We start from the raw sequence: 57671 nt of genomic DNA, 5'->3' as shown, positions 1-57671 counted from the left end.
ATAAAGTGTTTCAGTCAGCGCAGGACGTAGTGGATTATTATTTTCAAGCATAGCACAAGGCAATAGCAGGACAAACGACGAGCACGGTTTGTCCTATTCTTTTTTAATAGAGAACGATAACTGAAAATAGAGGGTGCTTCCTGACTATATTTGTTAAAATCTCTAAGTATAAGGCTATATTTCATAGATATTTAATGAAAAATTGATATATTCAAGAGTATAGGTAATTTGTAAGGATGATTACTTACCTTAATTTGGTGAATAAATAATAAATTAGATGGAGTTTTGTCGTAACTATTTTCGGTTATAGTGCTAATATGAGCATTAATTCATTCCATTATTAAAAAGCTATAGGTGAGGGGCTGGGTGACATGGAGCAATATAGCACAGCTTATTTTCAAAAGCTAGATTTATTAGCAAGTTTATATGCAGGGCAGGCCGCATTAAAAGATTCCATACCGACTGAGAAAATCAATCAACTGGAGCGCTATCGACAAATTGAAGCGGCGATTGCTAAGCTAAATAATGAAATTCGACTGATTGAACGAACGATTTTACGATCCTCTCGTTCTATGGAAAATTGTTAATAGTCGCTCAACATATGCACATACATTTTCCATTAAAAAAGAAGCTCACGTTTAGGAGCTTCTTTTCTATCTATCTATTGAACAAGTGCCAGTAGAAATTGATCGCGATCTGTTTCTTCCTGCATTTTACTATCTACTAGCATCGCTCCAGATTGCACGTTGCTCATCTCACTATCTACAAGAAATTGGACATTGACCTTTGCGACTTTTTTGTTAATAGTGCAATCTCCCTCGAATTCAACAACGTCCTGTCCCTTTTGTGTTTCAAAATAGACCCAATATGGATTTTCACAGGCAGAGGCAAAGGCATCCTCTAATGTTTTTGTGTTCTCTTCATAAGAATAATTTTTTACATATGTAATGTATTCATTGTCTGTTATATCTTTTTGTGGACCATAGAAGTACCAAAATATCCCTAAAATTGCAATAGGTATAATCCATAATATATTCCTTTTACTTAATTTTCTCATTGCAGCATCCCCCTTTATAAGCATATTTTAACACCATTCTGTCTAATGTTGCTAGCTTACGATAATGTTTTAAGAAAAAAGCATTTCTATTTAATATATGCATTTGAATCCATATTAGAAATCCGTTAACATTAAATAGAAATCTGTTTATAGATTAATTGGGTAATTTTACATAATTAGTTAATTAATTTAAAATAAATGTTATTTTATCATATTTACAAATATATATATTTTATGGTAAATTTGAGTAGAATCGATTCAAATATAATTATGGAGGTAAAGAGATTGAAATGAAAAAGAAATATAGTAAAATATTAACGCTAAGTGTACTAACAGTTGGATTGTTATTCCCAACTACAGTTGGTGCAGCCGATATACAAAATAATAAAATTTCAGATTTAAAAAATAAAATACCTGTTAAAATGGACCCTGGAACTATATTGAAATATGATCAATATATTAATCCTTTAATTGAACATAATGATGTAGATGTTCAAAATTTAAATCAATTTTCAGCGAATTCAGATGAAGAAGTTGATATAGAAGGTAGAGCTGCTGAAGATGAATTTTTTGCTTCTGTATCGGAAGAAGCAAAAAGACTAGGACTACCTACTGTTGATTTAGGATATGATCTTCCTAACCCTGAACCAGGACTAGTTGTAATTTATGGTACTGATGGTCTCATTAACCGTTATTATAATGAATTAGAAGTTGATGCAAACCAAAAGGAAGAAAAAATTAGTCCGTTAGCAGGGATTCCTACTACCACTGTGCCTTACCCTGGTAGACTAGCACCTGGTGTATATAACTATGGTACTAATCAAGTTATAACAATTACTCCAGGCGCAGTTACTGGAGAAGGTCGTTTTACAGTATACCGTGCTGGTGTAGGTGGCTCAGGTAGTGTAGGCTCAAGTGGTAAAACTCTTACAGCAGGAGACGTAGCTACTAAAAGACAGGTAGATAATCCGAAGCATAATACTGCTATCAGTGCTAGAGCTTTAAATACAAATGTTGTAAAAACAGTTTTTAAAAATGATATTGGAACAATGCCTAGCGCTGTCCTTGATGTTTATTTTTGGGGATGGAATAATTCTATGTTTGGTTATACTTATAGTGATACATTATCTTTCCCAGGAAGATATTATTATCAATACTAAATAAGTCTTAAATTGAACAAAATGGGTTGTGATATAAAAGCTTTAACTTTAAACAGCCCATTTTGTGATATTATTAGTATTTGTGGAGGTATATCTTCTATTGAAATTTTTTAAGATATCTATTAATAAAACTAAAAGTATTTTTTTTATATTAATTGTGTTGAATACTGTAATTTTATCTACTGCTTGTAGTCAGGATTCCGACAATAACAGAGGTGAAGATGAGTATGTTACTTTAACATTTTCAAAGAATGTTACAGGAGAGGTAAATAGCCCCATTGTGAATGAGATTTTATATTACGATAGTTCTGCTGAAAAATTAAATAAAGTTTTTGAATCAGAATACACATCACAGTATCCATTAGGATTTTATGATAAAAAAAATAAGCGAGTTTATTATACTAAAAATATAGATATTGAAAATGATTTATCAGGTGATCAAATATTTTTAACTGATTTAAATAATAATGAGGAAATTCAACTTACAGATAGTTTGTTTGCTGTGAATAATATGTATGCTTTAGATGACTCATTATTTTTTGTAGCAAGACCTTTAGGTTCAAATGTACTAAAATTAGGTTTGCTAGATATAAATACAGGAGAGATTTTGTATTGGGGTAATGAAGATACTATTGAGGATATTAATATTGAAGTTATAACAGTTGATAGGAAAAATGAACGTATCTATATCTCTGCTTACTCTGATTCTGAAAGAAGATATAATGTTCTACATCAAGATGGTCCTCCAGGGCAAAACAATTTTAAAATGCCGTTACATACTGTGTATGAAACAGATTTTTCATTTGAAAACACACGTAAATTATTTAGTGAACATGAGTGGATTCGGACACTAATGACTAAAGAGAACTATGTAATTGCATTGAGTGATAAACAATATAATGATGCGGAAACTCCATCAAATCTTATACAATATAATCTTTTAGATAATTCTCTTAAGAAAAATAAATGGAATTCTAGCCGTTTACAGGTTGGAGATGCCAATTATTCTTTAGATGAGGAGAATATCTATGCTATAACAATGGTCAATAATAAAAGAGGGATGTATCTATATAATATTAAATCTAAAAAGTTCACAGAAATATATGCTCCAAAAACTGGTTTTTTGAATAACATACAAGTAGTAAAATAAAAGTATAAATATGTACACTAGCGTCGCATAAACGCTGATTGAATTTTCTGTTTTTAAGCTTGTTCAATTTAGAGTAAAAAGAAAGACGATTAACTAGAGGTAGGTAACATCCATTTTTTTACTATAACCTTTGACTAAAGCAACAGATACGTTGGAAACCTTATGGGACGGTATTTCCTCCAATTTTACGCAACCAAATGTGTGCCGGTTTCCATAAAGCTGCTTTTAAAAACCGACTGATTTGTAAATACGTCCGTGTGCTTTTTGTGTTTAACTGAGCTAGTACATTCAAACAGTACGTGATCATTGCGATGTATACTTGGTTATGAACAGCTTGCTCACTTTGACCATAGAATTTTTTGATGTTTAAATGTTGTTTCATCCATTTAAAAAACAGTTCAATGGCCCAGCGTGATTTGTAAAGTTCAGCGATTTCCTCTGCACGTAAATCAAAGCGATTGGTTAGGAGGTGTAGCTCATTTCCTTTCGTATCAAGCACTTTGATCAAACGGAATCCATTCTCAGCCCGATTTTGTGTGGTTCCAATCACGATCATTTCATCTGATAACACCGAAGAATTTTCTGGCAATGAAAATGTTTCGAGCTTACGCACAACCGCATTTTTACGCAAGCGAGAAACAAAGCAATAACCTTCATCTGTCATGCAATCAAATCGCTCATAATCCAAATAGCCACGGTCAAACACATACATGCATTCTTTGTCATCGACAAGCACTTCAAGTTGGCTGCGGTCATGTTTGTGGGCATTCGTAAGTACCGACTGGTCTGGATAAGAACATCCTTTTTCCATCAATACAAGGCGTAGATGAAGCTTTAGACCAGATTTCGTTTTGCGAAATTTTGCCCACTTATGATTGTTCAAATTCAATGGTAATGTACTTGAATCAATGATTTTTAGGGGAGTTGTCGTTTTTCTTCTTGTTTGAAAATCAGTTTTTGTGTGAATTTGTGTGACTAAATCAAGAAAAATGGTTTGAAAGAACTCAGTTGGAACTTGACTTAATCGCCTACCTAGTTGAGAGAAACTTATGGTTTCAAGTTGGATTGCGTTCTGTAATTCTTCTGAAAACACACAATCACTTAATGCACGCATACTCTCCGTTTCTTGGAGTTGTGCATAGAGTAATAATTTCAAAAATGAGGCCATATATAGCTTCTTCGTATAGGTATTTAGCTGATAGACTTTCACTTGTTCCTCAAATAAATTATTGGAAATAGGTGAAAGCCATTGTTCAAATGATGTGTTTCGTGTAAACTTATCCATGCGATTGATCCTTTATTTTGGATTTGGATAGGTACCTACCACCAAACCATTATAAAGGATTTTGTTATGAATAAGTTTATTTGCTGAATATTCAGTTCTTATTGCCATACCGAGATTATTTTAATGCGACACTAGTGATATAGGTGTTAAAAATTTTTTAACACTTATAATGGTGCAAGCCATTGATATATCAATATTTATAGAGGGAGTGATAGCTAGATGAAACGTTCAGCATTTTTATTAAGTGGGCTATTATGTAGTAGTTTACTATGGACGAATGGACAGGCTGTTGAGGCGACTCCAGTTGACCATCCAACAATTGTTATTAATGGCACACAGCAGACATTACAAGGAATAATTACGCCAAGCGGGCATACACTTGTCCCATTTAAAGAGTTTTTTGCCGTACTAAATATGAAAGCAACCTTTAATAATGACACAAAAACCGTTGTGGCAACAAATGATCATACAACACTGTCGCTTACTGCTGGTAAAAAAGCAGTGTTGCTAAATGGCAAAGAGGTACAGCTTCAACAAGCACCACAAATTATCAATGGTCGTATGTATGTGAATTTGCGCTTTATTGCCGAATCATTTGGTGGAACAGTGCAGTTCGATCAACAGCAGCGAGGAATCTCCATTGAATTTCACGATATCGAAAGCTTAACAGCCATTTGGGCCAATGCCTTAAAAACAAGGGATGGTATGCCGCGCTATCAGATGATGTCAGACAAGGCTAAGGAACGATTTATGCAGGAGCAACTCCATGTAAATGGGGAAGAAGGCAAATTTGTAATTGGTGTATCAAGCCCATGGGTTGTTGCGTTTGATTTTACGATCGATGATATGACTGCAACGATTACGTATAAAACGACAACAAGTGAGCCTGCATTTTATCAAACAAAGGAAATCTTAACATTTATCGAGGAAAATGGTCAGCTAGTGGTCGATGACTATCAAACCATTTTTGAGGATCAGCCGATCAATTAGGGAATACTATAGTATGCTAAGAATAAGAGGCTGTCTGGAGAGATAACTCTTTCTAGGCAGCCTCCTTTCTTGCTATAGAGAAGAAAGGAGGTTGCCTATGCACAACAGAAAACGTGCCTTGCTGCTAGTCATTGTACTTCTTATTGCAGTTTGTCTAGTATTGATTGGTGTAAGGATGCAACCAGCAAAAGAGTCAGCGCCGCCTCCCGTTGAAGAGGATACGCCGAATCATCAGGCATTGATTCAGGAGGTTGCAAGCTTGGCGAAGGAAGGGAAAGTGCCAGCAGTGCCATTTGTAGTGGGCGAGGCACAGAAAAAAGCCGTTTATCAGCAATGGGGAGAGCCTCAGCAAGTAGCACAAGCAGCAGGTGGCGAGTATGAGGAGTATGTCGATCAGCAGGTCACAATTGGCTATCAAGGAACACGTGCCTTTGATATTCGCTCCTTTCAAGCCGATATACAAGCCATTGATCTAGCAGCAATTCAGCAAACAATGGGTGAGCCTGATGAAGTCCGCTTTTATCAGGATGATACAGCAGATCAAATCATTTTAGTTTATCAGGTAACGGACATATACCAGCTAAAATGGATTTTGCCAAAGCCAACAGATGCCAATGCAAATCCTGTTGTCCATCATATTTCTGTCTATACCGCATTAGAGGAGGATATTGTGGAGCAAATGAGCTTAGATGAAAAAGTTGGTCAAATGCTATTTGCAGGTGTGTCAGGTACAACACTTCAGCAGGAAACAGCAAGTTTGATTCATGATGTTAAGGTGGGAGGGCTTATTTTCTACGCGAATAATCTTGCAACACCTGAGCAAACAATAGCACTGATCAATGCCATAAAGGCTGAAAATGCTTCCAATCGTTTCCCGCTGTTTATTGGCACAGATCAGGAGGGGGGCGCTGTGACAAGGCTACCTGATGGTCTGAAAAATTTTCCAACCAATCAAGAAATCGGAGAGGTCAATGAAGCGCAATTTTCCTATGAGATTGGTCAATTGCTAGGGGAGCAATTACAAGCATTTAGCTTTAATCTTAATTTTGCTCCTGTGTTAGATGTGAACAGTAATCCCAATAATCCAATTATCGGTGATCGTGCGTTTGCAAGTCATCCTGATATTGTGAGTGAACTCGGTATTCAAACAATGAAGGGGCTAGCGTCTCAGCAGGTTATTCCAGTGGTAAAGCATTTCCCAGGACATGGTGATACAGCAGTGGATTCTCATTTAGAATTGCCAAAGGTCACAAAAAGCTTGGCAGATTTGCAGCAGCTAGAGCTGATTCCATTTAAGGCTGCTATTGAGAATGGTGCAGATGTGGTCATGGTGGCACATATTTTATTGCCAGAGATGGATGCCCAAAATCCTTCCTCCATGTCAAATGCCATTATTACAGGCATTTTACGCAATCAGCTTGGCTTTGATGGTGTTGTGATGACAGATGATATAACCATGAAGGCAATTACTAATCATTTTGAGATTGGGCAAGCGACGGTGGATGCCATCAAAGCCGGCAATGATATTGTGTTAATTGCCCATGAGTATGCCAATGTGCAAGCGGCTGTAGAGGCAATGAAAACAGCTGTTTCTAGTGGCGAACTCACAGAAGAGCGTATGGATGAAAGTGTTCGCAGAATTATTCAGCTTAAACAAAAATATGAGCTAAACAATCATCCAGCAGCAACTGTTGATCTCCACAAGCTCAACACAGCGATTGACAAGGTATTGAATACTTATATGAAATAATCATGAAAACGAACGATCTCCGCAAGTACTCTTGGGGATCGTTCGTTTTTTATTAGTGACGGCAATAGATAAGCTGTACAACACCAGAAGAAAATGTTTTTGTGTGGATGAGTGTTAACTGAAGTCGCTTTGTGAGATTTGTCAATAATGGCTTGCCTTCACCTAACACAATAGGGTGAACAGATAAGCGAAATTCATCTATCAGTCCTAAACTGATAAACGTTGTAATCAGACTTGAACCACCATAAAGCCAAATATTTTTGCCCTGCTGATGCTTGAGCTTGAGCATTTCCTCGGCAATATTTTCTCGAATAAAGATAACATTCTCATGACCGTCTTGCTGTGTTTTTGAAATGACATACTTGTCTTTGCTATGGATGAGCGACCAGAATTGTTGTTCTTCTGCATCATTTGTTGTCGGTGTATATTGTCCCCATGCATCATAGCTTTTTCTACCATATAAAATAGTATCAATCTCGTGCAAAAAGCTTGTAAATTCCATGTCAGGCTCCATAATGCACCAATCCACTTCACCGTTTTTACCTTCAATAAAGCCATCTAATGTAACCGCTAAATCTAATATGATTTTTCTATCTGCCATAGTTACACTCCTTTCGAGAGAAGCTTGATTCTATCATGATGAAATGAAATACACAAGAAAAGTTGGGTGATAAACGCATGAAGTGAGGGAATAAAGTTGCTTTGAAACATTGCTAATTTCTTAGTATAATAAAGAACAAACATTCGGGTAAGGAGCGTTTAGCTATGAAATTTATTTTAGCCGAGAAGCCATCTGTTGCGAAAAATATTGCAGATGCCTTATATATTAAACAGAGGCAGGACGGCTTCTTTGAGGGCAATGGTTATATTATTTCGTGGGCTTTTGGCCATCTATTACAGCTTTATGATGCGAAGGACTATGATCCCAAAATGACAAAATGGCAGATGGAGAACTTTCCATTTATGCCAGAGCACTTTCGCTACAAGGTGAAAATGGATGCGAAAAAGCGTGGTAAGGAGGATGCGGGCGCAAGAAAGCAATTACAAATTATTCAACGCCTAATTAATCGTTCAGATGTACAGATGATTATTTCAGCCTGTGATTTTGATCGTGAGGGGCAAATTATTGGAGATAGTATTATTTATCAGCTAAATCGCCAAAAGCCTGTGTACCGTTTGCTATTAAATGAATGGACAGCGGATGAGGTGCGTAAAGGGCTGGCGACGATCAAGCCGAATAGTGAATTAAAGCCATTGCAGGATGCAGGGGTAAGCCGTCAATGGGCGGACTGGCTGATTGGCATTAACTTAACATCTGTTGCGACATTAAAATATCAGCAAGGCACAGGTAAAGCGTTAAACATTGGGCGTGTGCTTTTGCCTACATTAAAAATCATTTATGATCGCGATCAGGAAATCGAACGCTTTGTCCCTGAGGACTATTTTAAATTAGCCGCACAATTTAGCACCGAGGATGGGCGAGCCTATGAGGGCATTTATTATGAAAATAAGGTCGATAGGTTTAAAAATAGAGAGGATTTAGAGCGTATTGAGCAGGCGCTTGATCAGCAGCAAGCCATGATTGTGGATAAAAAGGTAGAGCGTAAAAAGGAATATCCACCAATGCTCTTTAATTTATCGAATTTACAGGGCTTTATTACAAGTAAATATAAGGGCTGGACATCTGATAAGGTGCTTAAAGTGGCACAAACACTTTATGAGAAAAAGTATATTACGTATCCTCGTACAGCCAGCGTCGTGTTAGAGGAAAGCTTAGTGGAGAAAACCGCTAACGTGCTGGAGCGTCTAAAAGCAGGCTTACCGTATGAGCATGAGATTCAGTTTACAAAGAACAAGCGAATTTTTGACAATGCAAAAGTGGAAAGCCATAGTGCTATTATTCCTACATATGTGCTACCGAAATCATTAGCAACAGATGAGGCAATTGTTTATCAGGCTATTAAAAACCGTTTTATGATGCAGTTTATGCCTGTTGCAGAATATGAGGAAACACGTATTACAACGAAGGTGCAGGAGATACCGGGAATTTTTGCGACAAAGGGGAGGGTGCAATTAGTAGAGGGCTGGAAAAAGGTTGAAGCCATTGCCTCAACGGATATTATTTTGCCACTTGTGCATGTTAATGAGCCTGTTCATATTACGGAGCATCAAATTACCAAGCATGTAACAACACCACCTAAGCGCCATAGCGAAAAAACATTGCTGCGTGTAATGGAAACATGTGGAAAGGGTGTGGATGACCCTGATACAATGGCGGCCATTTTAAGCGGCTATAGTATTGGCACACCTGCTACACGCGCCGAAACGATTAAAAAGCTGCTGACGGTTGGCTATATCACCATGGACAATAAAAGCTTAGTATGCACAGAGCTTGGGCGCAATTTAGTGGAAACCTTTCCTGTGAAAGATTTATTTGATTTAGAATTTACAGGACGGCTAGAAAAAACATTGGCTGATATTGAAAAAAGAAGGTATTCCAAGGAGCAGTTTTTACAGTTTATTTGCCAATTTACAGTTCAAGCTGTAGAAACCATTAAAAGTAGTGAAGATGTGACGTTAAATAAGGTCACACATACGAAGAAAAAGTTTGAGGCAGTTGGCAAATGCCCTCTATGCAGTCATCAAGTCATTGAAGGGCATAAGGGCTTTGGCTGTAGCAATTGGAAAAATGGCTGTCAATTTGTTATTTGGAAAAACGATAAATTTCTTGCAGCATTAAAGAAAAAGCCAACGAAAACAATGGTGAAAGCCTTACTTACCAAAGGGACAGTACTGGTGAAAGGCTTAACAAGTAAAAAAGGGCAGAAATTTGATGCTTATTTACAATATACAAAGAATGCAGATAACGACTATTTTAGCTGGCAGATGCATTTTCCAGATAAAAATCAATAGCTATTGCTGAAAGGGGTTGTCCATATACGGCCCCTTTATCGTAATATGCATAAGCTGTGTCGCCATAAATTTGGGCGTATAGGGCATATCGTGCTCAAGCCACCAAATAATGACCTCGAGAAAGGCAGCGGCATAAAAGCGCACAGCCATATCACGCGGCACAGTTAGCTTCTGATCGTTAGGCTCCATTAAAGCAATACCGTTTGCCACAAACTCAATAATAATATCCTTTAAGCCAGCCGCAAAATACGGAATCGTTTGCTCTGTTAAATAAACCTTATAAAGCTTGCTATTAAGCGCAATTTGCTCAAATAAATGCATAAATGTTTCATGTGGCTGGTCATAATTGGGCAATAAATCAACTTCCTTCTTTTCTCGCACGGCTGGCTGAATACTGCTTACTAATTCCTGCAAAATCTCCGCTGAGCTTTGATACAGTAAATCTAGCTTATCACGATAATGTAAATAAAAAGTGGCACGGTTTAAGGTTGCGCGTTGTGTAATATCTTGCACCGTAATTTTCTCGTAGCCTTGTTCATCAATTAATTCCACTAATGCATCTCTTAATAGTTGACGTGTTCTTCTTACACGGGGGTCTAGTTTTTTCGACATTTTCAAGCTCCTTGTATTAAATGTATTGTTTTGTCAACATACTTATCTTAAATGTTGTCAATGCGTCGTAAATGGTGAGAGTGTTGTTTGCCCTTTGAGCGCAAACGGTTATAATTATATTAACGACACAGTGTCGATAATACAACTAGTTGTTAATGTGTTCACGGATTGTTCATTTATAGAATAGAAGGGAAGTTTTTTAGATGGGTCGTTTAACGGGAAAAGTAGCGATTATTACAGGGGCAGCAATGGGTATGGGTGCCTCAGAGGCAAAGCTTTTTGCGCAAGAAGGAGCAAAGGTGATTGCAACAGATGTACAAATTGAGCCATTGATGAACTTAGTCGCAGATATTAAAGAAAATGGTGGAGATATTATTGGTCTTCAGCATAATGTAACTTCTGAGGATGAGTGGAAAGCTGTGATTGCAGAGGCAGTAAAGGCTTATGGCAAAGTCGATGTGCTTGTCAACAATGCAGGTGTTTCATCACCAAAAACGATTGCCAATATGGAAATGGATGAATGGAATAAAGTCATGGATATTAATTTGAATGGCTGTATCATTGGCATGAAATATGTCATTCCCGAAATGCAAAAGGCTGGTGGCGGTTCAATCATCAATATTTCTTCCATTGGTGGTATTGTGGGGATGGCTGGGACAAGCCCCTATACCGCTGCAAAAGGAGCGCTACGTGTGCTTTCCAAATCGGCTGCTATTGAGTATGGCAAAGATAAAATCCGCGTCAATTCGGTGCATCCTGGTATTATTGTAACACCGATGACAGCGCCAACAATGGAGGAAGGTGGCGCACTTCCTTATTACCAAGCCTATACACAGCTACCGTACTTTGGGGAGCCTGAAGATGTAGCGTATGGTGTTGTTTTCCTTGCCTCTGATGAATCACGCTTTATGACAGGTGCGGAGCTAGTTATTGATGGTGGCTGGACAGCTATTTAATAGCATGAACAAAAACTAGGTATCACAGCAATGTGAGCCTAGTTTTTTTCTATGGACTAAGAGGGCTTCCTTAATAAAAAAAGGAGAACGAATTTCGTCACGTAAACCCCTTGCACTTTCACAAAATCTTAATAAACACAAACATCGTTCCTTATAAAGCATATTATAGGAAGAGTAAGCGTTTTCTTCATTAAAGTTATGTGAACATCCTGAAAAAAAAGCATAAAAACCTTAACTATTTCAAATGAAATCCGTATAATAAATCAAATAGTACGAAAATTGTTCATTTTCTCGATAAGTTGCGTGAATTTTTGAAATTGTATTGACGTGGGAAATGATAATTTGTACACTGTGTACAGTCAAATGTTTTTTATAGGAATACAATTAATTTGAAAAAGTTAGGATTTGATAGATATGATCGTATGTAAATTTGGTGGAACATCTGTAGCAAGCGCAGAGCAAATTCAAAAAGTAGCAAATATTGTGCAATCTAATCCAGCACGTAAAATCGTTGCTGTTTCAGCGCCAGGGAAACGCTCTGGTGACGATATAAAAGTAACGGACCTATTAATACAACTAGCAAATGCAGCGCTACAGCAGGAGAATATCGAGGAAAAATTACAGCTGGTTGTTGCTCGCTATCAGGCGATTGCAGACGGTTTAGCATTAGACCATGCCATTTGTGATATTATTGCTGAAGATTTACGTGAACGTGTGCAAGGCGATAAAACGAATATTGATTTATTTGTCGATAACATTAAAGCAGCAGGTGAAGATAATAACGCAAAGCTGATTGCCGCTTATTTTAATGCAATCGGTATGCCTGCTCGCTATGTAAGTCCGAAGGAAGGTTTGGTGGTCAATGATTTACCAGAACGTACATTTGCTTTACCAGAGGCTTATACAAATTTAGCCCCATTAAAAGAGACAAAAGAAATTATTGTGTTCCCAGGTTTCTTCGGTTACACTAAAGCGGGCGTATTGCGAACATTTGACCGCGGTGGCTCTGATATTACAGGCTCTATTTTAGCCGCAGCCGTTGAAGCGGAGCTCTATGAAAACTTTACGGATGTAGATTGTGTGTTCTCTGCAAATCCGAAGGTTGTCAATGATCCAGTGGAAATTAAAGAAATTACGTATCGCGAAATGCGTGAATTATCCTATGCAGGCTTTTCCGTATTCCATGATGAAGCGTTAATGCCTGTTTATAAGATTGGGGTGCCAGTGAACATCAAAAATACAAATAACCCTTCAGCCCCAGGTACACGTATTGTACCAAGCCGCCCTGCAACAGGTCGTCCCGTTACAGGTATCTCGGCAGACAGTGGCTTTTCAACTCTATATGTCTCTAAATATTTAATGAACCGTGAAGTAGGCTTCGGACGGAAGCTACTACAAGTTTTAGAGGATGAGCATATTTCCTATGAGCACACACCATCTGGTTTAGATGATATTTCCGTTATTATGCGTTCAAATCAGCTAACACCAGAAAGTGAAGCACGCATTATTAGCCGTGTGAAAGAAGAGTTACATGCAGAGCACGTAGAGATGCGTCATGGCTTTTCCATGATTGTGATTGTTGGGGAAGGAATGCGTCATAATACAGGATTAGCTGCCCGCGCTGCTACAGCGATTTCAAAAACAGGTGCAAACATTGAAATGATCAATCAAGGTTCGTCTGAAGTAAGTCTTGTTTTCGGTGTCCTTCAGGAATATGAAAACCGCATTTTACAAGCGCTATATGAAGAGTTTTTTGCACATGCGAAAGCTTAATACAACATCCACACTAATCCAGGTGTTCTTTGCTTGGATTGGTGTTTTCTTTTTGCGGAGAATACGGTAAAATCGAGGGCGTACATAGTTGGGAGGAGCTTGCATGAAAAATTTATCAATCGGTATGTTATTTTCGGTTATTGGGATCGTTATTGTCTGTTTAACGATTATGGATATTTTACCGTCATCAACAAACACGATGAAAATTGTCTACATAGTCATTGGATGGATCTTTATTATTATTGGTTCTGTCATTCGCTTTAAGCATCTTAAACAAAAACAATAACAGTGCTGGGCAAGCATAAATAATTTAAGTATAATGTTAGAGCATCAACAGTACAAATTCTTCTTGCAAGAATTTGTTTTTTTATGTGCCATTCCAGACGAATAAAAAGGAGATGAGAAGATGCCCATACTTAGTAAGGAGCATATTGAAGTTGTTGACAACTATATTGCCCTACGAGCCGCTTCGCCATTAAAGGTTGTATCCTCGGCGATGCATAATCCTGGCTTTGGCTATTATACACATTTGATGAACCGCACAGTGCCGATTACATATGATGAAAGACAGCCCCACCGTGAATACCAGCAATTTTTGCAGGCACAGGGCTTTCCTATCGACAATACAGTGGCAATGATGACGGCTGTCCAAGCCAAGTTTGCAACTGTTCGGGAATTTACATATGAAGGTATCCATATTGTTATTATGATTACAGCAGGGCTAGGAAATGCTGTTGATATTACACATGCTTTTCATCGTACGGAGCAGTATCATGCAGGCACCATTAATACATGGGTGCTCATTAATGGTAAGCTGTCTGATGAAGCATTATTTCAGGCGATGATTTCCACAACAGAGGCGAAGGTGAAAGCCCTGATGGATGAAGAGGTGACAGACCCCACAACGGGTACACAGGCTACAGGTACCTCTACAGATAGTTTACTAATTGCCTCTACCGAAGAGGGCGACTACCATCAATATGCAGGACCCATTACGACGCTGGGCAAGGTGATTGGTTATGGTGTCTATACAACGATGCGTGAGGCGATTGGCAACTATAAAAAGGATAAAGAGGAGAAGGCACAATGTTGACACTGATCATTGCCTGTCTAATAGGACTGTTATTTGATTTAGTGGTGGGAGACCCGCCAAAGCTGCCGCATCCCGTGCGCTGGATTGGTAAGCTCATTCAAGCACAAACCGCTTTATGGAATAAGGGGAAATGGCGTAAGCTGCGTGGCATGGTGATGGCACTAGCTGTTGTTGGTACAACGATGTTTGTGGTTACACTGATTGTGCTGCTGAGCTATCAGGTAAGCTTGCTCTTTGGCATTGTAGTAGAAGGGCTGCTCATTGGTATTGGCTTGGCACAGCGTAGCTTAAAGGAAGCGGCGCTGGCGGTATATGAACCGCTTGTACAGGGAGATTTTGCTGAAGCACGTGTGAAGCTATCATGGATTGTAGGACGTGATACCGATCAGCTTGGCGAGGATGAAATTGTCCGTGGCGTGGTGGAAACCGTTTCTGAAAATACAAGCGATGGTGTAACGGCTCCGCTTTTTTATGCGTTACTCTTTGGCGCGATTGGCTTATGGGGCTATAAGGCTGTCAATACATTAGATTCCATGGTTGGCTATAAAAATGAAAAATATCAGGACTTTGGCATGTTCTCGGCGAAGCTGGATGATGTGTTAAACTTTATTCCAAGTCGTCTAACAGGCTTACTAATGGTGCTAGGTACAAAAAATGAAACAAACTGGTCGCTTGGCAAGCGCTTAAAGCGTTGGGTGCAGGATGCCAGGAAGCATCCAAGTCCTAATAGTGGCTATTTAGAGGCAGCAACGGCTGTACAGCTTGGGGTGCAGCTTGGAGGCAAAAATAGCTATCAAGGGGCTATTTCTCACCGTGCATTAATGGGAGAAAAGCTAGTGCCATTAACGAAGGAGCATATTGTAGCATCCATTACGCACATGCGTATGGCTACATTGCTCTTTACGCTTGTCATGGTGACAGTGGAGGTGTTGATCTATGTTATTACCTAATCATGGCGCAAATCCGCAGCATGTTTATCAGCAATTAGGCTTGCAGATGCCAACGAAGGTCTATGATTTTAGTGAAAATGTCAATGCCGCAGGACCACCAGCCTTTGTGGAGGCATGCTGGCAAACATTTTATCCATTGCTTCAACGTTATCCAGATCCACATGGCGAGCCTTTTCTAACAAAGGTAGCAGCCTTTCATCAAGTGGCAAAGGATAGAATTGTCCTAGGAAATGGCGCAGCAGAGCTATTTAATGCGCTGGCAAGACGTTATGCACAGAAGCGTGTCATTATTGTGCATCCAACCTTCTCCGAATATGAGCGTACACTACGTACTGTCGGGGCAACGATTATGTCAGTGATTGTCACAGATTTTATGGCGTATACATTGCCAATGGAACAGCTTAAGCAGGCAATGGTGCAGGCGGATGCGCTTTATCTTTGTACGCCTAATAATCCAACAGGAGTATTGCCTAAAAAAGAGGATATAGAGGCATTAATAGCGCATGGAGCCGCAGTTGGCTGTGAGCTTGTGCTGGATGAGGCTTTTATGGATTGGGTGGACGAGGCATCTTCCATGATTCATGCTAGTATCAAAAATCCGCATGTCATCGTGGTACGTTCCATGACAAAAATGTATGCGATTCCAGGCTTACGGCTTGGCTATTTAATCGCCCATCCGCAAATTGTAGCGACATTGCGAGAGGTGCTACCACATTGGAATATAAATGCCTTTGCACTAGTCATTGGAGCAGGCTGCTTGGATGAGCAGCACTATTGTCAGCAGGCGATTGCCTATGTTACCACACAACGGGAGCAACTAAAGCGCTATTTACAGGAAAATGGCTGTCAAGTAACAAATAGCGTGACCAATTATGTTTGTTTCTCTTTACCTCGTGACCAGCAGGTGGATCGCTTTTTTACATATTGTTTAGCAAAGGGCGTTGTGATGCGCCATACCAAAAACTTTCAAGGCTTACAGGGGCAATGGTTCCGCATTGGCATCAAAGATGGAACAGCGATGACTTACTTATATCATTGCTTGCAAGGATGGTTTAATGAGGAGAGAGCAACGTGACAACTTTTTATGTAGTAAGGCATGGAGAAACCGTGTGGAATCAAGAGCAGCGATTACAGGGCTGGTTAGACTCTCCATTAACGGCTAATGGTAGAGAGGCTGCTCAAAAGCTTCAGCAGCAATTACAGGCCATTCCCTTTGCGGCTGCTTATAGTAGCTCAAGCGGCCGAGCACAGGCAACCATGGAAATTTTAACGGCTAAGCGACAGCTACCTATCTATTATGAGGCTGATTTACGAGAAATCTATTTAGGAAATTGGCAAGGCCAGAAGATTGAAGATATTATTGCGACAGACGGACTGGATTATGAGCTATATACGCATTATCCGGCGCAATATATAGCGGTACATACCGAAAGCTTTGGAGCTGTCACAGAAAGAGCCATGTTTACGCTGAAAAAAATCGCCGAGCAGCACCAGAAAGAATATATACTAGTTGTGTCACATGCTGTTACCATTAACTGTATGCTAAATGCGATTTTACAACGCAATATTAGCGAGCTATGGACAGCCTCCTTACATGGAACAAGTGTAACGATTATTGACTATAAAGACCAACAATGGCTTGTTAAAGAAATTGGCAAAATCGATCATTTACAATAGGAGGTGTCATAGATGCCACTGATTTTTATAACAGGGGGTGTGCGTAGTGGAAAATCCCATTTCGCTGAACAAATGGCGATGCATTATTATCAAGCACAGTCCTCTACAGCGAACCGCTTAATTTATCTTGCCTCTGGTATTGCCTTGGATGAGGAAATGCAGCAACGGATTTTACGTCATCAGGCAGATCGACAGGCACAGCCCATCGAATGGCAAACGATGGAAGCTCCCTATGCAATAGCTGATGCGCTCGCAATCTATCAAGCTGATGATATTGTGCTATGGGATTGTGTCACAACGTGGCTGACAAATGCTTTTTACGAAGGTTTTGAGAGTGGCACACCATGTCTTGCACAGCCTGGTTGTGTAGATCATAAACTTACGCGTGTGAAGCAGGCTATTGAGGCACTGTTGAAAAGGGGTGTTACCTTGCTGGTGGTGTCCAATGAGCTGTTTGATGAGCCCTCCTATGCAAGCTATGAGGTGGAGCTTTATCGACAGACATTAGGTCAATTTCACCAATGGTTTGTAGCTATTGCTCGAGAAGCCTATGAAATCCATTACGGTATCGTTAAAAAGTGGAAATAATAGAGAGAAAGAAGGCAGGACAATGAAAACTATTTGGCATAGCCTACTGCTAGCATTTCAATTTTTTACGGTGTTGCCTGTACATAAAGAACTGCCATTAACAAGAACAACGATTACAGGAATGTTTGTCTGCCTCCCATGGATAGGGGCATTGATGGGGACAACCGTGGCAGCAATCCTCTATAGCATGACACAGTGGACGACAAGCAGTGAGGTAATGCTGGCGTTTATTGTGCTGGGGCTATTTGCTTTATGGACAGGTGGCTTACATTTAGATGGCTTTATTGATATGGGGGATGCTTATTTTTCTTATCGAGATCGTGAGAAACGGCTAGAAATTTTAGATGATCCGCGTGTTGGTGCATTTGGTGTACTGTCTGTATTGTTTTTATTAATGGGGAAATTTGTTATTCTCCATGAACTATTTGTCCAGCAAAAATTTGTCTTATGGATGGTTATCGTTGTACCTTTCTTAACACGAGTAGGAATGAGCTTTTATTTTCTTTCACTAAAATGTGCTAAGGAAAAAGGTCTTGCCTATTATTTTCGGTCACATATTGATGCAGCTCACTTAAACATTGGGATGCTGCTATCACTTGTCTTGGGGCTGGCGGTGTTGCTTGCTGTGACACAGTTTTCGATGCTACCAGTGATCCTTGTCATTGTTTTAGGGATAGCGCTTGTGCTATTTCGACAGTTTACATTGCGTAACTTTGGCGGTGTATCAGGGGATTTATTGGGCGCTTCAATTGAAGGAATGGAGGTTGTGCTATGGGGGACATTGTTACTGTGCGCTTAATCAGACATGCGCCAACAACTGCCAATATAGAAAAACGCTATCTTGGCTGGACGGATGCACCATTAGCTAATCCAACAGCACTTGCTGTGATGGATGCTACCGTTCAACAAGTATATGGTAGTGATTTGCTGCGCTGTCAAACAACGGCGTCTTATTATTTTCCACATGCTAGCTATTGTGCAGATGCAAGATTGCGTGAGATGAATTTTGGGGCATTTGAGGGCAAGACGTATATGGATTTACAAGCCAATCCTCAGTATCGAGCCTGGCTAGAAGATCCTAATCAGACGCCACCGCCACAAGGAGAGCGTTTGGCGACATTTACAGCACGTGTAGTAGCGGGCTTCCGTTCTTTACCAAAAGATGAAGATAGTTATTATCTCGTTGTCCATGGTGGTGTGATTCGTGCCTTACTTGTGGTATTTGCCCCAACTGAACAACCGTTTTGGTCGTATCATGTACCACATGACCAGCAATTTACCTTAACGTTTACCCGTCAGGCTTGGGAGGAGGGAGCAAGATGCATATCTTTATTGGCGGGGCCTATAATGGCAAAACCGACTATGTAATGCGCTTTTATCAGCCGCAACAGGTGGTTCTTATAGAGGGGGAAGTCCCAATGAATGTGCCAACTTGTGATGTACTAGTTATCAAAAATTTGGAAACATGGCTACTGACGCAACAACTTGAGGAAGATGATAGGGTAATTCAAACGGTTGTAACAAGGCTTAAGACATTGGCACAGCAGTGTACCTTAGCAGTTATTGTGACCGATATGGGACGTGGCGTTGTACCGATGGATAAGCGGGCACGACTACTGCGCGATACTTGTGGACGTTTATACCAAGCTTTATTTGCAGAGGCAGAGCAAATTGTCCGCATTTGGTATGGCATTGGTGAGCAAATCAAGTAAGGAAGAGGAGAAATGGAATGAAGCGACAAAAATTGATGACATGGCTATTGGCAGCGATGCTAGCAGCTATTTGTGCAGTAGGTGCGATGATTAAAGTACCAATCCCATTTGTGTCAACGGCTGCACTTGACTCAGCACCTGCCTTTTTAGGTGTCGTATTTTTACCACCTGTATTGGCAGGGACGGCAGGAATGCTCGGTCATTTTCTTACAGCACTCACAGCGGGCTTTCCATTTGGACCACTGCATTTGATCATTGCTGTTGAAATGTTTATTGTTGTATGGGTTTTTGGCGTTATGCATAAAAAAGGTATGCATATTTGGAAATGGCCTATTGCTTTTGTGCTAAATGGCATTATTGCGCCCGTGCCTTTTTATTTTCTGATTAGCCCAGCATTTTTCTGGGGCGCATTGATAAGTATTTGTACAGCAACAGCGCTCAATTTAGTCATTGTGGCAATCGTGATGCCTGTGTTAAGAAAAGTTTTTGTACGCAAGGAAGGTAGCGTATCATGAGAAATGCGATAAAGGTAGGGAACTTGATTGCCACGATGGATAATGCGGCAGCTATTGGGCAAAAAACGCAAGATAGTGTAGCAGCATCGGATGAGCTTACAGCCTATATGACAGCCCGTGTCACCTTTTTAGAGCAGCTTGCCGCACAAGCCATTCCTACGCAAATTTTACTGGCGAATTTTTCAGGGGATGCCGCATGGGCGCGGTATATTGCAGGGATACAACAGGTCTTTAAGGAAATCGGTCTTGCGTGTCCTGCCGTTGCGGGGAGCACAGAATCCAATATGCCAACGAAACAATCAGGCTTAGCGATTACAATGCTTGGCGAGCCACAACAACGTGCAGCGTTTGACCATGAAAAGCTTAGCTGGTACACTTATGGTTTGCCGCTTGTTGGCGCAGAGGTAGTAGCGCAGCCTGAAGATGTTGCACAGCTTCAACCCATTTTTCAGGCCTGGCAGGCAGAAATTGTGCAGCAAGTATGGCCAGTCGGGTCAAAGGGGCTGCAGGGAGAATTGGTTCGTCTTTTTAGAGAACAGCAGCCTGAATGCTCTCTTGATATAACCAAATCAGCCGGGCCCTGTACAGTCATTTTGCTTGGCATTGATCCTGAAAAAGAGCAGCAGGCAGAAAAATTTTTCCTAAGAAATTTTGAAAAATTACGCAAAACTACACTGTAATAGGGCTTGTTTCGAGCAGATGAGCTGTGTTGAAAATGGCAAGGGACGAAACACCTATTGCAACACGAAACACAATATGTTAGATTTGTTTAGGAATCAAAACACAATATATAGTATGTTGGACAAGCGGTACCAAGATGGTTTAAAAGGGAATTCGGAGCAAGTATGCTTGCAAGCCGAAGCTGTCCCCGCAACTGTACGTGCTGACAAATAATCGAAAAGCCACTGTTTTTTAATGGGAAGGTGATTATTTGGAGGAAGCATAAGCCAGGAGACCTGCCGCATTGTTCAAGACAGCAACACATTCTTCGGGGATTGAGAAGTGGAGGCGAGAGATTTGTTCACTTCTTTGTGTGCATGTCCTTCATTTCCATTTCCGATTTTACAGCGATCCCGCAACCGATAGATGTTGCAGGATCGCTTTTTTATGTTGTTGGGAGAAAGGGAGAGAAGAGATGACAGTGCAAATTGAACAGCAAATGGCGAAGTTAAAAAATAGTTACACGGAGGATGAACTTGAAAGCTTTGTCAGACTATCAGATCGTTGGCTACGCAAAAATGACAATGCCACATTTGAAGCATGGGCAGATGCGATGATTTTACAAGCACTTAGCCTGATTGATGAGGAGGAGCCCTACTGGACATTTGTGGCTGCACGCATTTATTTAGCAAAACTATACGATCAATTTGCGACGCGCCGTGGTGTTTCACCAAAGGATGTTTATCAAGTATTTCCCGCGCAATTAGCTCGTTATACAGAGGCTGGCTTATATCATGAAAGCTTAACAACAAAATATAGTGAGCAAGAGCTTCAACAATTAGCAAGTTATTTAGAGCCTAGCCGTGATGAGCTATTTACTTATATTGGCTTAAAGACGTTAATGGATCGTTATGTTGTGCGTGATTATACAAAAACACCTGTAGAGCTTCCTCAGGAGCGCTGGATGGTCATCGCCATGACATTAATGCAGGATGAAACAGAAAATCGTCTTGAAAAAGTTCGAGAAGCCTATTGGGCGATGAGTAATTTATATATGACAGTAGCGACACCGACATTATCCAATGCTGGGAAAACACATGGTCAGCTTTCTAGCTGCTTTATCGATACAGTCGATGATAGCCTACAAAGCATTTATGATACAAATACCGATGTGGCGACATTATCAAAATATGGCGGTGGTATCGGCGTTTATATGGGCAAAATTCGTAGCCGTGGCTCCTCCATTAAAGGCTTTAAGGGCGCATCCAGTGGCGTGCTACCGTGGATTAAGCAGCTGAATAATACAGCTGTTTCGGTTGACCAGCTTGGACAACGTCAAGGAGCCATCGCTGTTTATTTAGATGTTTGGCATAAAGATGTTTTTACATTTTTAGATTTACGTCTAAATAATGGGGATGAGCGTTTACGTGCCCATGATATTTTTACAGGGCTATGCATACCAGATATTTTTATGGAAGCAGTGGAGGCACGTGAGGATTGGCATTTATTTGACCCGCATGAAGTACGTGAGGTGATGGGCTTCTCCTTAGAGGATTCCTACGATGAAGCAAAGGGCAATGGTTCCTTCCGCACGAACTATGCTGCATGTGTGGCAAATCCATTATTAAGCCGTGAAGTCGTACCAGCCATTGATATTATGAAGCGAATTATGCGCTCACAGCTCGAAACAGGTGTGCCATTTATGTTCTACCGTGATGAAGTGAACCGCATGAATCCGAATCAGCATGAAGGCATGATTTACAGTTCGAATTTGTGTACTGAAATATGCCAAAACATGTCATCTACGGAATTTGAATCGATCACACTAGAAGATGATGTTATCGTGACTCGTCGCAAGCCGGGCGATTTTGTTGTATGTAATCTATCGTCTGTTAATTTAGGCAAAGCTGTACCTGCGGGTGTATTAGAGCGTTTAATTCCGATTCAAGTACGTATGCTTGATAATGTCATTGCGTTAAATACGATTCCCGTAAAGCAGGCAGAGCGCACCAATTTACGTTACCGTGGTATTGGACTTGGCACATTTGGCTGGCATCATTTATTAGCGCTGAAGGAAATTCAATGGGAGTCTGAGGAAGCCGTAGAATACGCGGACAAGCTGTATGAGGAAATTGCCTATTTAACGATTCGTGCTTCAAATGCCTTAGCAAGTGAAAAAGGAGCGTATCCTTTGTTTAAGGGCTCTGATTGGCAAACAGGAGCCTACTTTGACAAGCGTGGCTATCATAGCGACAAATGGAATGCTTTACGTGAGGCAGTGGCGAAAGAGGGAATGCGTAATGGCTATGTGATGGCCATTGCTCCAAATTCATCGACATCGATTTTAGCAGGTAGTACAGCAACGATTGACCCGATTTTCCAAAAGAGCTACTCAGAGGAGAAGAAGGACTACAAAATTCCTGTGACTGTGCCTGATTTATCACCAGTAACGACTTGGTACTATAAATCTGCTTATTTCATCGATCAAAATTGGACAATTAAGCAAAATGCAGCCCGTGCCCGCCATATCGACCAAGGCATTTCATTGAATTTATATGTTCAAAATACCATTAAGGCGAAGGATTTACTGGCACTGCATATGAACGCTTGGGCAAGTGGTGTGAAAACAACCTATTATGTACGCTCCACATCTGTCGAATTATTAGAATGTGAGTCTTGTGCAAGCTAGGAGGAATAAAACGATGACAACAATTACGAAACGACAAATTATGGATAAGGAAGCGCCAAACCGTTCCACAGGTATTGTGAACGGGCGCTCCTCCAATATTTTAAACTGGGATGACGTCCGCTTTAGCTGGGCGTATCCTAAGTATAAAAAAATGCTCGGTAACTTCTGGACACCCTTTGAAATTAATATGAGCAATGATGTTAAGCAGTTCTCAGAGCTGACAAGAGATGAGCAAGAATCCTTTTTAAAAATTATTGGCTTACTTGCACTATTGGATAGTGTACAAACGGATTTTGCTGGCAAAGTGGCAGACTATTTAACCGATTCCAGCTTGAATGCGTTAATGATTATTTTAGCGCAGCAGGAGGTGATTCATAACCACTCCTATTCCTATGTGCTATCAAGTATCGTTAATAAAGCTGAGCAGGATCGTACCTTTGATTTTTGGCGTACGGAGCCTGTGCTAGAGCGTCGCAATGATTTTGTGATTAAAGGCTACCGTGCATTTTCCGAGGAGCCAACGGTTGATAATATGCTAGAGGCCATTATTTATGATGTAATTTTAGAGGGCTTATTTTTCTATTCAGGTTTTGCCTTCTTCTATCATTTAGCGCGCAATCAAAAAATGGTTGCTACGTCTACGATGATCAATTATATTAATCGCGATGAGCAGCTACATGTCGATTTATTTGTAAAAATTTATCAGGAGCTATTAACGGAATATCCAGAATATGATACACCTGAGCGTAAAGAGAGGGTACAGGATATTTTCCGTGAAGCCGTGCAGCTTGAAATTGACTGGGCAAATGAAGTGATTGGCGATAAAATTGAAGGTCTTGATGTTGAGGACGTCCATGATTATGTCCACTTCTATGCCAATGTGCGCTGTAATCAGCTTGGCGTTGACCGCCCATTTGACGGCTATCGCAAAAATCCATTGAAATGGATTAAGGCTTATGAGGATGTGGACCAAGGCAAAACAGACTTCTTTGAGCAGCGTTCACGTCAATATGTTAAAGTGAATGTAGAAGATAATGGTTTTGATGATTTATAACACCTTCCTGCCTTGTTCGCGGTCAATTGTACCAGCCTTTATAGCGGGAAACAAAACAGCTTGTTCGCGTAAAAAGCGAGCAAGCTGTTTCTGAGTATTGAAACTGAAAGATGTTGATACATTAAGGCTAATGGAGTTGTGTTAATTCACCATTATCCATTTTATACACGCTGTCACATAAAAGAGATATATCTTCAGCATTATGACTAGCTAGCAAAATAGTCATTCCCTGTTTTTTGAAATTTATTAGCATATTTCGAATATCCGATACGCCAGATTCATCAAGTCCATTCATTGGTTCATCCAAAATTAAGAGTTCTGGTTTTTCCATAATGGCTTGGGCAATTCCAAGACGCTGCTTCATACCAAGGGAATATTTACGCACAGCATTTTTATCATCTGGATTCAGACCAACTAAAGTGAGGACCTTTCTGATATCTTCTTCAGTTACACGATTTTGAATAGATCCTAATAATTTTAAATTACGAATACCTGAATAGTGTGGAAGAAAACCAGGAATATCTAATAAAGCGCCAAAATTTTTAGGGAATTTTCCTGTTCCAATATCTTCATCGAAAACTTTAACCACACCTTTAGATGGAACAAGAAGCCCAGCAATTGTTTTAAATAATATACTTTTGCCAGAACCATTTCTTCCTATTATTCCATATATTCCTGGTTTATCTATTTTCATGTGAATATTTTTTAACAATGTACGATTCTTTATTTCTTTCGATAAATTTTGTATTTCTAGTATAGTATTCATTATACATATTCTCCTTTATTCATGCCGCATAAAAAGATACTCTCTGCGAATTTTAAATAGCCTGAAATTAACAACAATTAATACAACAATACTAATTAACACGTTAAAGTAACACCACATTAATGAATAATTATTTAATTCGTGAAAGGCTAATAAACCAGATGTTAAAGGCAACCATTTCAATATACTAGGAAAGGTGCTCCCTATTGTTATAGATAGGATAAAACACATTAGGGTTAATAAAAAAGTAAAGGCGAGATTATCTATCAAAAAAATAAAAAATAAATTGATTAATGCTAGTAAAAAAAAGGATAATATAAGTAAACAAAACTGGTTAATAATCAAATTGAGAGAATTAGAAGTGTATAAATAATTTAATGTCTGAATCCAATCATTGGATACTTTTTCTCTTGGTATAAAAGTAAGAATCCCCATAGTTGTAAGAAAACCTGTTGTAAAAGTTAAGAAAATAAAAATAAACAATACAAAAATAAGACTGTAAAACCAATGACTCAAACTTTTCACATGCAACAGTAGATAGGCTGTTCGTTCCCTTATTTCAGTATGTATAAATAAACCGAATATAGTCAGAATAGGTAATAAAATCAATATACATCTAAACATATCTAGCTTGAAATTTATTGGCAAATAAAAGATAAATATGGTTGCTCGTATAGTCTCTTGAGGGATAATCTTATGGCGTAAGCGCCAAATACTACACACCTTCTAATAATTGCCGAGTTTTGTGATAATCACATTAACATCAATTGTTAGGAGGTTTTTTATGTTACTAGATGAACGAAAACAGATGTGGCAAGATCGCATCGATGCCTACAAATCCAGTGGGGTGCCGAGTGTAAAAGCTTGGTGTAAACAAAATCAAGTAGGTGTCCAAAGTATGTATAGCTGGATGAAACGATTGGAAACTGAACCGACTCACGTCGCTTATCCCCTTACACAATGGGTTGCCATCGATTCATCCAACTCGATGGAAGAAACATCTACTCTAACAGTTAAGGTAGGAGATGTTTCAATCGAAATTAAAGAAGGCTTCAGCCATTCACTTTTCAATGAAGTGCTTCAGGTTCTTCAATCCCATGTTAAGTAAAACTCCGATTAACCGGGTCTATTTAGCAACGGGTGCAACAGATTTACGGAAGTCGATTGATGGATTGGCAGCGATTGTTCAAATGAGTTTTCAACTCGACCCTTTCTCTTCCAATCTATTTGTCTTCTGTAATCGCAAACGTGATAAGTTGAAGATTCTCCATTGGGATCATAATGGTTTTTGGTTGTATTATCGTCGTCTTGAAGAAGGCGTTTTTGAATGGCCAGATGAACAAACAGCTACGCATCTAGCGATTAGTCCTCGCCAATTGAATTGGTTACTTGATGGGATTAGCTATGAACAAAAACAAGCCCATCCAAAAATGGATGCAAAAGTTATCATTTAGAGAGAATTGACCATCTATGTCACCTCTCTTTATGGTATTCTATTTTCATGGAAAAAAATACGAATGAACTACAAGATACAATTGAAGAACTCGCAGCAAAAAATGCGGATTTAGAAAAGCAAAAAGAAGTCCTAGAGGCAAAAGTGAAATGGTTGGAAGAACAATTCCGACTAAGCCAACAAAAGAGATTCGGGACATCTAGTGAAAAAACAAATCCGGACCAAATCGAACTTTCTCTTTTTAATGAAGCTGAAATCACAGCGGATGCAAAAGTGGAGGAACCTACACTCGAAACGATTATGTATAATCGAAAGAAATATGTAGGACAACGAGATGCGAAACTTGAAAACTTGCCTATGGAAACGATTCATTATCGTTTATCCGAAGAAGAGCAGGTCTGTTTGTGTTGCCGTGAAACTGTGCATGAAATGAGTACGGAAACACGACGAGAATTAAAGATTATCCCTGCTCAAGTGAAAGTCGTGGAGCATATTCAACATATTTACAGCTGCCGTAAATGTGAACGTGAAGGAATCGAAACACCGATTGTCACAGCTAAAATGCCAGCGGCAGTTTTTCCAAAAAGTCTCGCTTCTCCTTCTTCAATGGCGTATATCATGAATCAAAAATACGTAGAAGGAATGCCATTGTACCGAATTGAAAAACAATTTGAACGACTTGGTGTCTTTCTATCACGCCAAACGATTGCCAACTGGGTAATATATGGTTCAATGAAGTGGCTCTCACCGCTTTATAATCGCTTGCATGAGCTTCTACTTCAACTTGACCGCCTGCACGCAGACGAAACAACAGTTCAAGTTTTAGCAGAACCCGGAAAGGCTGCAAATTCCAAATCCTATATGTGGTTATACCGATCTGGCCGTGACATAACACCGATTGTTTTATACGATTACCAGACTTCGCGCCACAGTAAGCACCCAAAGGCATTTCTTAAGGGGTTTTCGGGATACCTTCATGTCGATGGTTATGCGGGATACCACGATTTGAAGAATGTGGAGTTAGTTGGATGTCTAGCTCACGCACGAAGAAAGTTCGATGAAACGCTCAAATCGTTGCCTGCCAATGTAGATAAATCTACAACTCTAGCGGCTGAAGGACTCCAATACTGTAATCAATTATTTAAAATTGAGAAACAGATAGATGAGGAAATCAAAAATTGTAGCCCAGAACAACGGAAAGAAGAACGTCAAAAACGCAGTCAACCCGTGTTGGATGCTTTTTTAGCATGGCTAAAATCAAAACGCCCTCAAGTTCCACCAAAAAGCAAACTAGGTGAAGCAATTAACTATAGTTTAAACCAATGGCCTAAACTTATTACCTTTATGAAAGATGGGCGTCTTGAAATTGATAATAATAGAGCGGAGCGTTCTATTAAACCATTCGTTATGGGGAGAAAATCGTGGCTGTTTTCCCAATCTATGAGAGGTGCAACTGCCAGTGCCATTATCTATAGCATTGTAGAAACTGCCAAAGAGAACCGGTTAAATCCCATGAGCTACTTAAACTATCTTTTTGAACAATTACCACAAATAGATCTAGATGATCAGGAAGCACTTGATCAGTTCCTTCCGTGGTCAAAGACCATTCCAAAGGAATGCCGTATTCCTGATAAAGTTAAGTAAAGAATACACCAATGCCCACCTGAAAAACTAGGTGGGCATTATTTTACGCTTACCTTATGGCTGTACATAGAAAAGACTAGAAGTACATTTGCAATAAATGTGGCGATGATGAATAATAATTTTTTTGGTGTTATTATACATAAAAAGTGGTAATTTATAATTCTAGCTAACATCATTCTTACTCTCTTTCTCTAAAAGAATATCTACTCGGTTAACAATAAATAAACCCATCAAATAGATGGAAAAAATTAAGAAAATCCAATATAGAACTATACTATATGGAAAATGTTGCTGACTTAAATTAAATCTATAAATATATTGAATAATATTTACATGGTCAGTAAAAAGATAACGGGATATACCATCAAATTTACCCAATGTTATTGCAACATTTAGCAAATTTACTATAAAAACCACCATAAATGAAATCATCGTTTTTTTTGTCCATGGTACTGTCAATATTTTTGTGTAAATGACGATTCACCCGTTCAAGGGAACTCATCACCTGTGTATTCAATTGTACTTGTTCGAAGTGTTGATTTGAGTGTGTAGGAAAGGGCTAGCCCTTTCCTACACACTCAAATTTCGCGCTGGCGCGTCCCGGTCTAGTTTGCCGGTTCGTGCAGCTGCTCAAACATTTCTTCTAGCTTTGCACGGGCCTGATTGAAGCCGATGTGGCAGCGTGTGGCGAAACGTTGATTATAGTCTTCGAACTGCGTCACTAAAAAGCGCTCCAACGATTCTTCGTTCGGGAACTGTTCCTTGCGCTTTGTATATTTTTTGATTTGCTTATTGAACGACTCGATTAAATTCGTCGAGTAGATGCTTCGCCAAATCGCCTTGGGAAAGCCGTAAAACGTCAGTAAATACGGGTTTTCGAGTAAGCCTTGTGCGACTTTTTTATACGATTTGCCCCATTTTTCGCAGAACGTCTCGAGCGCTTTTTTCGCTGCTTCAGCGTTCTTTGCCTGGTGAATCGTTTTAAAATCCTCGCACACTTCCTTGCGATCTTCTACTCGGACTTTATGCATGATATTGCGTGCCACATGGACAAGGCACACCTGATATTTTGCCTTTGGAAACACATTAAACACAGCGTCTGCCATGCCTTTTAAGCCGTCTGATACGAATAAAAGTACGTCTTCTACACCACGGTCTTTGAGCTCTTGTAGTAGCTCCTGCCAGTTGTAGGCCGATTCTGTTGGGGCAATCGTATAGCCAAGCACTTCTTTAGAGCCGTCTTCACGAATACCAACTGCAATATAGACGGCCTCTTTTGACACCGTATCACGACGCACGGCAATATACGTCGCGTCTAAATACACGCATACGTAACGATTGTGCAAAGGACGGTTATTAAAGGCTTCTACCGTTTCTGAAACAGCCTTTGTCATATTCGAAATCGTTTGCGGCGTATAGTGATGCCCATACATTTTCTCAATTAATTGCGCAATTTCCGCCATCGTAATGCCTTTTTTGAACAAGTGAATGACCGTTTCTTCCAGCGTATCGTTCGAGCGCTTATATGGTACCACTGTCTGTTGTTTAAACTCACCGTTGCGATCCCGCGGGATTTGAAGCGTTAAATCGCCGTACTCCGTGTGAAGTGTACGCGAATAAGACCCATTGCGAGAATTGCCTGAGTTGAACCCGATACGATCGTATTTTTCGTAATCCAAAAATTCCGTCAGCTCTGTCGCCAGTAGCGAGTTGATCGCCATTTCCAAGTGCGAACGAAAAACCTCGGTAATATCTTGTTTTTTGACTAGTGCATCGACAATTTCTGTTGTAAACTGATTCATAGGGAAGACCTCTTTTCTAGGATTGGTTGTGGTGACTTAATTCTACCAAGAAAGGGTCTTCCTTTTTCTATGGAATTTTCTATTTACACAAAATATTTTATACTCTCTTGTCCATAAAAATATCAGAAAATAAATTAATCCTAGTAAAAATAAAATAAGCCATAGCAATATGATGGTTACTATGGAGTACAGTATAGGGGAATAATTAGATAAAAAAGTAGCATAATTTTCATAATAACTAAGAGCAAATTCACTCCAATTATTCTTAAAACTAAGAATAAATGCAGATTGCAGCAGCATAATACCAACAACGGTAAGGGAAAAAATAGCCGTTAGTTGAGCAATAAAAATTACATTCATTTGATACCATTGTCGTTTACTCTTAAATCTAAAGGCTATATAATTTTGCACCTCACCTGCTGAAAAATGTACAGTAATAATTATTAAAAACGTTGGTATCATTATATAGGATAATGGAAGAAATCCCGTTATCTTCATCAACAAATCATATACATTCGTCTCTAAATCATTCTCCACTGTTGAAAATAAAAGATCTAGACTGTATAGTGAAAGCAAAATAAAAATGAATATATTAATATTTTTGTTATAAAAAACCTTTATCAGTTCATGATTACGTGTTTTTTTGTTCAACCTTATAACCTCCTATAAAGAAAGTTATGATTCCAACCATACATAATATAATTCCATACAAGCATCGTTGTGCAAAATTCACCCCAAAATGATTAACATCATATAATACTACTGCATTTAAATAGGTATGAATGTTAATTAATACGGTTGCAGAAAAAATATAATAGATAAAAGGTAACAATACAGCCAAATAAATATTTTGGATAAATGTTGATATACCTAAAGCAAAAGTAGCAAAGGTAAATCCACAGAAAAACAAAACGATTAAAATAATTAAAATGGCTATAATAGGTGAATGGATACCTAAACTTTTGAAGTATTCAAACGTTTCCATTTGTTCTTTTGCCATTGGAATATGTGTAAAAACTTTGATTCCCAAAAGAAATAACAATGAAATAAATGGACCAATAAACAAAACAAATCCTCCAACAAGTCCATTTACAAGTAGCCTTATCAATCTATAGCTAGTTTTACTCATCCGAATATAGATATATTTATTTAATCCTGTCTTACAATCACTTACATATGATGCTGCAAAGGGTAAACAACTGATAATTGGAAAAACAACAATTAAAAAATTAGCTGTTCCTGAATTATAGCCTGATAAAAATAAATATAAAACGGATATATCACCATATTTAATCCAACTTATGTATTCAAACATACCTCCAAATACTAAAACTATGGAAAAGATGGATGTAAAAAGGGTTATTTTTGAGAAAAATGCTCGTTTAAATTCCTCTTTTATATAAGAATTCATATATAACACCTCAAAACACATTCATTTTATTATATAACTCTAAATTTGTGGTGCAGTCTATCATTTATGAAAATCAAAAGCATTATTATTATCCGAAATATTAGGATGATATGTAGCTAATGCTAATTATAATAGATAGCTTATTAATTAGGCGTCCATTCTCCTGAAGTTTGAATATCTTCAAATGTTCCAGAGGAAGTCGAGATATTAAGACGAACTTTTTTATCTTTCCATGTACTAGCAGCTGTATAGTCCATTGTTTTTCTTCCTGTTGTTGAATAAGAAACCTTTGAAGAAATATTTGAGCCTGATGCATCTTCAATCCAAGAAACTAATTTTCCATCTTTTTCAATATAACCAACTTCATTGTAAGCTGATCCAGTAGTCGTTTTTGTGATAGTTGATGTTTCATAGTCACTAAAGGTTGGTACATTGGCTGAGTAGTTCTCCCATGTTGCCGCGGCAGCACCCATAGCTGAAGTCATTACGCCAACTACACCAGTAGCTGCCATGACTTTTATCTTTTTTTCCCTCTTTCTTAATGTAATGAACCTAAAATAATTAAAGATTGAAATGAAAAGACTTACACCACGTATCGAAATATAAAATAAATGGACTTAATAGTAAATATTTTATGCAAAAATAGTTAATTATCGACAATTATCGACAACTTTTGGATGGTGATTTTATGGAAAAATATTTTGTTACGGAGGACACTGAACAAGTCGATTTATGCCAACGGATTTGGTGTAAATCGACTTTTTATGTTTATGAAATAGATTAATCATAAAAAATCACTAGCGTTGCATTAAAATAATTCAACCATCAAAAAGAAACGAGCTTCATTTGATGATGAACCACTTTGACTGACGTGCAGATGAAATCGCTGAACTGTACAAGACATCTTTGGTGATGGAATTGTCTTTCAAATGGATGAAGCCGCACTTGAACATTAAAAAATTCTACAGCAGGATGTGCAGAATCAAGTGTACATGGCGATGATTGTCTATTGTTTAAACGTGTTGATGTAGCTTCATACCAATGTGACCTCAATACATCGCAGAGTTGCTCAAAAGAAGGAGATCCCCGCTCAAAAAGATGAAGGAGTCGCTCAAAAGAAGGAGATCCCCGCTCAAAAAGGAGAAAGAGTCGCTCAAAAGAAGGGTCTCTCCGCTCAAAAAAGTAAAAGAGTCACTCAAAAGAAAGTTCTGCCATTCAAAAAAGCTATGAGCCTCTTTATTTAATTATTACGTGACTCGAAAAAACATTGCCAATTGCGAATGATTTTCAGTTATAATGGAAAACGAATGGGATTTAAAGAGAACGGAGCGACAGTATGCAAGCAATTAAACAATTAGGGCAGTATTTAGCGCCCTACAAATTTTTAACCATTATTGCACCACTGCTAATGGTGCTAGAGGTAACAATGGATTTGCTACAGCCAACCATTATGCAGCATATGATTGATACAGGCATTGCCAATGAAGATCATCCATATGTGTTCAAAATGTTTGGCTGGATGCTGATAAGCGCGGTGCTTGGGCTAGTAGGCGGTATCGGCTGCTCGTATTACAGCTCAAAGGCGGCGATTCATTTTGCCTCAGATATTCGACAGGCACTTTATGAAAAAATGATGAGCTATTCAGCAAGAGAGCGCGATACCTTGACAACAGGCAGGCTGATTACAATTTTAACAAGTGATGTAGAAAGCATTCAGCGCGCATTTATGATGACATTGCGTATTTTTGTGCGTGGGCCATTGCTATTTATCGGAGCAGTTATTATTGTTTTTATCACAGCGCGGGAGCTTTTTTCCATTCTGCTGATTATCGTACCCATTTTAATTATTGCCATGTACTTTTTTACAAAGTATTCAGGCATGCTTTATCGCCGTGTGCAGGAGGCAATTGATGCGGTCAATACAAAGCTACAGGAAAATCTTGCTGGAATTCGTGTGGTGAAGGCCTTTCGACGTGAACAGCAGCAAATTTCGCAATTTAGTAGCTTGAATCATGCGCTGACAAAGCGTTTTATGACCGCCGAGCAAATTGTTGGGGTGCTTGTGCCTTTTACCATGTTTGTGGTTAATCTTGGCATTGTGGCAGCGCTCTGGCTTGGCGCGATCAAGGTGGAGGCAGGCACTTTACAGGTTGGGGTTATTCTTGCCTTTATTAACTATTTAACAATGATTTTAAATGGCTTAATGTCCTCCAGCATGGTGCTGATGCAAATTGCGCGCGCACTGCCCTCAGGAGAACGTATTGTCGATGTATTACATAAGGATGTTGTGGTGAAGGAAGCCGCCAATGCGCTTGCTGAGCCGCTAGCAGGAGCAATAGATTTTGACCATGTAAGCTATCGCTACTACGATACCGCAGAGGATGTCTTGAAAAATATTTCATTTTCGGTGCAGCCTGGGCAAACGGTGGGCATTATTGGGAAAACAGGCAGCGGTAAATCGACGCTCGTCAAGCTATTGCCACGTCTATTTGACCCAACAGGCGGGGAAATCCGTGTAGATGGCAAGCCACTCAAATCCTATGCATTGGCTACATTACGAGCATATATTGGCTTTACACCACAAAGAGCATTGCTATTTTCAGGGACAATTGACAGCAATGTTCGTCTTGGCAAGGACGAGGCAAGCGCAGAGGAGCTACAGCAGGCTTTAGATGCGGCTTGTGCCAGTGAATTTGTGGAGCGGCTTGAGCAGGGCTTGGCATATCCATTAGCACAGGGGGCTACCAATCTTTCCGGTGGGCAAAAGCAGCGGCTTGCGTTAAGTCGAGCGCTTATTCGCAAGCCTGCCATTTTAGTGCTGGATGATACAACCTCGGCACTTGATAGTGGCTCTGAGAGGCATGTACAGCAGGCGATTGCTGCAAATTATGCGGATACAACAACATTTATCGTAGCATCGAAAATTACCTCGATTCAGCAGGCGGATATGATTCTTGTCTTAGCGGATGGTGAAATTGTTGGGCAGGGCACACATCAGGAGCTTCTACAAACAAATCCGCACTATCAAGCAATTTATGCATCACAGCAAAAGGCTGGTGAACAAGCATGAGTCAACAGCAGCAACCAAAGCAAATGAATTTTGGACGTGGGCCTCGTGTGGCAGGACCCGCTGAAAAAGCGAAAAATCAGCAAGCCACACTCATTAGAATAGGACACTATGTGAAGCAGCAAAAAATCGGGCTGTTTTTTGCCATCTTTTTTGTGCTAGCATCGACCTTTTTAAGCTTGGCAGGCCCCTATATGATTGGGCATATCATTGATGAATATATTTTAACAAAGGATATTGCAGGAGCAATTCGCCAAAGCATTGTGCTCGCTATTATTTTTAGTGCGGCATCCATTTTTACATGGCTGCAAACCTATGTCATGATTCGTGTGGCCATGACAACGATTCGCACATTGCGCTTAGCGCTCTTTCAAAAGCTGCAAGCATTAACATTACGCTTTTTTGACCAGCGTGCATTGGGCGATTTAATGAGTCGTGTAACGAATGATATTGATAACCTCAATACAGCACTTGCCCAAAGCGTGACACAAATTGTATCGTCCATTTTAACGGTGATTGGTGTCAGCATTGCGATGTTTGCCTTAAGCTGGCAATTGGCGCTTGTGACACTCATTATTATTCCGCTTATTGTTTTCTCAACAAAGCAAATTGTCAAGCGCAGCAGTAAAAATTATGCGGCACGTCAGCGTGATCTTGGTAAGCTAAACGGCTATATTGAGGAGATGATTACAGGCGCGGAGGTAGTAACGCTTTTTGGTAAGGAGCAGCAAACAATTGCTATGTTCCGTCAGCAAAATGAAGCGTTGCGTCACTCTGCCCAGCGCGCAGAAATTACCTCTGGCTTATTAGGACCGATTAATAACTTTATGAATAACCTTGGCTTAGCCATTGTGATTGGCACAGGGGCATTGCTGGCGGTGAACGGCATTGTATCTGTCGGTATTATTGCAGCCTTTGTAACATACACACGCCAATTTTTCCGTCCGCTTAACCAGCTCTCGAATTTGCTGAATACATTTCAATCCGCTATTGCTGGTGCGGAGCGTGTGTTTGAAATACTTGATGAGCCATCAGAGGTAGCTGACCGACCACATGCCATTGATGTCCCCGCATTCCGAGGAGATGTGGCTTTTAACAATGTATCATTTAGCTATACACCCGATAAGCCTGTGCTTAAAAACATTTGCTTCCATGCTAAGGCAGGGGAAACCATTGCCCTTGTTGGTCCAACAGGCTCAGGCAAAACAACGATTATTAATTTACTAACACGTTTTTATGATGTTGACCAAGGAACAATTCTCATTGATGGGCAGCCGATTGAGCATTATCAAATGGCAACCATTCGGCAAAAAGTTGGCGTTGTATTGCAGGATACGTATTTGTTCTCTGGCACAGTTCGAGAAAATATTCGCTTCGGTCGGCTCGATGCAACAGATGCAGAGGTCGAGGAGGCGGCAAAAATTGCTAATGCCCATCACTTTATTAAATATTTGCCAGCCCAGTACGATACACATGTGCAGGCTGGTGGTGCTAACTTAAGTCAGGGACAACGCCAGCTAATTGCCATTGCTCGTGCCATTTTAGAAAATGCGGATATTTTAATTTTAGATGAAGCAACATCAAGCGTGGATACACAAACAGAGGTCGATATTCAAAAGGGCCTACAGCATTTAATGCAGGGGCGCACAAGCTTTGTGATTGCCCATCGCTTAAAAACGATTGAAAATGCCGATAAAATCCTTGTGATTCAGCAGGGGGAAATTGTGGAGCAAGGCAATCATCAAGCATTAATGCAGCAGCAGGGCATTTATTACGAACTGCAACAAAAGCTATTGTTAGAGCAGGTAGAATAGGGAATAATAGATATACATCTTTCAGAAGGCGAGGGGTTTATATGTATGAATTAAAAACAACAGAAACGGATGCCAGTGTTATTGAATTTATTGAAAGCGTAGACCATCCAAAAAAGCGCGAGGATGCATATCAGCTTGTTGATATTTTTACGGAAGTGTCAGGCTATGAGGCAAAAATGTGGGGTCCAAGCATTATCGGTTTTGGGAAATACCATTATAAATATCAAACAGGGCATGAAGGGGATGCACCACTTGTAAGCTTTTCCCCTCGCAAAGCAAAAATTAGTCTATACTTTGCACCGGGCGATCCAGAGCGTGAGCAGCTACTCCAGCAATTTGGCAAGCATACAACTGGAAAAGCGTGTGTCTATATTAATAAGCTAGCGGATATTGATATTGACGTGTTAAAGGCTCTGATCCAGCAATCTATAGCCTTTCTACAAAAAACCTATCCATCAGAAGAGGCATAAGACATTTGGCTGTTGAGAATATTGTTCTCGGCAGCCTTTTCTCTATGTAACACTTTCAGCTATCATACGTCTAAGCGGTTAGAAGGAGGAGGACAATGAGGCAAATACTTACGCTATGCATAGTTATACTAGCTACGCTATTGATTGGAAGCGAAGCATTAGCTATAGATGACCAAGCAAAAATTGAAGGACGCAAAGCATATGGCTTATCAACAGACCCTGAGCTTATCCAGTCATTGCCATACTCGGCAGTGTACAATATGTACTTATCACCAGAGGAGGAGGCTGTACTAGAGCAGCGGTTTCAAACACAAAGCAGCGTCATTCCTCAAATCCAGCAGACGCTAGCAACGATGCTAGATGCTAAGGATTATCTAGGGATGTATATTGATCAGGCAAATGGCGGTGTGGTGAATATTGGCATACGACACGGGGCAGCGGTAACAGAGGTAGAGCAAGCTATTTTAGCAGCCTATGGTGAGGCATTGCCGATTCAATTTTATCAAGCCCATTATTCTGAGGCAGATTTGAATAAGGTTATGGCAACGATTTATGCCAATCAGGCAGCACTCAATATCCAATATGCAAGTGTTGATTTTAGTCATCAAAAAATCATCGTAGGCATAACGAGAAAACACTCAATAGCGGAAGCATCGACTAACCTACGTAATCTAACAAAGCAAGATGCAGCATTATTTCAAATCTATTATGTAGATAAAGCAGCAGAGGCTTTAGCCATAAAAGCGTCAGGCTGTGCCACAGGGCTTTCTGCTATAACATTTTATACCATGTCGTATCCCATTGGCACTGCCCAGTGCTGGAGCGCTCTAGCAATGGGGATGTTTTATGCAGATCACGCGGCGGATGCAGAGGGAATTGTTATGGACAAAACAGCTAAAACGCTAACGATTGTTTGGAATGTGTCAGCACAAGACATTGCGGCGAAAACAAAACAAGAAATTTTAGCAATCGCCAAGCCAAATGCGTTAACAGTATCCTATCCAGATACAAGCCCCTTTGCGGTTGGTGATCGAGTGGCTATATGGACAACAGGCGCTTACAATGAATCCTACCCCGCTCAGGGCACGGCTACCATGATAAAGCAACGAAACTCATACTTTGAATAGAGTTTCGTTTTTTTGTTTATCGCTTAAAGATTCGGTAAAATAATGGAAACTGATAAGTGGAGGGATTGTGTGTGACGAGTTCGATTTGGATTGATGCAGCCATTGAGCAAGTATGGCAGGCAATTACAGAGGAGGAGCCATTATCAAAATGGTATGCGCCGGGGTCTACTTGGGCGATTCCACGCTTGGCAGCGGGCGAAAAGATGATATTTACATTAATGCCAAGCGAGCATAATCAGCTAACAGAGCCACTGCCCATGGAGCTAAAGATTGAGCGTGTTAGTAAACATCAGGAATTTGCATTTTACTTGGAGGTTCCCGAAACCGTGATTGCCATATCGATAGCAGAGGAGCCGCAAGGTGGTACAACGGTTCGCTTTAATATGGCTGGCTACGATGCTTCCCTTGCTTATTTAAAGGCATTACTAGAGGGTACTACGTCTTAGGTCTGAGAGAATTTTCAAGCGCAGGGACGTATTGGTGATAGAGGTGCTCCTGTTATAATATATTTATTAGATAGCGGGAGGAATTCAATTATGAAAAAAGTAGCGGGTTTAGCGGCTGTGATGGGGACGTCGGCGTTGCTGTTAGCGGGGTGCTTTTCCTTTATTCCGGGCAAAATGCAGGAGGAAGCCATTGTGGTGGAGAAGGATCAGGCAAAGGCATTAGAGGTAGATATTAATTTTGGCCTTGGTGAAATGTCGCTTACAGGTGGCGCAGAGGAATGGGTAGAGGGCAGTGCTAGCTATAATATGGAAAAGCTTGCGCCCCAAGTAAGCTACACTATAAAGAAGGATAGAGGAGAAATTGTCATTGAGCATAAAAATACAGCAAAGCCAAAGCTATCCAAAGTAAAAAATAGTTGGACGATGCAGCTCAATAATGATGTGCCAATCGATTTAACAGTTGAAACAGGGGCTTCGAAAGCAAATCTTGATTTGCAAGGACTACAGCTTGAAAATTTAGAGATTGAAGCGGGTGTAGGCGATGTAACGGTCAATCTAGGTGGCGATTGGCACAAAAGTTTTACAACGAATATTGAAACAGGGGTAGGAAAAACAACGGTGATTTTACCTTCAGCAGTGGGGGTAAAATTAACACTGGAAAAGGGCATTGGCTCCTCCACTATTGAAGGCTTTACTGCACAAGGTGATGGTGTCTATGTCAATGAAGCCTACGAAAACGCAGATGTTGTATTAGACGTCAAAGCTGAAATGGGCATCGGAGAAATTACATTTACCGTAGATCAATAACTAAAAAAGTTGAAAGACAGGAGGACGTCTTTCAACTTTTTTTATATGGAAATGTTTTTGGAATCGGTCCAAAGGCAATCCAATGATAGTTAATATATTTTCCAATGACCAAGACCACCCACCAAGTGACAAATAAGGCAATCACAAAGCCACCCACACTCCATACGTGGAATACCAGACTATTGCCACTAATAGGAATTTGTCGATAAAGAAACAGGAAAAATGGATGCAATAAATAAATACCAAAGGATAGTGTTCCTAGGTTAATCAAGCTATTGACAATAGCTCTATGCCATTGATGATAAATCCAGAACGACAGCTGTAATAACACAATGCTAGCTGTAATGGCTTGCAGCTCAAAAGCAAGCTCAAAGACAATACTGCTTGCTAAATAGGTCTGTGATGAAAACACAAAATAATATAAATAAATATTATAGCAAGTAGCAAATAGCCATAGCAGCCAAATAAGCAAAATAGCAATCGAGAAATTTTCCCTTTTTAGCTGGAGCCATTTTTTATATTTTTCAAAATAAATACCTAAAAATCCACCTGCTAGGAAATAAAAAAGATACGAGAATGCAATACTTCCACGATAGGGATACTGCCAAAACGCAGCATTTAATAAAATAAATGCCCACTGTAGGACGAAGCCAATCCAAATAAGATGAGGCGATACGACTGGTTTTTTCTTAATGATATAGAGCATAAGTGGGAACATTACATAGAATTGCACCATAATAAAAATATAATATAAATGCGTATAGGCTTTGCCGATTAATAGTTTTTCCAAAAATTCCATGCTAAATAATGCCTGCCATGTAAGGGCTAGGTCATGCGTCAGAAAAAGTCGTGTGGCGGCATAATAAAAGATAGAAAAAAAGAGATACGGAATAACAATTTGCGTGACTCGCTTTTGATAAAAACGTACAATCAGCTCTTTCGTAAGGTCCTTTTGGATATAGTTGTAAAATAACACAAAGCCACTTAAAAAGATAAATACAGGCACAGCAAATTTCGGAAAAATATTTAACGCAACATATAGCGGATAGAGCTTTGAGTCACTGGGTAAAGCGGTGACAGGTGTGCTAGTAGCATGAATCAAAAGTACTGCTAAAATGGCTAATGCACGCGTAATATCTAATTCATAAACATGGGCTCGCTTCATACCAATCATCTCCAAAAAATTTATAGTGTTTCTTAAATCAGCGCTGTATATTTTAGTTATTCTTTTGTCCACATGGTTTACTATAAAAAATATTTATGTCAGGCAGATGTCAGCAAAAATTCCTAGAAAAAAACATCTTATATATAAGGTGTTTATTGGAAATGAATAGCTTTATATTGGTAGTAAGTTATTTTCCTTGTAGGAGCCTCTCTTAAACAAACCTTTTAATAAAATACTAGTAGCGTCTAATGGAAAAATATATAATTTAGATAAGTCTTCTGTTGGTAATATATGCATCCCTAAAATAAGCAATCACTGAAGAGGGGGGAGAAAAATGAAGAAAAGACTTACTACGGTATTAACATTTGTATTATTTTTTGCATTTGGTTATACAGCTCAGGCAGAAAATCTTACTGACTATTATGCTGATGTGACAGAAAAGGATGTAAAAAATAGTATAATCCTATCGCTCGACAGCTCGAAGGCATTTGTGAATGGACACATGACTTCAGCCGTGCAGCCCATTGCTAAAGATGGCAGAACCCTTGTACCACTACGTTTCATCGCTGAAGGATTTGGTGCAAAGGTAGATTTCAACACTAAAAATCAGGCCATCACCATTAAATCCACTACTAAAACCATCACCTTGAAACTAGGAGACAAGGTGCTTACTGTAAATGGTAAAACGATACAAATGGATATTGCCGCAAGTCTTTCCAATCATTCAACATACATTCCCTTACGCTATATTGGCGAAGCCTTTGATAAAAAGGTCGTCTATCTAAACAATGCCTATCACTTAATTATTATTAGAGAGCCTCATGCCACAGCACTGGAGAATCTTAATTTAATACGTGCTTGCGAGTTGTTATATCAAGGGAAACCCATTGTTTATAGTGATCGTTTTATGGCTGTCATTAAAGAAAATGGTCAGTTATTCTCGAGTGATAATTTCTATGATTTTGAGCCATTTAATTATCAGGAATTTGCGGAGGATAAAAATACAGTCCGACTAGGCGGTATATGGTTGAAGACAGCTATGGATAATTTCTATCTACATTATGCCCATGCCACAACACAGGAATTTATTTTATACCATGTTGATGGTGAAAAGCTGACAAGGGTAGCGATTGAAAAAGCACCAATTAAGGCAGTAAAAATGTATGGCAATAATGTTTATTATGTAACACAATATATGCGCGGTATACTGGATGCCCATGAAACAAGCAACTTAAAAGTAGCAACGCTGAAAAATGAACAATGGGGATCAGATTACTTAGGCAAGCCTGGCTTCTATTATGTCTTTGATACAGAGGGCAAGGCACATGATTGGACAATTAGCGAGCAGGGTATTGAGACATTTGGCTATCAACGCTTTGGCGGTAGTGCCGAGGAACGAAAAGCAACATTTGGGCATTACCGAATCGACCTAAACGGACACCATCACGAGCTTGTAAATTGATAAATGAGTGGCTAGTTAAAGTGAGAACTTTGACTAGCCTATTTTTATGCTATTACGCTTTATTAAAGAAAGTACTGACAAGAAGAAGTGAAGATAGTGAACACTTATACATATAGCTATCAAGTCAACAGAGATTGTCGAATGCATCTCAAGATCGACCAAAAAATGGTATATAGTCTGTTTTATAGTAGAAAACGAACTGATTCGAAAAAATTTATATTATTCTACACGCTTTACTTCTCGATAAGTAAGCGTAAAATAATGCCCACCTAGTTTTTCAGGTGGGCATTGGTGTATTCTTTACTTAACTTTATCAGGAATACGGCATTCCTTTGGAATGGTTTTTGACCACGGAAGGAACTGATCAAGTGCTTCCTGATCATCTAGATCTATTTGTGGTAATTGTTCAAAAAGATAGTTTAAGTAGCTCATGGGATTTAACCGGTTCTCTTTGGCAGTTTCTACAATGCTATAGATAATGGCACTGGCAGTTGCACCTCTCATAGATTGGGAAAACAGCCACGATTTTCTCCCCATAACGAATGGTTTAATAGAACGCTCCGCTCTATTATTATCAATTTCAAGACGCCCATCTTTCATAAAGGTAATAAGTTTAGGCCATTGGTTTAAACTATAGTTAATTGCTTCACCTAGTTTGCTTTTTGGTGGAACTTGAGGGCGTTTTGATTTTAGCCATGCTAAAAAAGCATCCAACACGGGTTGACTGCGTTTTTGACGTTCTTCTTTCCGTTGTTCTGGGCTACAATTTTTGATTTCCTCATCTATCTGTTTCTCAATTTTAAATAATTGATTACAGTATTGGAGTCCTTCAGCCGCTAGAGTTGTAGATTTATCTACATTGGCAGGCAACGATTTGAGCGTTTCATCGAACTTTCTTCGTGCGTGAGCTAGACATCCAACTAACTCCACATTCTTCAAATCGTGGTATCCTGCATAACCATCGACATGAAGGTATCCCGAAAACCCCTTAAGAAATGCCTTTGGGTGCTTACTGTGGCGCGAAGTCTGGTAATCGTATAAAACAATCGGTGTTATGTCACGGCCAGATCGGTATAACCACATATAGGATTTGGAATTTGCAGCCTTTCCGGGTTCTGCTAAAACTTGAACTGTTGTTTCGTCTGCGTGCAGACGGTCAAGTTGAAGTAGAAGCTCATGCAAGCGATTGTAAAGCGGTGAGAGCCACTTCATTGAACCATATATTACCCAGTTGGCAATCGTTTGGCGTGATAGAAAGACACCAAGTCGTTCAAATTGTTTTTCAATTCGGTACAATGGCATTCCTTCTACGTATTTTTGATTCATGATATATGCCATTGAAGAAGGCGAAGCGAGACTTTTTGGAAAAACTGCCGCAGGCATTTTAGCTGTGACAATCGGTGTTTCGATTCCTTCACGTTCACATTTACGACAGCTGTAAATATGTTGAATATGCTCCACGACTTTCACTTGAGCAGGGATAATCCTTAATTCTCGTCGCGTTTCCGTACTCATTTCATGCACAGTTTCACCGCAACACAAACAGACCTGCTCTTCTTCGGATAAACGATAATGAATCGTTTCCGTAGGCAAGTTTTCAAGTTTCGCATCTCGTTGTCCTACATACTTCTTTCGATTATACGTAATCGTTTCAAGCGTAGGTTCTTCCACTTTTACATCCGCTGTGATTTCAGCTTCATTAAAAAGAGATAGTTCGATTTGATCCGGATTTGTTTTTTCACTAGATGTCCCGAATCTCTTTTGTTGGCTTAGTCGGAATTGTTCTTCCAACCATTTTACTTTTGCCTCTAGGACTTCTTTTTGTTTTTCTAAATCCGCATTTTTTGCTGCGAGTTCTTCAATTGTATCTTGTAGTTCATGCGTATTTTTTTCCATGAAAATAGAATACCATAAAGAGAGGTGACATGGATTGTCAACTCTCTTTAAATGATAAATTTTGCATCCATTTTTTGATGTGCTTGTTTTTGTTCTAATGGAAGTCCATCAAGCAACCAATTTAATTGGCGAGGACTAATGCATTGAGGGTTGGATGTTTGTTCGTCTGGCCATTGAAAAATGCCTTTTTCAAGACGGCGATAATACAACCAAAACCCATTATGATCCCAATGGAGAATCTTTAACTTATCTCGTTTGCGATTACAGAAGACAAATAGATTGGAAGAGAAAGGATCCAGTTGAAAACTCATTTGAACAATCGCTGCCAATCCATCGATCGACTTTCGCAAATCTGTTGAACCCGTCGCTAAATAGACTCGTTCAATGGGTGTTTTACTTAACATGTGACTGAAGAACCTGAAGCACTTCATTAAAAAGTGCATGATTGAAGCCTTCTTTAATTTCAATTGAAACATCTCCTACCTTAACTGTTAAAGTAGATGTTTCTTCAATCGAATTGGATGAATCGATGGCAACCCATTGTGTAAGAGGATAAGCGACGTGAGTCGGTTCAGTATCCAATCGTTTCATCCAGCTATACATACTTTGGACACCTACTTGATTTTGTTTACACCAAGCTTTTACACTTGGCACTCCACTGGATCTACAGGCATCGATGCGTTCTTGCCACATCTGTTTTCGTTCCTCTGGTGACATAAAAAACCTCCTAACAATTGATGTTAATGTGATTATCACAAAACTCGGCAATTATTAGAAGGTGTGTAGTATTTGGCGCTTACCTCGATAAAATCACAATAACCAATTAAAAATCAAACTATAAGAAATAATGTTGTCTACGTCGTTTATTGTTTCAAAATACATTATTGATCGAGTGATAAAGGAGAGTATAAAATATTTTGTGTAAATAGAAAATTCCATAGAAAAAGGAAGACCCTTTCTTGGTAGAATTAAGTCACCACAACCAATCCTAGAAAAGAGGTCTTCCCTATGAATCAGTTTACAACAGAAATTGTCGATGCACTAGTCAAAAAACAAGATATTACCGAGGTTTTTCGTTCGCACTTGGAAATGGCGATCAACTCGCTACTGGCGACAGAGCTGACGGAATTTTTGGATTACGAAAAATACGATCGTATCGGGTTCAACTCAGGCAATTCTCGCAATGGGTCTTATTCGCGTACACTTCACACGGAGTACGGCGATTTAACGCTTCAAATCCCGCGGGATCGCAACGGTGAGTTTAAACAACAGACAGTGGTACCATATAAGCGCTCGAACGATACGCTGGAAGAAACGGTCATTCACTTGTTCAAAAAAGGCATTACGATGGCGGAAATTGCGCAATTAATTGAGAAAATGTATGGGCATCACTATACGCCGCAAACGATTTCGAATATGACAAAGGCTGTTTCAGAAACGGTAGAAGCCTTTAATAACCGTCCTTTGCACAATCGTTACGTATGCGTGTATTTAGACGCGACGTATATTGCCGTGCGTCGTGATACGGTGTCAAAAGAGGCCGTCTATATTGCAGTTGGTATTCGTGAAGACGGCTCTAAAGAAGTGCTTGGCTATACGATTGCCCCAACAGAATCGGCCTACAACTGGCAGGAGCTACTACAAGAGCTCAAAGACCGTGGTGTAGAAGACGTACTTTTATTCGTATCAGACGGCTTAAAAGGCATGGCAGACGCTGTGTTTAATGTGTTTCCAAAGGCAAAATATCAGGTGTGCCTTGTCCATGTGGCACGCAATATCATGCATAAAGTCCGAGTAGAAGATCGCAAGGAAGTGTGCGAGGATTTTAAAACGATTCACCAGGCAAAGAACGCTGAAGCAGCGAAAAAAGCGCTCGAGACGTTCTGCGAAAAATGGGGCAAATCGTATAAAAAAGTCGCACAAGGCTTACTCGAAAACCCGTATTTACTGACGTTTTACGGCTTTCCCAAGGCGATTTGGCGAAGCATCTACTCGACGAATTTAATCGAGTCGTTCAATAAGCAAATCAAAAAATATACAAAGCGCAAGGAACAGTTCCCGAACGAAGAATCGTTGGAGCGCTTTTTAGTGACGCAGTTCGAAGACTATAATCAACGTTTCGCCACACGCTGCCACATCGGCTTCAATCAGGCCCGTGCAAAGCTAGAAGAAATGTTTGAGCAGCTGCACGAACCGGCAAACTAGACCGGGACGCGCCAGCGCGAAATTTGAGTGTGTAGGAAAGGGCTAGCCCTTTCCTACACACTCAAATCAACACTTCGAACAAGTACAATTGAATACACAGGTGATGAGTTCCCTTGAACGGGTGAATCGTCATTTACACAAAAATATTGACAGTACCTGATAAAGTTGTACGTGAAAGATTAGATGCTTATATATATGAAGAAATACTTATTTTAGTTATGAGTTTATAGATTTCTAGTTATGAAATTAATGGAAGATAATCAAAAAATATTGAAAATTACCTATTTTTATAGTATTATTAAGTTTAATATTTCATCATCAACAGATGTGATTGATATTTTAGAATGTAATCGAGCTTGACTGAAGTAGTGCTAGTGTAATTTCTAAAGGGATTAGAGACAACTCAGCGACAATAACAAAGCACATTAGCAAAGCTAGTTCAACCACAAGTTATGGTAAAGAGCCAATATCGAATATCCTTAAATAAGATTGAAAGTAGGGATGATGAAAATATTACATTAAATATCTTAATCAATTTATTTTTCGATTAAAAAGTTGGGAGGTTTTTAAATTAAAAAATTAGCCAATATTACTGCAAGGTTTGGGTCTATTATAGGTCTTATAGCATTATTTTTAGCGCTGTCCGATTATTCTGTTAGCATTCATACTATTGGTATACTCATGACTATTGCTATACTTAGTGGAATTTTAGGGGGTATATTAGGGGATTTTAGTAAACTGACACTCTTTGCTCTTTTAATGTCTTTATTAGCAGTTTTTGCATATTTTTTTATCAGTAAAGGCATTTTATTCAAAGCCTTTCTTTTTACAAGTGTAGTTCTAATAATTGCTGATATAATAATTAGCCAAAAAAACACACGACATAAAAATAGAAGAAAAGACTATATTTAATCCATGGTAAAAATATTTTTTCATTACTCTAAAAATGGGTCAAACCATTGATATACTAATGTCTATAGAAGGAGAGATAGTTATGAAACTAAATAAGTTATTTTCTACAATTATGATTTTTTGTTTAATATATTCGACATTAATGTTTAATCCTAGTACTGCTAAAGCACAAGAGAATACTAATACTCAAAATGTGAAATTTACTCCTTTTAATGTTAGTGATACATACAGTAAAGTTAAGGTAGAGAATTTAGAAACTGGTGAAGTAGAGTATTTAGAATCAATACTTGAAGATGGAAAATATGTTCATTATGTGTTCTCGGATAGTGGTGAATTGAAGCATAAAATCGAAGCAATTGGAAACAAAATTTATGTTGATGGTGAGGTTTTTGCTGAGATTTCTGAAATTACAGAGGAGTTACAAGGAGATCCTGCTCTAATTAAGAACAATGAATTCACTACTCAAGCAATAAAATGGGAATATATATCTACAAGTTCTGGAAATAGTTCTTGGAAATATGCGCAAGCTAGTCTGATAGCAGGTGTCATCGCTACACTTTTAGGTGTTCCTGCTGGGTGGGCAATACCAATGAGCATTGCATCCACTTTCGCAAGTTTAGAATTAACTACAGTTTATTATAAAAAATCTCATTATGTGGATGCAAATAGAACATTTAATACTTGTAAGCGTGCCTCTAACACTTCTTTTTATAAGTACTCAAATTATACTGGACTGATTGAAATTACTGGTCTCGTTCAAGAATACATAGACCCATGTAATTCAGGATATTAATTCTAATAAATAAACTAGATTTTGATTTTAGGCATGAAAATGGGACAAGTATTAATAAATGGCTCTTCACCAAATAAAATGTATCCTATAAAAGCTAGAATAATACGCTCTTTATTAGGTAAACTGATTAAGAACAAAAATTACTAAAGCGTATTCTTATGTAAATGCAGTTAGCGAAAAAGATATTACTATCTATAGAGATGAATTTAGAGCAATTGTTATTAAAATATGAAAAAGAAAAATTAAGAGAGACCTTTGAAAGTAAAAATTTCGATATGAACCTAGTGGGGATTGAATGAACATTATTAGCTCTAATAAGAATGTTTTTCAACAGCTATCAGCAATTTTCTCCGAACCATGGCTTTGTCACGATGAAAGATGGGGATTATCAAATAGGGCTAGTTAAAGTGAGAACTTTGACTAGCCTATTTTTATGCTATTATGATAATTTAAAGAACGTAATGGTGAGAAGGAGCGAAGGTAGTGAAAACATATACATACAAGCAGCCCGCAGCAATCGAGTCCACAGAGGTTATCGACATCCTCAATGAAGCAGGGCAAGTATCATCGACAGTGCAGCGCATTTACACGAATGCACTAAAAAAAGCGTTTGATCGCACAATGGACTATCGTTATTTTGTGCGCTTTGATGTAAAGGATATCCAGGGGCAGCCTCTTTTTAGCTGTAAAAAAGTAACGCGTCGTGGTCGTGTCCATTTCCAAGGTAAGGATTTCGTCACAGGCAAGAACTACACGATTGCCTATGATGGCTGGCAAATTATGATTCCTGATTTATTGATTACCGACGGAGCGCAGCAGATCAAGCTAAACAAGGAAATGGAGGGCTGGTCTGTTTTTACAGTGGAGGATCAACCAATAGCCCGCTGGCAGGCAATTTTTTATGAAACCTATTTTGCGATTACGCTAGAAATCGAGGATAGCAGCCCTATTCAGCACGAAGCATTTTTTATTGCAATTGGACAGGCTGTATTGTTTATTGGGGCATAAAGAAAAAAGTTGGGTAATAAAACACATAATTTAGGCGATAAAACATAAAAGTTGGGCAATAAAACGTATATGTTTAGCAATAACTATCAAAGGTAACAGCCCCCTCTATGGAGGAGGCTGCTTTTATTACATGTCGATCATTTCATGGGCAAGCTTTTTGCGACTAATCCAATAGCCTTGTAGGGCAAAGACGATCAGTGTCGCAGCTAGAAAGGCGATGCTTGTAATGCCTAATGTCAAGAAGTCATAGGATACTTTCTCAATAAAGCCTAGCATTGTCGTTAAAACTAACCCGATAAATGTGCCGACCGTAAGACCATAGAGTACAAACGATAGGACTTGTGTCAAGATCAGCTTCATTAAACCATTTGGTGATAAGCCAATTAATCGTTGAATGGCGTAATCGCTGCGCTTTGTATAAATCGTATGCAACAATGTTTGCAAAACACCAAGGCAAGTCGCCGCAATTAAAATCACAAAGACACCAACAAATAGGCTCCAGCGCTGGAAGAGCATTTCATTGGATTGCTCAATCATCGTTGCTTTATCTGTAAATTTCAAGGCTGGCCAGCGCTCTTTTAAGAATGCTAAATCAGCCAAAGCTTTGTCAGGGTTAGCTGTTTCAACCATAATGTCTTCAATGATTGTGTAATCCCGAGCAGTGAGGAAGGATGACCAATCAACAATTAAATCAGCATGATGAATAGGTGCATCAATAATCCCGATAATCTGTAATTCGCCAGTAGGCCTATCCTGCTGGGCATCAAAATCGTAGGAGCCAATCGTGACACGATCACCAACCGATAAATGATGATGATGTGCAAAGCTCTGTGTTACTATAAGTCCATCCTGCAAATTGCCCTCGATTTTTGACAGCTTTCCCATTTGTACTAATTTCTCAATATTGATCGTTGTATAATTCTCTGGTAGCCATTTTTGTCCGAGTTGTAGCGCAATATACGTATTATTCCCTTGTGCATAAGCATATTGCACGCTTGGCAATGCTTCGATTTCCTGTAAAATTGTGGGCGTAAGGGTTGGGTCATCTAGTTCATTCTTAATTTTTATAGCTGTATCATATTGCGATTCCGTGTAGGCAAGTTCGTTGTGCTGTAAGGTTTTCATTAATGAGCTACCAAAGGTTAAAATGACCATTAAGCCAATAATGCTGAGTACAATCGGCATATTTTTGCGTACTTGTGGCATAAGTTGCTGGCACGCTAAATAGGCTTCTTTGCCAAGTACCTTCCGAATCGGCTTTAAAGCTATATAAAGAATGGCTTTAAACAGGTAGGGGATTAATAGTAGTAAAATCCCACAGACAAGTAATGAACCGATTAAAATAAATAGTGCACCTTGACCACTTCCTGTTCCTACTAATTGTGCCTGCCAAAATAATAGGAAGGCGATCACACTTATGATACTGACCATAATCGTTTTCCACTTTGTCCAACGTAGCTGCAAGTTTTCATTGTCTGAAGCGATTTGTAATGGCAGCAGTCTGGAGCTTTTCGCTACTTGCCATTGTGTCAGCGCCTGAAGAATTAACAAGCTGGAAAGGGCAATCACTAGTACAAAGACAATAGGCAGTTCCGTTCTAGCATCTGGTAAATGTAAAAGGCTAATTAATTGTGGTAGCCAGATTTTTATTACCAGAAGGCTCATCGTTGTTCCAAGCATAACACCAAAGCTAATAATAAGTGATAATTGCAGCTTAACAATACGCCCAACTTGTTGCACTGATGCCCCAAGAGCTCGTAAAATCATGAGCTGCTCTTTCATTTTATAGAATAAGAGCTGGAAGGTGGACAGCAATAAAACACTTGAAATGAGTAAAATAAAAACAGAAAGCACAATCATAAAAACCATTAAGCTCTGTAAATTTGTTTTAATTAAATCATAATCATTCATGATATCTACACGCAATGTTTTATCGAGCTGTTTGATTTCTGCGCCTACTACCTTGGCACGCCCCTCATCTGTTTTGATGAGTGTAAATATCCCCGCAGTTTGTGGTTGACTATTATTCATCCATTTTTTCACAATATCATTAGACAACAAGATAATATTAGGACTGTCAGTGCCCTTGATAGTTGGTAAAATTTCTTGGACAATAAAATTCTCTGACTGAATATGAATGGAGTCTCCCACACGTTTATTGAAAATACGTGCAACATTTTCAGAAAGAATCGCATCCTTAGGACCAAGATTTACCTCAAAATGGTAGCGACTTTTGACAAGGTCATCATTTTCGACGCCAACGGTATAAAAAACGATATTCTTTTCTTGTTCAACTGTTGTATGAGCTAAAGATATACTGGACACTTGTGTGACGCCTGCTAAGGTAGAAAAATCTTCTACTTGTTGTGTGGTTAACAGCTTGGCTTGATCGGGATTATAACCGACCATTAAATCCATTTCCCCATACAGTGCTTGGATATCAGCCTTCATTTGGCTATTGGCATTCCAAATGTAGACAGTCATCGTCATCACAAGGCAAATTGAGATTGTGATAATACTAATACTCATTAGGACATTTGCCCAAGCAGCACGAAAAAGCTTCATGGCAATGGTACGCATCGTAAACAATATCAATCACCCCTCGTAATTTGCTTAAATTTCATTAAAATACAATCCAAATCCTCTTTATTTTGCTGGTTTTGATAGGAATCCACAATCGCCCCATCATGGAAGAACAATACCCGATTGGCATAGATCGCCACATAAGGGTCATGTGTAACGAGTAAAATTGTTTGCTGGTTCTTTTGTTGCAAATCGACAAGCAGTGCTAAAATCTCATCTGTTGTATTGACATCCAATGCCCCTGTCGGCTCATCTGCCAGCAAAATAGGTGGGTTGGCAATCAATGCACGTGCAATGGCGACACGCTGCTTTTGTCCACCCGATAGCTCATGTGGTCGATGCTTCGCCCAAGCGGCAATCGCTAATTGTTCCATCATCTGCTGCACACGTAGCTTAATATCTTTGCTAGCCACATTATTTAAAATAAGGGGCAGCGCAATATTATCTTCCACCGACAAGTCCTTTAATAGATGAAAGGATTGGAAGATAAAGCCGATATTTTCTTTTCGGAATTGCGATGCATTTGGCTCTTGATAAATAGCCTGAGCTTCCTTGCCAAATAAAAATAATGCCCCGTCTGTTGGCTCATCAATGGCACTGATCATATTAAGCAAGGTGCTTTTTCCAGAGCCACTTGTCCCCATGATCGCCACCATCTCCCCTTGATAAATGGTGCAATGGATATTTTTTAAGGCGTTTACGGTATGATGCTTTTGCTGATAAATTTTGGACATCCCTTCAACACGTAATACCTCTGTTAAACGTCCTTCAGGGATGGGAATTGCATTAATGACTTCTTTCAGCGGATTGAACCCACTCATCGAGATATGCCCCCTTTAATTGTTGTCGTAATGCTTGTAAACCACGGCGAATATGTGTTTTTACAGTACCCTCAGGACATTGCAGGATCACAGCAATATCTTTTACAGAGTAATCCTGATAAAAACGCAGCAGGAGTACGGTTTTATACTTGTCCTCAAGCTGACAGAGTGCCTGCCATAAATCTAGTTCTTCCTCGATATATGTAGGGGATGTACTGTTTAAATCTGCTAAGGACTGTGGTTCAACAAGCTGAATGGTATTTTTCTTAGCCATATATGTTTTACAGCAATTGATCATAATGCGGGTGAGCCAGGTGGCAAAATAGCGAGGCTCCTTTAATTGTGGCAAGCCCTCATAAGCACGAATAATCGTTTGCTGAAAAACTTCTATGGCATCATTTTCATTTTGTACATAAACATAGGCCATACGATAAAGCTTATGCTGTTCCTGCTCAATTAGCTGGTAAAATGCCTCCTCATCGCCATGTTGAGCGAGGACCACTAATGATTGTTGTGTTGTTGTAATGAAAATCGCCTCCTTTACAGCTATTAGACTCAGCAAGTTATGATTTCGATTCAAGTTTTTATTTTAATGAAAAAGTTTCTAGCTATGGATAGAGCAGGTGCTGTGATCGGGATAATATAAAGGGGTAATGGGTTGTGATTACCAAAAGGAATTTCAGGTTTCAATGTTGAGCAATTAAATAAACAGGGTATACACACATTTCACAACAGCCGCAAGCACAAGTACCGGAATCGTGAATGCTAGTTTTTATAGTGTAAGCCTCTTTGTTAACTAGTAGGTGCGAATGTGAAGCAAACATGATTCCCCAGGGAGATTCGCACCTATAAAACAACCAATTTTCCATTGAAATGGAAGGAAGCTTAGGTTATTATGACCTTATAGATTTATTTTATAATGAAAATCAATTATAAATATTATTTTTATATTGCTTTTCACAGTCTCTCTTTGTATGAAGAGAGTCTCTCTTTGTACAACAATTACTGCACTTAGTCGCACAAATATTGGTCTCTCTTTGTATGAAGAGAGTCTCTCTTTGTATGAAGAGAGTGGATTGAAATCACAACCACAACAGTGTTAGACCATCAAAACGACGTCTCTCTTTGTATGAAGAGAGTGGATTGAAATTTTGCTTTATTTATTACGCCATCCACAACACCGGTCTCTCTTTGTATGAAGAGAGTGGATTGAAATCCCTATAACCGTCTATTCGTGGGCTACACGCTCTTGGTCTCTCTTTGTATGAAGAGAGTGGATTGAAATCTGTTGTTGCAAGCTATCAATTCGCATACTACCTGTCTCTCTTTGTATGAAGAGAGTGGATTGAAATCATTTTTTGCAACTTCCACTGTTTGAATGTTTGTGTCTCTCTTTGTATGAAGAGAGTGGATTGAAATTGGTCGTGAGTCTCGTAGTGATGAGGGAGAAAATAGTCTCTCTTTGTATGAAGAGAGTGGATTGAAATAAATTACGATCTGAAAGATAGTACGACAATGATAGGTCTCTCTTTGTATGAAGAGAGTGGATTGAAATGAGGGACGTGTATGGCTTTATAATGCGCCAAAAGTCTCTCTTTGTATGAAGAGAGTGGATTGAAATAACTGTTAAACCATGTACATCATTAAATCTAAAGTCTCTCTTTGTATGAAGAGAGTGGATTGAAATATTACGCTGAATCATGGAAATTTCTTTTGCCATGTCTCTCTTTGTATGAAGAGAGTGGATTGAAATAAGACGTGTGATTTTTTGGATTGGCTTGTCCTTGTCTCTCTTTGTATGAAGAGAGTGGATTGAAATATGCTATCACCTACCTTCCTATATTTTTATGTCGCATGTCTCTCTTTGTATGAAGAGAGTGGATTGAAATTTGCCACTAGCAACAGCTCCCATGCTGTTATCTGTCTCTCTTTGTATGAAGAGAGTGGATTGAAATTTATTTTAATGTTTACAATGCAGTGGGAACGCTAACGTCTCTCTTTGTATGAAGAGAGTGGATTGAAATTGCAACCTCAGACCAAATGAATCGTGCTTTGCGTGTCTCTCTTTGTATGAAGAGAGTGGATTGAAATCTTAAGAATCGAATCTTGATAAGCAGTTATCGGTCTCTCTTTGTATGAAGAGAGTGGATTGAAATTGTCTAAAGATAAAAATAAATCTCGTTTAGCTAGTCTCTCTTTGTATGAAGAGAGTGGATTGAAATCTCATACGCTCTAAGTATTCAACAACAGCCGTAGGTCTCTCTTTGTATGAAGAGAGTGGATTGAAATAATTCGTCTCGTAGAAGGTAATAACCATATATGTCGTCTCTCTTTGTATGAAGAGAGTGGATTGAAATCACAACTAATACTGTGGAGGACATCATCGAATTGTCTCTCTTTGTATGAAGAGAGTGGATTGAAATAATACCTTTGATTAAACCCTCGTTAATGTTGACGTCTCTCTTTGTATGAAGAGAGTGGATTGAAATCAGCAAATCGTTTGTATCAATCCTACCCATCAGCTGTCTCTCTTTGTATGAAGAGAGTGGATTGAAATTCACGGAATAACAAACCACACGCTGCGAAGTCTGTCTCTCTTTGTATGAAGAGAGTGGATTGAAATATCATCTCGCCACTTGTTTGGTTTGCTGAATACGTCTCTCTTTGTATGAAGAGAGTGGATTGAAATGATAAAAGGAACGATTTCCCACTTGACGCTCACCGTCTCTCTTTGTATGAAGAGAGTGGATTGAAATCAGTTACATATTTAATATCTCTTAGTAGAACATCGTCTCTCTTTGTATGAAGAGAGTGGATTGAAATGATCACCTAACACCTTCATAGCAGGAGAATTTTTCGTCTCTCTTTGTATGAAGAGAGTGGATTGAAATAGTTGTACCATATGGCAAGTCGCATAAAATCATGTCTCTCTTTGTATGAAGAGAGTGGATTGAAATTGTTAAAAATGTATCTAATGGCATACTGTCTTTTGTCTCTCTTTGTATGAAGAGAGTGGATTGAAATTTTAAAGACCTCGTGAGTGTTTATATCATAGTCGTCTCTCTTTGTATGAAGAGAGTGGATTGAAATTTGCTTGATATTTAAAACGATGATAAATAACGTGGTCTCTCTTTGTATGAAGAGAGTGGATTGAAATGCTCCCATCATGCTACGTCTACGCCAGTGCATGAGTCTCTCTTTGTATGAAGAGAGTGGATTGAAATTCCCTTTATTTATGTATTTTATCTATTTTGTTAGTCTCTCTTTGTATGAAGAGAGTGGATTGAAATCAATCAACTCCTTAGTTTATATTTTGTTTTGCTCGTCTCTCTTTGTATGAAGAGAGTGGATTGAAATGTTTGAAAATCAGTAAAATAAAGATGGTATCCTTGTCTCTCTTTGTATGAAGAGAGTGGATTGAAATTGATAATGGTAAGTTGCCCTATCATGAGTATTTGTCTCTCTTTGTATGAAGAGAGTGGATTGAAATTTGATTCGTGCTTACTATCCATATATATACAATAGTCTCTCTTTGTATGAAGAGAGTGGATTGAAATATCAATGTATACATCATCGCGAGCTAATACGTTGTCTCTCTTTGTATGAAGAGAGTGGATTGAAATGGGTTGCGTAGTAGCAACTGGCAACACACTAAGTGTCTCTCTTTGTATGAAGAGAGTGGATTGAAATATTTGCGGCTGTTGCATCAGCAATTGCTATGGTAGTCTCTCTTTGTATGAAGAGAGTGGATTGAAATTGCAAGCTCTCGCCTTTTCTTTAGTATCATTAACGTCTCTCTTTGTATGAAGAGAGTGGATTGAAATTGATAATGGTAAGTTGCCCTATCATGAGTATTGTCTCTCTTTGTATGAAGAGAGTGGATTGAAATGGTAATGTTCCTATTGATCCAAGAGAAAACGAAAGTCTCTCTTTGTATGAAGAGAGTGGATTGAAATATTTTAATGGATTCCTTCAAATCATTCCCTCTCTGTCTCTCTTTGTATGAAGAGAGTGGATTGAAATGGCCCTAAGTCCTCGAGTGGTGTACCAAATAAGTCTCTCTTTGTATGAAGAGAGTGGATTGAAATAATTTACAACGTGAAAAAGTAATCAATGGCGATTGTCTCTCTTTGTATGAAGAGAGTGGATTGAAATATAACCAAATAAGTTTTGTAAAGTATATCCTTGCGTCTCTCTTTGTATGAAGAGAGTGGATTGAAATCATATCGAGTTGATAATTTGCTAAAAACTGCTCGTCTCTCTTTGTATGAAGAGAGTGGATTGAAATAGCCTATTTATCCAATCAATCCTAATAAAGCAGCGTCTCTCTTTGTATGAAGAGAGTGGATTGAAATCCACCGCATCTTTTGCTGTGTTAATAGGTGTCATAGTCTCTCTTTGTATGAAGAGAGTGGATTGAAATTCCAACCTGAATTGACATCTCATATACTCCCTGTCTCTCTTTGTATGAAGAGAGTGGATTGAAATCGGAATTTGGAGGTGTTGAACTGTGAAATATATAAGTCTCTCTTTGTATGAAGAGAGTGGATTGAAATAGGTGCTTCTCTTTTTATGTTGCTGGCATCAAAGTCTCTCTTTGTATGAAGAGAGTGGATTGAAATTATTATTTTGTTACTGTTTGTCGAATTTTTTAGTCTCTCTTTGTATGAAGAGAGTGGATTGAAATTATGCAGAGCTGGCTTGTACATTAACCAGCAGTTGTCTCTCTTTGTATGAAGAGAGTGGATTGAAATAATGTCTGGTCATCGTGGGAATGGTCGTAAAACATGTCTCTCTTTGTATGAAGAGAGTGGATTGAAATTTAATAAACGTATCTGATTTAGCTTGTTTGCCGTAGTCTCTCTTTGTATGAAGAGAGTGGATTGAAATTACTAAATTTTTCTTGTGAAACCCATTGTAGATGTCTCTCTTTGTATGAAGAGAGTGGATTGAAATCAATGGAATTTTATAATTAGGGAACTTGTACTCGTCTCTCTTTGTATGAAGAGAGTGGATTGAAATCCCCCAGCTCACAACAAAATACAAAGGTCTTTTGAGTCTCTCTTTGTATGAAGAGAGTGGATTGAAATTGCTCGCAATTGTTGCAAGATGTAAAGCCAGCTCGGTCTCTCTTTGTATGAAGAGAGTGGATTGAAATTACATCTGCTAATGCTGCATCTAAGCCCAAGCTTTCGGTCTCTCTTTGTATGAAGAGAGTGGATTGAAATTACATCTGCTAATGCTGCATCTAAGCCCAAGCTTTCGGTCTCTCTTTGTATGAAGAGAGTGGATTGAAATTACATGTTCAATTATTAATCGAGGCGCTTTTGATGGTCTCTCTTTGTATGAAGAGAGTGGATTGAAATACTCCTTATTTGAAGAAATAAAAACACCCTATTTGTCTCTCTTTGTATGAAGAGAGTGGATTGAAATAA

The 57671-nt window shown here is 39.1% G+C and carries 51 protein-coding genes, 1 pseudogene, 1 CRISPR repeat array and 1 riboswitch (1 of these 54 cut by a window edge); of the genes and pseudogenes, 36 read left to right on the top strand and 16 right to left on the bottom strand.

Annotation, left to right across the window (positions count from 1 at the left end):
* Both ADM90_RS15180 and ADM90_RS15175 read left to right on the top strand, forming a co-directional pair.
* Positions 1-53, top strand: the 3' end of a protein-coding gene (locus ADM90_RS15180) for a hypothetical protein (RefSeq protein WP_053995803.1). Its footprint begins 457 nt before the window's first position; the window shows 53 of its 510 coding nt (coding positions 458-510); the start codon falls outside the window, past its left edge; its stop codon occupies positions 51-53.
* A 318-nt stretch (positions 54-371) separates the two neighbouring features.
* The gene (locus ADM90_RS15175; RefSeq protein ID WP_053995802.1) at positions 372-587 is read left to right on the top strand and encodes a hypothetical protein; all 216 of its coding nucleotides are present in this window, start codon (positions 372-374) and stop codon (positions 585-587) included.
* Positions 588-661: 74 nt separating this feature from the next.
* Here the strand turns inward: ADM90_RS15175 and ADM90_RS15170 are convergent, their stop codons facing one another.
* Positions 662-1057: a hypothetical protein gene (locus ADM90_RS15170; protein ID WP_053995801.1), complete on the bottom strand. Its 396-nt coding sequence runs from the start codon at positions 1055-1057 to the stop codon at positions 662-664.
* A gap of 290 nt (positions 1058-1347) precedes the next feature.
* Here ADM90_RS15170 and ADM90_RS15165 point away from each other — a divergent pair, with 290 nt between their 5' ends.
* Positions 1348-2217 (top strand): hypothetical protein, encoded by an 870-nt coding sequence (locus ADM90_RS15165; RefSeq protein WP_053995800.1) that lies wholly within the window; start codon positions 1348-1350, stop codon positions 2215-2217.
* 100 nt (positions 2218-2317) lie between these two features.
* The gene (locus ADM90_RS15160; protein WP_053995799.1) at positions 2318-3367 is read left to right on the top strand and encodes a hypothetical protein; all 1050 of its coding nucleotides are present in this window, start codon (positions 2318-2320) and stop codon (positions 3365-3367) included.
* Between the two features lie 160 nt (positions 3368-3527).
* Here ADM90_RS15160 and ADM90_RS15155 read toward each other — a convergent pair whose 3' ends face one another.
* Positions 3528-4652: an IS4 family transposase gene (locus ADM90_RS15155; protein WP_053995798.1), complete on the bottom strand. Its 1125-nt coding sequence runs from the start codon at positions 4650-4652 to the stop codon at positions 3528-3530.
* Positions 4653-4871: 219 nt separating this feature from the next.
* Here ADM90_RS15155 and ADM90_RS15150 point away from each other — a divergent pair, with 219 nt between their 5' ends.
* Complete coding sequence (locus ADM90_RS15150) at positions 4872-5642, top strand: copper amine oxidase N-terminal domain-containing protein (RefSeq protein ID WP_053995797.1); 771 nt, start codon at positions 4872-4874, stop codon at positions 5640-5642.
* 97 nt (positions 5643-5739) lie between these two features.
* Positions 5740-7392, top strand: coding sequence for a beta-N-acetylhexosaminidase (nagZ, locus tag ADM90_RS15145; protein ID WP_053995796.1), 1653 nt, complete (start codon positions 5740-5742; stop codon positions 7390-7392).
* Between the two features lie 52 nt (positions 7393-7444).
* On the opposite strand, the gene ADM90_RS15140 is transcribed toward nagZ, so the two are convergent.
* The gene (locus ADM90_RS15140) at positions 7445-7993 is read right to left on the bottom strand and encodes a dihydrofolate reductase family protein (RefSeq protein WP_053995795.1); all 549 of its coding nucleotides are present in this window, start codon (positions 7991-7993) and stop codon (positions 7445-7447) included.
* A gap of 164 nt (positions 7994-8157) precedes the next feature.
* Between ADM90_RS15140 and ADM90_RS15135 the strand changes: the two genes are divergently transcribed.
* On the top strand, positions 8158-10305 hold the full coding sequence (locus ADM90_RS15135; protein WP_053995794.1) for a type IA DNA topoisomerase: 2148 nt from the start codon (positions 8158-8160) through the stop codon (positions 10303-10305).
* On the opposite strand, the gene ADM90_RS15130 is transcribed toward ADM90_RS15135, so the two are convergent.
* A complete protein-coding gene (locus ADM90_RS15130; RefSeq protein ID WP_053995793.1) occupies positions 10306-10917 on the bottom strand; it encodes a TetR/AcrR family transcriptional regulator in 612 nt (203 codons plus the stop codon). It abuts the gene before it with no gap.
* A 203-nt stretch (positions 10918-11120) separates the two neighbouring features.
* Here ADM90_RS15130 and ADM90_RS15125 point away from each other — a divergent pair, with 203 nt between their 5' ends.
* The 15 genes from ADM90_RS15125 (at position 11121) to ADM90_RS15055 (ending at position 24584) form a co-directional block, all read left to right on the top strand.
* Positions 11121-11873, top strand: coding sequence for a glucose 1-dehydrogenase (locus ADM90_RS15125; RefSeq protein WP_053995792.1), 753 nt, complete (start codon positions 11121-11123; stop codon positions 11871-11873).
* A 414-nt stretch (positions 11874-12287) separates the two neighbouring features.
* Positions 12288-13646 (top strand): aspartate kinase, encoded by a 1359-nt coding sequence (locus ADM90_RS15120; protein WP_053995791.1) that lies wholly within the window; start codon positions 12288-12290, stop codon positions 13644-13646.
* A 103-nt stretch (positions 13647-13749) separates the two neighbouring features.
* A complete protein-coding gene (locus ADM90_RS15115; RefSeq protein ID WP_053995790.1) occupies positions 13750-13932 on the top strand; it encodes a hypothetical protein in 183 nt (60 codons plus the stop codon).
* Between the two features lie 120 nt (positions 13933-14052).
* Positions 14053-14739: an adenosylcobinamide amidohydrolase gene (locus tag ADM90_RS15110; RefSeq protein WP_053995789.1), complete on the top strand. Its 687-nt coding sequence runs from the start codon at positions 14053-14055 to the stop codon at positions 14737-14739.
* Positions 14733-15689, top strand: a complete 957-nt coding sequence (gene cbiB, locus ADM90_RS15105; protein WP_053995788.1) for an adenosylcobinamide-phosphate synthase CbiB — start codon at positions 14733-14735, stop codon at positions 15687-15689. The genes ADM90_RS15110 and cbiB overlap by 7 nt, the downstream gene beginning before the upstream one ends.
* Positions 15676-16764 carry a threonine-phosphate decarboxylase CobD gene (cobD, locus tag ADM90_RS15100; RefSeq protein ID WP_053995787.1) on the top strand — a complete coding sequence of 363 codons (1089 nt, stop codon included), beginning with the start codon at positions 15676-15678 and terminating at the stop codon, positions 16762-16764. The genes cbiB and cobD overlap by 14 nt, the downstream gene beginning before the upstream one ends.
* Positions 16761-17366: a histidine phosphatase family protein gene (locus tag ADM90_RS15095; RefSeq protein WP_053995786.1), complete on the top strand. Its 606-nt coding sequence runs from the start codon at positions 16761-16763 to the stop codon at positions 17364-17366. Before cobD ends, ADM90_RS15095 begins: the two co-directional genes overlap by 4 nt.
* 12 nt (positions 17367-17378) lie before the next feature.
* Positions 17379-17954 (top strand): bifunctional adenosylcobinamide kinase/adenosylcobinamide-phosphate guanylyltransferase, encoded by a 576-nt coding sequence (locus ADM90_RS15090; protein ID WP_053995785.1) that lies wholly within the window; start codon positions 17379-17381, stop codon positions 17952-17954.
* Between the two features lie 22 nt (positions 17955-17976).
* Complete coding sequence (cobS, locus tag ADM90_RS15085) at positions 17977-18753, top strand: adenosylcobinamide-GDP ribazoletransferase (protein ID WP_053995784.1); 777 nt, start codon at positions 17977-17979, stop codon at positions 18751-18753.
* Positions 18726-19322, top strand: coding sequence for a histidine phosphatase family protein (locus tag ADM90_RS15080; RefSeq protein ID WP_053995783.1), 597 nt, complete (start codon positions 18726-18728; stop codon positions 19320-19322). Before cobS ends, ADM90_RS15080 begins: the two co-directional genes overlap by 28 nt.
* Positions 19274-19666: a bifunctional adenosylcobinamide kinase/adenosylcobinamide-phosphate guanylyltransferase gene (locus tag ADM90_RS15075; protein ID WP_053995782.1), complete on the top strand. Its 393-nt coding sequence runs from the start codon at positions 19274-19276 to the stop codon at positions 19664-19666. The genes ADM90_RS15080 and ADM90_RS15075 overlap by 49 nt, the downstream gene beginning before the upstream one ends.
* 17 nt (positions 19667-19683) lie before the next feature.
* Positions 19684-20181 carry an ECF transporter S component gene (locus ADM90_RS15070; protein ID WP_053995781.1) on the top strand — a complete coding sequence of 166 codons (498 nt, stop codon included), beginning with the start codon at positions 19684-19686 and terminating at the stop codon, positions 20179-20181.
* On the top strand, positions 20178-20861 hold the full coding sequence (locus ADM90_RS15065) for a hypothetical protein (protein WP_053995780.1): 684 nt from the start codon (positions 20178-20180) through the stop codon (positions 20859-20861). The genes ADM90_RS15070 and ADM90_RS15065 overlap by 4 nt, the downstream gene beginning before the upstream one ends.
* Before the next feature lie 110 nt (positions 20862-20971).
* A riboswitch (cobalamin riboswitch) is annotated at positions 20972-21160 on the top strand.
* Positions 21161-21316: 156 nt separating this feature from the next.
* The gene (locus ADM90_RS15060) at positions 21317-23530 is read left to right on the top strand and encodes a ribonucleoside-diphosphate reductase subunit alpha (protein WP_053995779.1); all 2214 of its coding nucleotides are present in this window, start codon (positions 21317-21319) and stop codon (positions 23528-23530) included.
* Between the two features lie 13 nt (positions 23531-23543).
* Complete coding sequence (locus tag ADM90_RS15055; protein WP_053995778.1) at positions 23544-24584, top strand: ribonucleotide-diphosphate reductase subunit beta; 1041 nt, start codon at positions 23544-23546, stop codon at positions 24582-24584.
* A 127-nt stretch (positions 24585-24711) separates the two neighbouring features.
* On the opposite strand, the gene ADM90_RS15050 is transcribed toward ADM90_RS15055, so the two are convergent.
* Positions 24712-25350, bottom strand: a complete 639-nt coding sequence (locus ADM90_RS15050; RefSeq protein ID WP_053995777.1) for an ATP-binding cassette domain-containing protein — start codon at positions 25348-25350, stop codon at positions 24712-24714.
* 784 nt (positions 25351-26134) lie between these two features.
* Between ADM90_RS15050 and tnpA (ADM90_RS24320) the strand changes: the two genes are divergently transcribed.
* The 3 genes from tnpA (ADM90_RS24320) to tnpC (ADM90_RS15035) are packed head-to-tail and all read left to right on the top strand — an operon-like array spanning position 26135 to position 28447.
* Positions 26135-26458, top strand: a complete 324-nt coding sequence (gene tnpA / locus ADM90_RS24320; protein WP_053995776.1) for an IS66 family insertion sequence element accessory protein TnpA — start codon at positions 26135-26137, stop codon at positions 26456-26458.
* Positions 26448-26804: an IS66 family insertion sequence element accessory protein TnpB gene (tnpB, locus tag ADM90_RS15040; protein WP_053995775.1), complete on the top strand. Its 357-nt coding sequence runs from the start codon at positions 26448-26450 to the stop codon at positions 26802-26804. The genes tnpA (ADM90_RS24320) and tnpB (ADM90_RS15040) overlap by 11 nt, the downstream gene beginning before the upstream one ends.
* Positions 26805-26851: 47 nt before the next feature.
* Positions 26852-28447 (top strand): IS66 family transposase, encoded by a 1596-nt coding sequence (tnpC, locus tag ADM90_RS15035; protein ID WP_053995774.1) that lies wholly within the window; start codon positions 26852-26854, stop codon positions 28445-28447.
* Between the two features lie 605 nt (positions 28448-29052).
* Here tnpC (ADM90_RS15035) and ADM90_RS15025 read toward each other — a convergent pair.
* From ADM90_RS15025 to ADM90_RS15010, 4 genes are all read right to left on the bottom strand, one after another.
* Positions 29053-30249 (bottom strand): IS256 family transposase, encoded by a 1197-nt coding sequence (locus ADM90_RS15025; RefSeq protein ID WP_053993757.1) that lies wholly within the window; start codon positions 30247-30249, stop codon positions 29053-29055.
* 42 nt (positions 30250-30291) lie between these two features.
* The gene (locus ADM90_RS15020) at positions 30292-30900 is read right to left on the bottom strand and encodes a hypothetical protein (protein WP_053995772.1); all 609 of its coding nucleotides are present in this window, start codon (positions 30898-30900) and stop codon (positions 30292-30294) included.
* The gene (locus tag ADM90_RS15015; protein ID WP_053995771.1) at positions 30881-31660 is read right to left on the bottom strand and encodes a hypothetical protein; all 780 of its coding nucleotides are present in this window, start codon (positions 31658-31660) and stop codon (positions 30881-30883) included. The genes ADM90_RS15020 and ADM90_RS15015 overlap by 20 nt, the downstream gene beginning before the upstream one ends.
* A gap of 143 nt (positions 31661-31803) precedes the next feature.
* Complete coding sequence (locus tag ADM90_RS15010; protein ID WP_053995770.1) at positions 31804-32172, bottom strand: hypothetical protein; 369 nt, start codon at positions 32170-32172, stop codon at positions 31804-31806.
* A 289-nt stretch (positions 32173-32461) separates the two neighbouring features.
* On the opposite strand from ADM90_RS15010, the pseudogene ADM90_RS25565 reads away from it, so the two are divergent.
* From ADM90_RS25565 to ADM90_RS14975, 7 genes and pseudogenes are all read left to right on the top strand, one after another.
* Positions 32462-32685: pseudogene (locus tag ADM90_RS25565) on the top strand (IS4 family transposase); the annotation flags it as partial.
* Positions 32686-32996: 311 nt separating this feature from the next.
* The gene (locus ADM90_RS15000; protein ID WP_053995768.1) at positions 32997-34730 is read left to right on the top strand and encodes an ABC transporter ATP-binding protein; all 1734 of its coding nucleotides are present in this window, start codon (positions 32997-32999) and stop codon (positions 34728-34730) included.
* Positions 34727-36541: an ABC transporter ATP-binding protein gene (locus tag ADM90_RS14995; RefSeq protein ID WP_053995767.1), complete on the top strand. Its 1815-nt coding sequence runs from the start codon at positions 34727-34729 to the stop codon at positions 36539-36541. The genes ADM90_RS15000 and ADM90_RS14995 overlap by 4 nt, the downstream gene beginning before the upstream one ends.
* 41 nt (positions 36542-36582) lie before the next feature.
* On the top strand, positions 36583-37011 hold the full coding sequence (locus ADM90_RS14990; protein WP_053995766.1) for a DUF1801 domain-containing protein: 429 nt from the start codon (positions 36583-36585) through the stop codon (positions 37009-37011).
* A gap of 95 nt (positions 37012-37106) precedes the next feature.
* Complete coding sequence (locus ADM90_RS14985) at positions 37107-38138, top strand: DUF3221 domain-containing protein (protein WP_053995765.1); 1032 nt, start codon at positions 37107-37109, stop codon at positions 38136-38138.
* 71 nt (positions 38139-38209) lie between these two features.
* Entirely contained in the window at positions 38210-38584 is a 375-nt protein-coding gene (locus ADM90_RS14980; protein WP_053995764.1) for an SRPBCC domain-containing protein, read from the top strand.
* Positions 38585-38674: 90 nt separating this feature from the next.
* On the top strand, positions 38675-39391 hold the full coding sequence (locus ADM90_RS14975) for a toast rack family protein (protein WP_053995763.1): 717 nt from the start codon (positions 38675-38677) through the stop codon (positions 39389-39391).
* A 31-nt stretch (positions 39392-39422) separates the two neighbouring features.
* Here ADM90_RS14975 and ADM90_RS14970 read toward each other — a convergent pair whose 3' ends face one another.
* Complete coding sequence (locus ADM90_RS14970) at positions 39423-40556, bottom strand: acyltransferase (protein WP_053995762.1); 1134 nt, start codon at positions 40554-40556, stop codon at positions 39423-39425.
* 334 nt (positions 40557-40890) lie between these two features.
* Between ADM90_RS14970 and ADM90_RS14965 the strand changes: the two genes are divergently transcribed.
* On the top strand, positions 40891-42018 hold the full coding sequence (locus ADM90_RS14965; protein ID WP_053995761.1) for a copper amine oxidase N-terminal domain-containing protein: 1128 nt from the start codon (positions 40891-40893) through the stop codon (positions 42016-42018).
* A 300-nt stretch (positions 42019-42318) separates the two neighbouring features.
* On the opposite strand, the gene tnpC (ADM90_RS14960) is transcribed toward ADM90_RS14965, so the two are convergent.
* The 3 genes from tnpC (ADM90_RS14960) to tnpA (ADM90_RS14950) are packed head-to-tail and all read right to left on the bottom strand — an operon-like array spanning position 42319 to position 44631.
* Entirely contained in the window at positions 42319-43914 is a 1596-nt protein-coding gene (gene tnpC / locus ADM90_RS14960) for an IS66 family transposase (RefSeq protein ID WP_053993086.1), read from the bottom strand.
* A gap of 47 nt (positions 43915-43961) precedes the next feature.
* Positions 43962-44318, bottom strand: a complete 357-nt coding sequence (tnpB, locus tag ADM90_RS14955; RefSeq protein ID WP_053994328.1) for an IS66 family insertion sequence element accessory protein TnpB — start codon at positions 44316-44318, stop codon at positions 43962-43964.
* Positions 44308-44631, bottom strand: coding sequence for an IS66 family insertion sequence element accessory protein TnpA (gene tnpA / locus ADM90_RS14950; protein WP_053993084.1), 324 nt, complete (start codon positions 44629-44631; stop codon positions 44308-44310). The genes tnpB (ADM90_RS14955) and tnpA (ADM90_RS14950) overlap by 11 nt, the downstream gene beginning before the upstream one ends.
* 291 nt (positions 44632-44922) lie before the next feature.
* Between tnpA (ADM90_RS14950) and ADM90_RS14945 the strand changes: the two genes are divergently transcribed.
* From ADM90_RS14945 to ADM90_RS14935, 3 genes are all read left to right on the top strand, one after another.
* A complete protein-coding gene (locus ADM90_RS14945) occupies positions 44923-46119 on the top strand; it encodes an IS256 family transposase (RefSeq protein ID WP_053993757.1) in 1197 nt (398 codons plus the stop codon).
* A 994-nt stretch (positions 46120-47113) separates the two neighbouring features.
* Positions 47114-47824, top strand: coding sequence for a hypothetical protein (locus ADM90_RS14940; RefSeq protein WP_053995760.1), 711 nt, complete (start codon positions 47114-47116; stop codon positions 47822-47824).
* Between the two features lie 483 nt (positions 47825-48307).
* Positions 48308-48832: a tubby C-terminal domain-like protein gene (locus ADM90_RS14935; protein ID WP_053995759.1), complete on the top strand. Its 525-nt coding sequence runs from the start codon at positions 48308-48310 to the stop codon at positions 48830-48832.
* Between the two features lie 126 nt (positions 48833-48958).
* On the opposite strand, the gene ADM90_RS14930 is transcribed toward ADM90_RS14935, so the two are convergent.
* Genes ADM90_RS14930 through ADM90_RS14920 form a run of 3 tightly spaced genes read right to left on the bottom strand, consistent with a single transcriptional unit; the run spans position 48959 to position 52798 of the window.
* On the bottom strand, positions 48959-51412 hold the full coding sequence (locus ADM90_RS14930) for an ABC transporter permease (RefSeq protein ID WP_235473707.1): 2454 nt from the start codon (positions 51410-51412) through the stop codon (positions 48959-48961).
* Positions 51413-51423: 11 nt separating this feature from the next.
* Positions 51424-52149, bottom strand: coding sequence for an ABC transporter ATP-binding protein (locus ADM90_RS14925; RefSeq protein WP_053996694.1), 726 nt, complete (start codon positions 52147-52149; stop codon positions 51424-51426).
* 52 nt (positions 52150-52201) lie between these two features.
* The gene (locus ADM90_RS14920) at positions 52202-52798 is read right to left on the bottom strand and encodes a sigma-70 family RNA polymerase sigma factor (RefSeq protein ID WP_235473594.1); all 597 of its coding nucleotides are present in this window, start codon (positions 52796-52798) and stop codon (positions 52202-52204) included.
* Positions 52799-53286: 488 nt separating this feature from the next.
* Positions 53287-57669: direct repeats of the CRISPR family, unit length 33 nt; unit sequence GTCTCTCTTTGTATGAAGAGAGTGGATTGAAAT.
* Between the last annotated feature and the right edge of the window lie 2 nt (positions 57670-57671).

Source organism: Lysinibacillus macroides, from assembly GCF_001281525.1.
Taxonomy (GTDB): domain Bacteria; phylum Bacillota; class Bacilli; order Bacillales_A; family Planococcaceae; genus Lysinibacillus; species Lysinibacillus macroides.
The sequence above is the reverse complement of the archived record's forward strand: the minus strand, read 5'-3'. Positions and strand labels throughout refer to the sequence as shown.

What these genes read in the sequence shown, in the direction of transcription:
- ADM90_RS15175 (WP_053995802.1), top strand. Translation starts at nt 372, where the DNA reads ATGGAGCAATATAGCACAGCTTATTTTCAAAAGCTAGATTTATTAGCA.
- ADM90_RS15170 (WP_053995801.1), bottom strand. Translation starts at nt 1,057, where the DNA reads ATGAGAAAATTAAGTAAAAGGAATATATTATGGATTATACCTATTGCA.
- ADM90_RS15165 (WP_053995800.1), top strand. Translation starts at nt 1,348, where the DNA reads ATGAAAAAGAAATATAGTAAAATATTAACGCTAAGTGTACTAACAGTT.
- ADM90_RS15155 (WP_053995798.1), bottom strand. Translation starts at nt 4,652, where the DNA reads ATGGATAAGTTTACACGAAACACATCATTTGAACAATGGCTTTCACCT.
- ADM90_RS15150 (WP_053995797.1), top strand. Translation starts at nt 4,872, where the DNA reads ATGAAACGTTCAGCATTTTTATTAAGTGGGCTATTATGTAGTAGTTTA.
- nagZ (WP_053995796.1), top strand. Translation starts at nt 5,740, where the DNA reads ATGCACAACAGAAAACGTGCCTTGCTGCTAGTCATTGTACTTCTTATT.
- ADM90_RS15140 (WP_053995795.1), bottom strand. Translation starts at nt 7,993, where the DNA reads ATGGCAGATAGAAAAATCATATTAGATTTAGCGGTTACATTAGATGGC.
- ADM90_RS15135 (WP_053995794.1), top strand. Translation starts at nt 8,158, where the DNA reads ATGAAATTTATTTTAGCCGAGAAGCCATCTGTTGCGAAAAATATTGCA.
- ADM90_RS15130 (WP_053995793.1), bottom strand. Translation starts at nt 10,917, where the DNA reads ATGTCGAAAAAACTAGACCCCCGTGTAAGAAGAACACGTCAACTATTA.
- ADM90_RS15125 (WP_053995792.1), top strand. Translation starts at nt 11,121, where the DNA reads ATGGGTCGTTTAACGGGAAAAGTAGCGATTATTACAGGGGCAGCAATG.
- ADM90_RS15120 (WP_053995791.1), top strand. Translation starts at nt 12,288, where the DNA reads ATGATCGTATGTAAATTTGGTGGAACATCTGTAGCAAGCGCAGAGCAA.
- ADM90_RS15115 (WP_053995790.1), top strand. Translation starts at nt 13,750, where the DNA reads ATGAAAAATTTATCAATCGGTATGTTATTTTCGGTTATTGGGATCGTT.
- ADM90_RS15110 (WP_053995789.1), top strand. Translation starts at nt 14,053, where the DNA reads ATGCCCATACTTAGTAAGGAGCATATTGAAGTTGTTGACAACTATATT.
- cbiB (WP_053995788.1), top strand. Translation starts at nt 14,733, where the DNA reads ATGTTGACACTGATCATTGCCTGTCTAATAGGACTGTTATTTGATTTA.
- cobD (WP_053995787.1), top strand. Translation starts at nt 15,676, where the DNA reads ATGTTATTACCTAATCATGGCGCAAATCCGCAGCATGTTTATCAGCAA.
- ADM90_RS15090 (WP_053995785.1), top strand. Translation starts at nt 17,379, where the DNA reads ATGCCACTGATTTTTATAACAGGGGGTGTGCGTAGTGGAAAATCCCAT.
- cobS (WP_053995784.1), top strand. Translation starts at nt 17,977, where the DNA reads ATGAAAACTATTTGGCATAGCCTACTGCTAGCATTTCAATTTTTTACG.
- ADM90_RS15080 (WP_053995783.1), top strand. Translation starts at nt 18,726, where the DNA reads ATGGGGGACATTGTTACTGTGCGCTTAATCAGACATGCGCCAACAACT.
- ADM90_RS15075 (WP_053995782.1), top strand. Translation starts at nt 19,274, where the DNA reads ATGCATATCTTTATTGGCGGGGCCTATAATGGCAAAACCGACTATGTA.
- ADM90_RS15070 (WP_053995781.1), top strand. Translation starts at nt 19,684, where the DNA reads ATGAAGCGACAAAAATTGATGACATGGCTATTGGCAGCGATGCTAGCA.
- ADM90_RS15065 (WP_053995780.1), top strand. Translation starts at nt 20,178, where the DNA reads ATGAGAAATGCGATAAAGGTAGGGAACTTGATTGCCACGATGGATAAT.
- ADM90_RS15060 (WP_053995779.1), top strand. Translation starts at nt 21,317, where the DNA reads ATGACAGTGCAAATTGAACAGCAAATGGCGAAGTTAAAAAATAGTTAC.
- ADM90_RS15055 (WP_053995778.1), top strand. Translation starts at nt 23,544, where the DNA reads ATGACAACAATTACGAAACGACAAATTATGGATAAGGAAGCGCCAAAC.
- ADM90_RS15050 (WP_053995777.1), bottom strand. Translation starts at nt 25,350, where the DNA reads ATGAATACTATACTAGAAATACAAAATTTATCGAAAGAAATAAAGAAT.
- tnpA (WP_053995776.1), top strand. Translation starts at nt 26,135, where the DNA reads ATGTTACTAGATGAACGAAAACAGATGTGGCAAGATCGCATCGATGCC.
- tnpB (WP_053995775.1), top strand. Translation starts at nt 26,448, where the DNA reads ATGTTAAGTAAAACTCCGATTAACCGGGTCTATTTAGCAACGGGTGCA.
- tnpC (WP_053995774.1), top strand. Translation starts at nt 26,852, where the DNA reads ATGGAAAAAAATACGAATGAACTACAAGATACAATTGAAGAACTCGCA.
- ADM90_RS15025 (WP_053993757.1), bottom strand. Translation starts at nt 30,249, where the DNA reads ATGAATCAGTTTACAACAGAAATTGTCGATGCACTAGTCAAAAAACAA.
- ADM90_RS15015 (WP_053995771.1), bottom strand. Translation starts at nt 31,660, where the DNA reads ATGAATTCTTATATAAAAGAGGAATTTAAACGAGCATTTTTCTCAAAA.
- ADM90_RS15010 (WP_053995770.1), bottom strand. Translation starts at nt 32,172, where the DNA reads ATGGCAGCTACTGGTGTAGTTGGCGTAATGACTTCAGCTATGGGTGCT.
- ADM90_RS15000 (WP_053995768.1), top strand. Translation starts at nt 32,997, where the DNA reads ATGCAAGCAATTAAACAATTAGGGCAGTATTTAGCGCCCTACAAATTT.
- ADM90_RS14995 (WP_053995767.1), top strand. Translation starts at nt 34,727, where the DNA reads ATGAGTCAACAGCAGCAACCAAAGCAAATGAATTTTGGACGTGGGCCT.
- ADM90_RS14990 (WP_053995766.1), top strand. Translation starts at nt 36,583, where the DNA reads ATGTATGAATTAAAAACAACAGAAACGGATGCCAGTGTTATTGAATTT.
- ADM90_RS14985 (WP_053995765.1), top strand. Translation starts at nt 37,107, where the DNA reads ATGAGGCAAATACTTACGCTATGCATAGTTATACTAGCTACGCTATTG.
- ADM90_RS14975 (WP_053995763.1), top strand. Translation starts at nt 38,675, where the DNA reads ATGAAAAAAGTAGCGGGTTTAGCGGCTGTGATGGGGACGTCGGCGTTG.
- ADM90_RS14970 (WP_053995762.1), bottom strand. Translation starts at nt 40,556, where the DNA reads ATGAAGCGAGCCCATGTTTATGAATTAGATATTACGCGTGCATTAGCC.
- ADM90_RS14965 (WP_053995761.1), top strand. Translation starts at nt 40,891, where the DNA reads ATGAAGAAAAGACTTACTACGGTATTAACATTTGTATTATTTTTTGCA.
- tnpC (WP_053993086.1), bottom strand. Translation starts at nt 43,914, where the DNA reads ATGGAAAAAAATACGCATGAACTACAAGATACAATTGAAGAACTCGCA.
- tnpB (WP_053994328.1), bottom strand. Translation starts at nt 44,318, where the DNA reads ATGTTAAGTAAAACACCCATTGAACGAGTCTATTTAGCGACGGGTTCA.
- tnpA (WP_053993084.1), bottom strand. Translation starts at nt 44,631, where the DNA reads ATGTCACCAGAGGAACGAAAACAGATGTGGCAAGAACGCATCGATGCC.
- ADM90_RS14945 (WP_053993757.1), top strand. Translation starts at nt 44,923, where the DNA reads ATGAATCAGTTTACAACAGAAATTGTCGATGCACTAGTCAAAAAACAA.
- ADM90_RS14940 (WP_053995760.1), top strand. Translation starts at nt 47,114, where the DNA reads ATGAAACTAAATAAGTTATTTTCTACAATTATGATTTTTTGTTTAATA.
- ADM90_RS14930 (WP_235473707.1), bottom strand. Translation starts at nt 51,412, where the DNA reads ATGCGTACCATTGCCATGAAGCTTTTTCGTGCTGCTTGGGCAAATGTC.
- ADM90_RS14925 (WP_053996694.1), bottom strand. Translation starts at nt 52,149, where the DNA reads ATGTCCAAAATTTATCAGCAAAAGCATCATACCGTAAACGCCTTAAAA.